General features: G+C 39.5%; 47 protein-coding genes (1 of these 47 running past the window's edge). 43 read left to right on the forward strand and 4 right to left on the reverse strand.

The window, feature by feature from the left end; translation table 11 throughout:
• The coding region (locus tag BM086_RS12925) for an IS3 family transposase (protein ID WP_141107751.1) at positions 1–247 on the forward strand (247 nt) is incomplete at its 5' end.
• 218 nt (positions 248–465) lie between these two features.
• Positions 466–681 (forward strand): hypothetical protein, encoded by a 216-nt coding sequence (locus tag BM086_RS12930; RefSeq protein ID WP_092327338.1) that lies wholly within the window; start codon positions 466–468, stop codon positions 679–681.
• A gap of 214 nt (positions 682–895) precedes the next feature.
• On the opposite strand, the gene BM086_RS12935 is transcribed toward BM086_RS12930, so the two are convergent.
• Entirely contained in the window at positions 896–2,134 is a 1,239-nt protein-coding gene (locus BM086_RS12935; RefSeq protein WP_092327341.1) for an IS110 family transposase, read from the reverse strand.
• Positions 2,135–2,639: 505 nt separating this feature from the next.
• Between BM086_RS12935 and BM086_RS12940 the strand changes: the two genes are divergently transcribed.
• The 22 genes from BM086_RS12940 (at position 2,640) to BM086_RS13045 (ending at position 32,058) form a co-directional block, all read left to right on the forward strand.
• Positions 2,640–3,587: a hypothetical protein gene (locus BM086_RS12940; RefSeq protein ID WP_092327344.1), complete on the forward strand. Its 948-nt coding sequence runs from the start codon at positions 2,640–2,642 to the stop codon at positions 3,585–3,587.
• A 141-nt stretch (positions 3,588–3,728) separates the two neighbouring features.
• The gene (locus tag BM086_RS12945; protein WP_092327347.1) at positions 3,729–5,042 is read left to right on the forward strand and encodes a glycosyltransferase; all 1,314 of its coding nucleotides are present in this window, start codon (positions 3,729–3,731) and stop codon (positions 5,040–5,042) included.
• Positions 5,043–5,157: 115 nt separating this feature from the next.
• Complete coding sequence (locus tag BM086_RS12950) at positions 5,158–6,168, forward strand: LicD family protein (RefSeq protein ID WP_175560264.1); 1,011 nt, start codon at positions 5,158–5,160, stop codon at positions 6,166–6,168.
• A 164-nt stretch (positions 6,169–6,332) separates the two neighbouring features.
• On the forward strand, positions 6,333–8,744 hold the full coding sequence (locus tag BM086_RS21430; protein ID WP_242952201.1) for an adenylyltransferase/cytidyltransferase family protein: 2,412 nt from the start codon (positions 6,333–6,335) through the stop codon (positions 8,742–8,744).
• Positions 8,741–10,009, forward strand: coding sequence for a sugar phosphate isomerase/epimerase family protein (locus BM086_RS12960; protein ID WP_092327352.1), 1,269 nt, complete (start codon positions 8,741–8,743; stop codon positions 10,007–10,009). Before BM086_RS21430 ends, BM086_RS12960 begins: the two co-directional genes overlap by 4 nt.
• A gap of 45 nt (positions 10,010–10,054) precedes the next feature.
• Positions 10,055–11,011 carry a sugar phosphate isomerase/epimerase family protein gene (locus BM086_RS12965; protein ID WP_092327355.1) on the forward strand — a complete coding sequence of 319 codons (957 nt, stop codon included), beginning with the start codon at positions 10,055–10,057 and terminating at the stop codon, positions 11,009–11,011.
• Between the two features lie 89 nt (positions 11,012–11,100).
• The gene (locus BM086_RS12970; protein ID WP_175560265.1) at positions 11,101–12,996 is read left to right on the forward strand and encodes a LicD family protein; all 1,896 of its coding nucleotides are present in this window, start codon (positions 11,101–11,103) and stop codon (positions 12,994–12,996) included.
• A 78-nt stretch (positions 12,997–13,074) separates the two neighbouring features.
• Entirely contained in the window at positions 13,075–14,427 is a 1,353-nt protein-coding gene (locus BM086_RS12975; protein ID WP_092327360.1) for a Gfo/Idh/MocA family oxidoreductase, read from the forward strand.
• A gap of 24 nt (positions 14,428–14,451) precedes the next feature.
• Positions 14,452–15,225: a glycerophosphodiester phosphodiesterase family protein gene (locus BM086_RS12980; RefSeq protein WP_092327363.1), complete on the forward strand. Its 774-nt coding sequence runs from the start codon at positions 14,452–14,454 to the stop codon at positions 15,223–15,225.
• A 103-nt stretch (positions 15,226–15,328) separates the two neighbouring features.
• Positions 15,329–16,300, forward strand: a complete 972-nt coding sequence (locus BM086_RS12985) for a Gfo/Idh/MocA family protein (protein ID WP_175560266.1) — start codon at positions 15,329–15,331, stop codon at positions 16,298–16,300.
• A gap of 119 nt (positions 16,301–16,419) precedes the next feature.
• On the forward strand, positions 16,420–16,824 hold the full coding sequence (locus BM086_RS12990) for an amino acid-binding protein (protein WP_092327368.1): 405 nt from the start codon (positions 16,420–16,422) through the stop codon (positions 16,822–16,824).
• A 358-nt stretch (positions 16,825–17,182) separates the two neighbouring features.
• Entirely contained in the window at positions 17,183–19,174 is a 1,992-nt protein-coding gene (locus tag BM086_RS12995) for a 2-isopropylmalate synthase (protein WP_092327371.1), read from the forward strand.
• 243 nt (positions 19,175–19,417) lie between these two features.
• A complete protein-coding gene (locus tag BM086_RS13000) occupies positions 19,418–20,821 on the forward strand; it encodes an NAD(P)/FAD-dependent oxidoreductase (protein WP_092327374.1) in 1,404 nt (467 codons plus the stop codon).
• Between the two features lies 1 nt (position 20,822).
• Positions 20,823–21,890, forward strand: coding sequence for a peptidylprolyl isomerase (locus BM086_RS13005; RefSeq protein WP_242952202.1), 1,068 nt, complete (start codon positions 20,823–20,825; stop codon positions 21,888–21,890).
• Positions 21,891–23,699, forward strand: coding sequence for a hypothetical protein (locus BM086_RS13010; protein WP_092327377.1), 1,809 nt, complete (start codon positions 21,891–21,893; stop codon positions 23,697–23,699).
• A gap of 728 nt (positions 23,700–24,427) precedes the next feature.
• Positions 24,428–24,970 carry a hypothetical protein gene (locus BM086_RS13015; protein WP_141107752.1) on the forward strand — a complete coding sequence of 181 codons (543 nt, stop codon included), beginning with the start codon at positions 24,428–24,430 and terminating at the stop codon, positions 24,968–24,970.
• Positions 24,971–25,025: 55 nt separating this feature from the next.
• On the forward strand, positions 25,026–26,363 hold the full coding sequence (locus tag BM086_RS13020; RefSeq protein WP_092327383.1) for an ABC transporter substrate-binding protein: 1,338 nt from the start codon (positions 25,026–25,028) through the stop codon (positions 26,361–26,363).
• 102 nt (positions 26,364–26,465) lie between these two features.
• Entirely contained in the window at positions 26,466–27,380 is a 915-nt protein-coding gene (locus BM086_RS13025; protein WP_092327386.1) for a carbohydrate ABC transporter permease, read from the forward strand.
• Positions 27,377–28,198 carry a carbohydrate ABC transporter permease gene (locus BM086_RS13030; RefSeq protein ID WP_092327388.1) on the forward strand — a complete coding sequence of 274 codons (822 nt, stop codon included), beginning with the start codon at positions 27,377–27,379 and terminating at the stop codon, positions 28,196–28,198. The genes BM086_RS13025 and BM086_RS13030 overlap by 4 nt, the downstream gene beginning before the upstream one ends.
• A gap of 557 nt (positions 28,199–28,755) precedes the next feature.
• Positions 28,756–30,534, forward strand: coding sequence for a sensor histidine kinase (locus BM086_RS13035; RefSeq protein ID WP_175560267.1), 1,779 nt, complete (start codon positions 28,756–28,758; stop codon positions 30,532–30,534).
• A gap of 106 nt (positions 30,535–30,640) precedes the next feature.
• Positions 30,641–31,402, forward strand: a complete 762-nt coding sequence (locus tag BM086_RS13040) for a response regulator transcription factor (RefSeq protein ID WP_092327393.1) — start codon at positions 30,641–30,643, stop codon at positions 31,400–31,402.
• Between the two features lie 122 nt (positions 31,403–31,524).
• Positions 31,525–32,058 (forward strand): hypothetical protein, encoded by a 534-nt coding sequence (locus BM086_RS13045; RefSeq protein ID WP_092327395.1) that lies wholly within the window; start codon positions 31,525–31,527, stop codon positions 32,056–32,058.
• Positions 32,059–32,244: 186 nt separating this feature from the next.
• Here BM086_RS13045 and BM086_RS13050 read toward each other — a convergent pair whose 3' ends face one another.
• The gene (locus BM086_RS13050; RefSeq protein WP_175560268.1) at positions 32,245–32,559 is read right to left on the reverse strand and encodes a helix-turn-helix domain-containing protein; all 315 of its coding nucleotides are present in this window, start codon (positions 32,557–32,559) and stop codon (positions 32,245–32,247) included.
• A 128-nt stretch (positions 32,560–32,687) separates the two neighbouring features.
• On the opposite strand from BM086_RS13050, the gene BM086_RS21655 reads away from it, so the two are divergent.
• The 3 genes from BM086_RS21655 to BM086_RS13060 are packed head-to-tail and all read left to right on the forward strand — an operon-like array spanning position 32,688 to position 33,515.
• Positions 32,688–32,819 (forward strand): hypothetical protein, encoded by a 132-nt coding sequence (locus BM086_RS21655; protein WP_255367822.1) that lies wholly within the window; start codon positions 32,688–32,690, stop codon positions 32,817–32,819.
• Positions 32,820–32,863: 44 nt separating this feature from the next.
• A complete protein-coding gene (locus BM086_RS13055) occupies positions 32,864–33,232 on the forward strand; it encodes a type II toxin-antitoxin system RelE/ParE family toxin (RefSeq protein WP_175560281.1) in 369 nt (122 codons plus the stop codon).
• A complete protein-coding gene (locus tag BM086_RS13060) occupies positions 33,225–33,515 on the forward strand; it encodes a helix-turn-helix domain-containing protein (protein WP_092327400.1) in 291 nt (96 codons plus the stop codon). The genes BM086_RS13055 and BM086_RS13060 overlap by 8 nt, the downstream gene beginning before the upstream one ends.
• A gap of 207 nt (positions 33,516–33,722) precedes the next feature.
• On the opposite strand, the gene BM086_RS13065 is transcribed toward BM086_RS13060, so the two are convergent.
• On the reverse strand, positions 33,723–35,303 hold the full coding sequence (locus tag BM086_RS13065; protein ID WP_141107753.1) for a DUF6056 family protein: 1,581 nt from the start codon (positions 35,301–35,303) through the stop codon (positions 33,723–33,725).
• Positions 35,304–35,598: 295 nt separating this feature from the next.
• Between BM086_RS13065 and htpG the strand changes: the two genes are divergently transcribed.
• A complete protein-coding gene (gene htpG / locus BM086_RS13070; RefSeq protein ID WP_092327406.1) occupies positions 35,599–37,749 on the forward strand; it encodes a molecular chaperone HtpG in 2,151 nt (716 codons plus the stop codon).
• Between the two features lie 172 nt (positions 37,750–37,921).
• Here htpG and BM086_RS13075 read toward each other — a convergent pair whose 3' ends face one another.
• The gene (locus BM086_RS13075; RefSeq protein ID WP_092327408.1) at positions 37,922–38,707 is read right to left on the reverse strand and encodes a formate/nitrite transporter family protein; all 786 of its coding nucleotides are present in this window, start codon (positions 38,705–38,707) and stop codon (positions 37,922–37,924) included.
• 188 nt (positions 38,708–38,895) lie between these two features.
• On the opposite strand from BM086_RS13075, the gene BM086_RS13080 reads away from it, so the two are divergent.
• The 15 genes from BM086_RS13080 to BM086_RS13150 form a co-directional block, all read left to right on the forward strand.
• The gene (locus BM086_RS13080; protein WP_092327629.1) at positions 38,896–39,591 is read left to right on the forward strand and encodes an ABC transporter ATP-binding protein; all 696 of its coding nucleotides are present in this window, start codon (positions 38,896–38,898) and stop codon (positions 39,589–39,591) included.
• Between the two features lie 143 nt (positions 39,592–39,734).
• Positions 39,735–41,351: an efflux RND transporter periplasmic adaptor subunit gene (locus BM086_RS13085; protein WP_175560269.1), complete on the forward strand. Its 1,617-nt coding sequence runs from the start codon at positions 39,735–39,737 to the stop codon at positions 41,349–41,351.
• A 16-nt stretch (positions 41,352–41,367) separates the two neighbouring features.
• A complete protein-coding gene (locus BM086_RS13090) occupies positions 41,368–42,576 on the forward strand; it encodes an ABC transporter permease (RefSeq protein WP_092327414.1) in 1,209 nt (402 codons plus the stop codon).
• Positions 42,577–42,592: 16 nt separating this feature from the next.
• The gene (locus BM086_RS13095; protein ID WP_092327417.1) at positions 42,593–43,801 is read left to right on the forward strand and encodes an ABC transporter permease; all 1,209 of its coding nucleotides are present in this window, start codon (positions 42,593–42,595) and stop codon (positions 43,799–43,801) included.
• Positions 43,802–43,921: 120 nt separating this feature from the next.
• The gene (locus BM086_RS13100) at positions 43,922–47,512 is read left to right on the forward strand and encodes a DUF5717 family protein (protein ID WP_092327420.1); all 3,591 of its coding nucleotides are present in this window, start codon (positions 43,922–43,924) and stop codon (positions 47,510–47,512) included.
• Between the two features lie 9 nt (positions 47,513–47,521).
• Entirely contained in the window at positions 47,522–48,823 is a 1,302-nt protein-coding gene (locus BM086_RS13105; protein WP_092327422.1) for a DUF5716 family protein, read from the forward strand.
• 19 nt (positions 48,824–48,842) lie between these two features.
• Positions 48,843–49,691, forward strand: coding sequence for a hypothetical protein (locus BM086_RS13110; protein ID WP_092327425.1), 849 nt, complete (start codon positions 48,843–48,845; stop codon positions 49,689–49,691).
• The gene (locus tag BM086_RS13115) at positions 49,691–50,884 is read left to right on the forward strand and encodes a hypothetical protein (protein ID WP_092327428.1); all 1,194 of its coding nucleotides are present in this window, start codon (positions 49,691–49,693) and stop codon (positions 50,882–50,884) included. The genes BM086_RS13110 and BM086_RS13115 overlap by 1 nt, the downstream gene beginning before the upstream one ends.
• Positions 50,885–50,989: 105 nt before the next feature.
• A complete protein-coding gene (gene purF / locus BM086_RS13120; protein WP_092327430.1) occupies positions 50,990–52,435 on the forward strand; it encodes an amidophosphoribosyltransferase in 1,446 nt (481 codons plus the stop codon).
• Between the two features lie 180 nt (positions 52,436–52,615).
• Positions 52,616–54,049 (forward strand): adenylosuccinate lyase, encoded by a 1,434-nt coding sequence (gene purB / locus BM086_RS13125; RefSeq protein ID WP_092327433.1) that lies wholly within the window; start codon positions 52,616–52,618, stop codon positions 54,047–54,049.
• A gap of 123 nt (positions 54,050–54,172) precedes the next feature.
• Entirely contained in the window at positions 54,173–55,036 is an 864-nt protein-coding gene (gene metF / locus BM086_RS13130; protein WP_092327436.1) for a methylenetetrahydrofolate reductase [NAD(P)H], read from the forward strand.
• Between the two features lie 19 nt (positions 55,037–55,055).
• Positions 55,056–56,072, forward strand: a complete 1,017-nt coding sequence (locus BM086_RS13135) for an AAA family ATPase (protein ID WP_242952203.1) — start codon at positions 55,056–55,058, stop codon at positions 56,070–56,072.
• A 12-nt stretch (positions 56,073–56,084) separates the two neighbouring features.
• Positions 56,085–56,984: a DUF58 domain-containing protein gene (locus tag BM086_RS13140; protein WP_092327439.1), complete on the forward strand. Its 900-nt coding sequence runs from the start codon at positions 56,085–56,087 to the stop codon at positions 56,982–56,984.
• On the forward strand, positions 56,950–57,441 hold the full coding sequence (locus BM086_RS13145; RefSeq protein ID WP_092327442.1) for a hypothetical protein: 492 nt from the start codon (positions 56,950–56,952) through the stop codon (positions 57,439–57,441). Before BM086_RS13140 ends, BM086_RS13145 begins: the two co-directional genes overlap by 35 nt.
• Positions 57,432–57,671: the start of a hypothetical protein gene (locus BM086_RS13150; RefSeq protein ID WP_092327445.1), read on the forward strand. It continues 870 nt past the right edge of the window; the window shows 240 of its 1,110 coding nt (coding positions 1–240); the start codon lies at positions 57,432–57,434; the stop codon falls past the right edge of the window. The genes BM086_RS13145 and BM086_RS13150 overlap by 10 nt, the downstream gene beginning before the upstream one ends.

Raw genomic sequence — 57,671 nt, forward strand, 5'->3', positions numbered from 1 at the left:
GCTTAGGCAATCAATGTCCAGAAAAGCCAATTGCTGGGATAACGCCCCTCAGGAAAGCTTCTTTGGTCATATGAAAGATGAGATAGATCTGTCAGAATGCAAAAAATATAGGGAAGTAAAAGCAATCATAGATGATTGGATGGACTACTATAACAATGAAAGATATCAGTGGCAGTTAGCAAAGCTATCTCCGAATGAATACTATAAGTACATCACCACAGGAATATATCCTCTTGGAGATGTTTGATATATAGATAAATAATGTGCTGTAATTAGATATGCCTATAGCTTAATTTGTACTTGACATGGGGTACACTTTAAAATATCTTTGAAAGACTGTCAAATGAACTTGATTTCGGAAACTTGTCCGCATTATCTTACGGTGCTATCATAAGATTAACCTATAGTGTTGCATATAAACTGACTATGAAGCATAAAAACGTTCAACAGAAGGTGGGTGAAATTATGGGCGGAAAAGTGTTGGATTTACCTGAAATCAGGATATATAAAGAGGGCAAAGCTGAAGGAAAAGAAGAAGGGAAAGAAGAAGGGATTAGGCTGTTTATAATAGATAAGTTAGAAGATGGCATTTCGGAAGAAGTGATTATAAAAAAGTTACAAAAAATTTATAGCATGGATGAAAAAGAAGCAGAAGATTATTATAAAAGATATTCGGAATAAATTTCTAATTTACGCTCGGTGCATTGATATGAACCTAGCTACGAAAATAAGCGACCTCGTAGCTAGCAAATTTGATCAGGAAATACTTAAACAGATTTCTTGAAATTATTATAAGCTATCAAGCGCAAAAAAGACGCATGATATACACGCCCCGTCAGAAAACGGGGTTCGCACATTGACAAATTATGATAATAGCTAACTGACGTTATAGATATCAAGCTGTGGCTTCTACATGATAGCCACGTTTTTCAAGCTCTTTGCGATAATGGTTTACGAGACGATTCTCTTGGGTGATTCGCCTTGAGGCAAAATTGCTTTCATCATACATTGTGCCTTTCTTTAACATTGTATAGATAATAACCAGCAGTTTTCTGGCTAAAGCAATAATCGCTTTCTTGGCACCTTTTTTCTGTTTAAGTCTCCAATACCAACCAGAAAGATAAGTATTGCGTTTGCCAGCAATTACCCAGGAGATTTCGCAAAGCATGGATTTGACATAAGGGTTGCCTTTTGTTGTGTGGGCATTCTTTCTCTTGCCGGCGCTTTCGTTGTTTCCAGGGCTCAATCCTGCCCATGAACAGATATGCTCTGCAGTTTTGAAGTGAGACATATCCGTTCCAATCTCTGCTATTATGGCACAAGCTGCAACAGTACTGACACCATAGATACTGCTCAATTGTTCTACATGGGATTTGAAAGGCTCCATGTCTTTCTGAAGAGCCGATTCTATTTCTGCAAGATGCTTGTTAAGCGTTTCATAGTGTTCCATAAGCGTCTTCAAGAAAGACCTCTGATGCTCGGACAAGGTACCGTTAACTGACATTAGGATTTCATCCAAACGGTGTCTCGTCTGGGTTTTAAGACATATATCCATCTCTTTGCGCGTAATACTACCATGTTCCATAAGATGATGGATTATGTTTCTTCCGGAGGCACCAAAGATGTTTGAAAGAAACGAGGATAGCCTGAAGCCAGATGCCTGAAGGAATTTCTCGATCCTATTCTTTTGGCGGGTGATGTCTTCAATGATGCTTTTTCTATAACGGTTTAGGTCACGAAATTCCCGGATTTCTTTGTCTGGAATAAAGCTGGCATTAAGAAGACCTGCTCTAAGGAGTGAAGATATCCATTCTGCATCACGGATATCAGTTTTCTTTCCAGGAACATTCTTCATATGGCGAGGATTCACAACTAACAGATGGATATTGCCATCAAATGCAGTTTCAAGAGTTTCATATACCGGAATCCAATATATTCCGGTGCATTCCATTGCGACATCGTGGCAATCACATGAAACAATCCATTCTCGCAAAGCTATAAGATCAGGAATCAGTGTGGAGAATTCTCTGGTTTCGGATAAAGGTGTCGTTCCAATTGGACCAGACAGTACGTTTGCAACAATTTTTTCTTTGTGGACATCAAGACCACAAGAACGTTCAAGAATATCATTCATAACGGCCTCCTTCCTACCAATAATAGTAAATGACAGGAGTCCTGCCCGAGATGATACGAACTTTGCTACGCGTGCTATCCGAAGATGCAACAATATGCTGTGCTCAAAGGCAGGGCACTCACGTTGAAAATCGGGGTATTAAAATCCACCAAGGTGCGACCAAGTTCTGTCCTGTCAAATTAATTATCGGCAGAAAGAAAGTAAGCTATTTTCATAATAGGCTGTGAGTGCGATGCAGCCATGGTACGTTGATAATTTCATACTTTACATCGGAAAAAGAAAATGTTATATTTAACAGGCATTATTCGTATGCATTTGAGGTATCTTGGGCAAATCGTCCGTGACTCCCATAATGATTTAGATGTTTAGAATATAACGATTTTCATTTTCGCTTTCTTATTAAGTCAAATGTTTATTCAATTCTTTCATGTTACATTATTACATTTACCTCAATCATATGAATGTTTGCAGATAATAGGCAAAATCAATATAATGGAGGTAGAAGTTGGAAGAAGAATTACAGAAATATGAACAAGAAAGAAAGGACTGGCATTCCGGATTTGCAGGTGGTTTGGAGCTTAGTTTCAGGCGATTTAAAAGAATGCTTAATTTCGAGAGGGAGCATTCATTATCCAAAGAACCACTTCGAATTGATTTTCTGATCATTAAAAAGATTGATGATTGTCCCATTAATAATGCTGTAGGAAGAATATTTCGAAAGTATAATATAGTTGAATACAAAAATCCCTATGATGAACTGGATATTGATGTAGTATGGAAAGCAATAGGGTATGCTGGGCTATATAAAAGCTTTGGGAAAAAAGTAGATGAGATTCCGATTTCGGAAATATCAATTTCAATCTTTAGAAGTAGTAAGCCAGTTAAATTGCTGCAGAAATTAAAATCAGAAGGAAATATTATTGAAGAATCATACTCAGGCGTATATTACGTCAGTGGATTGAGCATAATACCATTACAGATAATAGTGACTTCAGAATTAGATGAACAAGATTTTATTGCAATTAAGATACTGAGAGAAAATGCTGATTTCAAAGATGCAGAAAGATTTATAAAAGAGATTAAGTATTACGAGGATCAGGATGACAAAGAAAATGCGAATGCTGTGTTACATTTGTTTAGAATGGCGAATAAGACATTGATTGATGAAATGAGAGGTGAGAATGATATGGTATATGAAGCATTTAGAGATGTATATGAAGAGCTTATCACTGAGGCAAAGGCAGAAGGAGAAGCTAAAGGAGAGGCTAGTGGAGAAGCCAAGGGAGAAAAACGACAAAGAGAAACAGACCTCAAAATTTTCATAGAAGATAAAATCGAAGATGGCGTTCCAACTGAAAAAATCGCTGCAAAGCTCGTTAAGCTCTATGGATTTACGGAGACTGTTGCAAAGGAATATGTTGAGAAGTATACACCTGTTTCTGCTGAAAAGTAACGTATAAAGATTAAACAGAACAACATTATAATAATAAGATAATTAAATTCCCGATGTGAAGTATAGAACGTACTTTATGTCGGGATTTTTGTTTTCCACAGTGGTGACAGTCACCAATGTCTATAAAATGCAGGTGAGAAAATGATAAAAGTTTCTGTAATTATGCCATGTTATAATGTGGTTCTTTATTTTAAAGAATGCATAGAGAGTGTTTTGAACCAGAAGGACTTTGAAGAGTTGGAAGTGATCATCGTTGACGCAGGATCTTCCGATGGAACATATGAAATAGCATCATATTATGCGGATAAACATACGAATGTTAGGCTGATAAGTTCTGATAAGAAAAGTTATGGCTATCAGGTAAATCTTGGAATTAAAGAGGCCAAGGGAGAGTATGTTGCTGTTTTGGAAACTGATGATTACATAAAAGAAGATATGTACATCAGTTTATACAATTTGGCTAAAGAAAATGATGTTGAATATGTAAAAGCGGATTTTGATGTTTTTTACCAATGTAGAAATGGTAAAAGAATAATATGGAATAATACCTTGAATAAGCAGTATGAAAATATAAATGGTCATGTAATAGATCCTTCTAAGAATGCATTTTTATATAATACTGACACAACGATATGGAGAGGAATTTACTTACGTGAATTTCTTATTCAAAATGGCGTATTTTTAAATGAAACATCAGGAGCTGCATTTCAGGATATAGGTTTTGGATTATTATTACATGCTAAAGCAAGGCGCGCGCTTTATGTACAGGATTCTTTTTACAGGTATAGAATAGGAAGAGAAGGTTCTTCGATAAATTCCGGAAAAGGACTAATTTATGGGCAGCAGGAATTCGGCTGGATTTTGAGTCGCGAGGATTTGGATGAGTTTTATTTGCCGGGTGTTTATGAAGCGCTCTTTTTAACATTTGCATATGAGTTTTCTCGGATGGATAATAGAGAGTGTATGAATGATGACAAAACTCATGACTGTATAATGTGGTTTATTAAGCAGATAGAGTATGGCTTTGATAATAATCTTATAAGTGACGAATTCTTGGCAAATGATGGTTTACAAGATAAGATTAATCTATATGAAAGAATAAGGGAAAATCCAGAAAAAGAGCTGAAAAGACAGATTGATGCTAAAACCAAAAGAATGTCAAATTTGACTGAGATGAATAAGCATTTTGGGAATCATATTGTTTTTGGCGCAGGAATATATGGCAAGAATGCATTGATGGCGCTTGATTCTATTGGAATAAATGTTGATCTGTTTTTTGATAATAATGCCCATGAAGGAGAGAAAATAGCAGGCATTGATGTTGTGGTTCCGGATGTGGAGCATATTAATGAGGATGTAGCTATTTTAATAGCTTGCAAAAATTACAAGGAAGAAATGATGCAGCAGATGAAAGAAATGGGAGTGAGAGACAATAACATTTTTTCCTTCAACTGAGGAATCATACTTATGATATATGTGTAGTGGTCTGTGAATTGCGTATCTGATATATAGTTTTGTAATGGTTTCCTGATTCTGAAGAGTAGCGCATATAGCAATGGAGGATTTACCTATGCCAATACTGAACTTTCCAGAGGATTATTTTACAAACGAAATACGGTGTGATTTTTATATAACTGCGATGATGAAAAGGTTATGGGCATCGCAGATGGAAATTCTTGCGTGGATTGACGCAAAATGCAACGAGCATGACATCAGATATATTGTGTTTAATGGCTCGATGCTGGGGGCAATTAGGCATAAGGGTTTTATTCCATGGGATGATGATATAGATATAGCAATGCTTCGTGAAGATTATGTCAAGTTTACGAAGGTTTTAGAAAAAGAATTGCCCCCATATCTAAAAACTAAGTCGCTTATGCCGGGGGCTATTCAGCCAAAAGAAATGATCTTTAATATCGGAAATGGGGGTAAACTCGATACAAGCCCTGAATTCTTGGAAAGATTTCATGGATGTCCCTATGCAACAGGAATTGATATTTTTGTTCATGACAAGATGACTAAAGATCCACAGGAGTTTGCTTATCAGGACAGGCTTATCCGTATGCTGGACAGATTGCTTACACTTAGGTGGAAAGTGGATGATTCTACCATTATGGGGGATGAGCTTAATGAATATGGTAAATTGAAGAGGGTTATTGAGCAGGAGCTTGGCTATACATTCACGGATAATGAGGCAGTCTCACTTCAGATTTTACGACTTATTGATGCAGCGAGCAGCTTGTGTGATGATTGCGATTCTGACAGAGTTGCAGTTATGCAGGACATGCTCTATACAGGCGATAGGGGAATGTGCGAGAGGCATTTTACAGATCGTATTTATGTTCCGTTTGAAAATGTTATGAGTATTCCTGTGCCGAAGGATTATGACGAAGTCTTAAGAAACTTTTTTGGCGATTACAATGTGTTTGTCATGGGGGCTGCAGGGCACAATTATCCTATCTATCAGTTCCAGAGAATAGATCTTTATAAGGCATATAAACAGAGAGGGTGGAAGATCCCGGAAGAATTTCTGGAGTATGATGAAAATGGGCGTCTGGTGCTGGATCCGGCGACGGTTTAGTCATGAGTGGAAAATAAACGAAATATAGATTAAAATTAAAGCGTAGGACGTATAGTCTTACGCTTTTTTGCAGCACAAAACCGGAAAGAGAATGATTGCATACAAATTCATTTGCTGTTCATGTATGAAATCGAATATATGAGAATAGATAACAGGAGACTTGGATGTCTGAAACTATACTGCAGGATATAAGGACAGGAATATTAAGGTGGTACCCATTTAAGGAAAGTGCATCAGTGTTGATTGTACTAAATGATTGGAAAGATGGATTCGCTCAGGAAGTGCAGGATGCAATATCGGCATGGCTTTTGAGCGAAAGGGTAAAAGTAGATAAGTCAGTAGTATCAGATATTGTATGTGAAAAAGATAATGATAATAAGAATAGTAATAATCGCGAACATATAGTAACTTGCGATGGTTATGACTATATTCTTCTGATTGGGATTATAGAATACTGTGAAAATCCGGTAAGACTTCTTTCCATATGCAAAACAATGCTGAATAAGACAGGACGTCTGCTACTTGCGACTGATAACAGGCTTGGAACCAGATATTTTGCGGGGGATCATGATTTTTTTACTGATAGAAGCTTTGATGGAATAGATGGCTATGAGAAGATTTTTAGAAGAGATAAGGAAATGTTTGGCGGAAGGAGTTATGCCAGATTTGAAGTTGAGGAATTTTTAGATAAGGCAGGTTTTAAGAATAAAAGGTTCTTCTCAGTTTTTCCTGATATTAGGGCATCGCAGTTCATTTATGCAGAGGATTATGAGCCTAATGAAGATATGTCTGCCAGATATTTTCCATATTATAACAATCCGGAATCAGTTTTTTTGAATGAAGGGAAGCTTCTTAATACGCTCTCAAAAAATGGGATGCTTCATAAGATGGCTAACGGATATGTGATAGAGTGCGTGCCGGATTACGGTGAATGCTGTGATATTTGCCATGCGACCATGTCTCTTGACAGGGGCGAGAATGACATGATCACTATCATCAGAAAGCGTGGCTTTGAGCTGAGCGATGAAGATTCTGTAATGGCTGAGTATCTTGATCTGAACTATACGGTTGAAAAAAAGGGTGTAAATGATAGTGGACGAAAAAAAATTCAGGATCTTTTGACAAACAGTTCTAGATTAAGGGCTAGAGGAATAAAGGTAGTTCCTATGAAGAGCCGGGAGGGCTGTCTTCTTATGCCCTATGTAAACGCTATTGGTGGAATGGAGTACTTTAAGGAACAGGCTTATTTGGGGAAAGAAGCTTTTCTTTCCGCACTTGATAAGTTTTATGAGTTGATTCTTGATTCTTCTGAAGAAGCAGACGTACCGGCGGATTACATTTTTGACAGAGATCTGGTGACGCAAAAGCCTGTGAAGTGCAAAAATGCCGGAAAGGTTCTTAAACTTGGCTATCCTGATATGGTACCGCTTAATACATTTGTCATAAACGGAGAGTTTTATTTCTTTGATCAGGAATTTGTCGAAGAAACATATCCTGCAAAAGCAGTCATGTACAGAGTGATATGCTTATTGGATCCTTACGCTAAAATGGCTGCGGATGGTCTGACTAGAGACAAGCTGCTTGATATGTATGATATGTCTGAGGACGGTAATCAGTGGCGATTTTTTGAGAGAAAGTTTTGCGATGGACTTCTTAAACAGGAAATACTGTCTGATTATAGAAAGGGGCATACTCCTGAAAATGGCGTGATTGTCGAGAATCTTGAAAGAGTCAGCTTTGGAGCAGGCGGATATAAAAAAGTATTCGTTAATGTATTGGATGGTTGTAATGAGAGAAATGTCATTGTTTTTGGCTCAGGAGCATTTGCAAAGAGGTTTATATCTTTGTACAAAGACAGAATGAATATTTTGTTTATGGTGGACAATGATGTTTCAAGACAGGAAACAGAAATTGATGGAATAGAGATAAAAAAACCTGAATCACTTGCCGATATGCCTTCTGACAGTTATAAGCTGATTATCTGTATACGTCAGTATGTGGGAATACTTAAGCAGATAAAAAAATATGGCGTAGAGGAATATGGTATTTTCAATCCTGAAGCGGATTATAACATTCCGGATTATCTGACTAATAAGCGGAAAAACGAAAATATCATGATGCGTGAAAACAACGCGGAAAATGGACAATATAATCCAAAGCCATATCATACAGGTTACGTGGCAGGGGTTTTTGATCTTTTCCATGTGGGGCATTTAAATATCCTTAAAAGAGCTAAGGATAATTGTGATTATCTTATTGTGGGGCTTGTATCAGATGAGGGAGTAAAAAGAAATAAAGGCGCTTATCCTGTTATTTCTTTTGATGATAGGAAAGCAATCCTTGAGGGGTGTCGGTATGTAGATGAGGTTGTTGAAATTCCGCTTAATGCGGGAGATTCGCTAGATGCATGGCGACTTAATCACTTTGATGTACAGTTCTCTGGCAGCGATTATGAGCATGATGAATATTGGTTAAAAATGAAGTCGGAGCTTGAGAAACATGGAGCAACAATAGTTTTCTTTCCATATACTGAGTCGACGAGCAGTACTAAATTAAAGGAGAAACTAAAAAAATGAGAATGGTCTTTTCACCTAAAGGGCTTATAACAGATATTCGTTATCCGGGACAGGGACTGATCGATATTCAAAACGCAGGTTTTACTGAGGTGGTTTTGGATGGCAGATTGGCTATTGCTGAGGAAGAATTCCGATATGTAGACAGATACAGGAAATTTGCTAAGCAGGAAAATAGAGCTTTCTTATTTGATGAACCTTCCGGATATAAAGGTAGGTTAGAAGCATTTTTAAGTGAAGTCCGTAAAAGAAATCTTAAGACTAAAATTGCGTATGCACCGTGCATAAAAACTGAAGTAAGAAATCCTATTTGTAATGATCCTTACAGAAAGCTTGTGCAGGAAAGCGTGCGACTGGCTGTAGAGCAAGAATGTGAAAGCATAATAGTCAAGCCGGTTTTTATCGGAGTTTCTTTAGAAAAAGAATGGGAGGTAAATAAAGAGTTTTACTTATCGTTGCTTCCTATTGTTAAAGGAACAAACACGCGTATATTGCTTCAAAACCAGTATCAGAATCATGAAGGACATATGGTTCGGGGAATGATGTCGGATTCGCTTGAGGCGATAAAATGGGTTGATGAATTAAATCAAGCGGCAGGAGAGAATAGGTACGGATTTTGCCTTGATATAGGAGCTTGTAATCTTTGTGGCATAGATGTTTATGAGTTTATTACAAGCTTGGGAAAAAAGATAGATGCTGTTATTTTCAGCGATAATGACGGACATCAGGAAGAAGCGCTACTTCCATTCTCTTCAATCTCGGATGGATTATCGACCACAGACTGGCTGAGTGTTATCAGAGGGCTGCGTGAGATTTCATATGACGGTGTGGCAATAATTGATATAGGTACAACTATAAGAGCTGTTTCTGTCATGCTTCGCCCTGCATACATGGAACTTGCCAGGGAAACCATGAAGTTTTTGGAGTGGCAGATCACGATAGAGAAACAGCTGCAGAAGTATAAAAATATTGTTTTATTTGGCGCAGGTTATATGTGCATGAACTATATGGAAAGTTATGGAGATAAATATCATCCGCTTTTTACCTGCGACAATAATTCATCCAGATGGGGAGAAGAGTTTTGCGGGCTAACGATCCATTCGCCCAAGGATCTTCTTACAATTCCCGATAGTACCTGTATTATTATCTGCAATACTTTCTTCAGGGAAATAAAGGAGCAGATTAAGCAGATGGGAATCGAGGCGGATATAGTTTACTTTGATGGTGAGTATTCTCCTAAAATGCAGATGAAATACAGAAGGTTTTAAATCTGATTATTGTATGGTTGTAAATTATGAAAATGAGGTAATGACATGCTTGAAATAGGTGTGCAGACGCATAATGCGGTATCGGATGATAATCCAAATGCTGGTTTTAAGATGATTTCTGATGCGGGTTTTACATGTTGTGATTTTTCTTTAAACATGTATTTGAAAAATACGGATCTGTATGAGCAAAGGCTTAATGGCTTTTTTGATAAGTCGATAAACGAGTTAGAAAGCTTTTTTTCTCTGCATAAAAAGGCGGCAATTGATAATGGAATAAGGATTCATCAGATGCATATGCCATATCCAAATTTCGTTCCGGATGCTTCAGATGAGATCAATAATTACTTGCTAAATGAAATGGCGCCTAAAAGTATGCAGATTTCAGACTTTTTTGGCTGCAGATATATTGTTGTCCATGCTCCAAAGGTTAAACGGTTTTATGGTTCAGAAGAGGCAGAGTGGGAAAAGGCAGAAGAGTTTTTAAGCCATATTCTGCCAATGGCAAAAGAGATGGGAATCACGGTCTGCGTTGAGAATATCTATATTTCTGCCGGGGCGCATATTATTGAGGGACCATGTGGTAATCCTACCAAAATGGCAGAGAGAATAGATAGGATAAATGATGAGTATAAGGCAGAGGTGCTGGGCTATTGCTTTGATACGGGGCATGCGAATATTGTAGGACTGGATTTTGAGAAGTTTTTAAATATTCTTGGGAAGCGTGTAAAAGTACTGCACATTCATGATAATGATGGAATCTCAGATCTTCATCAGATGCCATTTACTTTTACCAAGACAAGGGAGAATAATCCTTCGACTGACTGGAACGGCTTTTTGAGAGGTTTAAGGGCAGCAGGCTTTGATAAGGTGTTAAGTTTTGAAACAGCGCCTGTATTAAAGTCTTTTCCTGAGGAGTTACGTCCTGTGGCGCTCAGGACGATTGCTGATATCGGAAAATACTTTGCGGCAAAGCTGGATGCAACTAGTGCGGAAGATACGTAATGGGAGAGAAAATCATAAAAAACTACATCAATAATGAGTGAATAAATGTGTGATATAATGATAATATATTAATTGCTTAGGGGCAAATGATGAGAACGTTTAATGATGATTTTTTTAAAGAGGAAGTGCGAGAAGGCTTTTTTGTCAGCGAGATCATGAAAAGATCCTGGGCGACACAGATGGCTATTCTTGATGCGCTGACTACTCTTTTTAAAAAGCATGGACTTGTATATTATGCCGAAGTTGGGACTTTATTGGGCGCTGTAAGACATAAGGGATATATTCCCTGGGATGATGACATTGATATTGCCATGCCAAGGCGTAATTACATGAGATTTCTTGAACTTGAATCAGAACTTCCTGAGGATTTATGTATCCGTAGTTTTTATAACATTGAATCGTTTAGTAGTTTTCATGCTGTTGTGGCCACTAAAGCGGATACACTTGAATGGAACGAAGAAAGGATGAAAAAAAACTATGGCTGTCCTTTCATATGTTTTGTTGATATATTTCCCCTGGATTTTATTCCTGCAGATAAAGGTAAATTCAGAATTCAGAAGGAATTATACTATTTTTCTTATAAAATGGCTTACGACTGTAAGACTATCGAGGAGACTATATTTAGGAACAGGCTTGTTACATTAGGGGAACTTCAGCGTTTGGTGGAAGATAAGAATACTGATTCTACTGAGACAATAAGTATTTTTCTTAAAGAGCTTAAGGATTTGGGCAAATATGTAAGGGGAATTCTTCATGAGGATTTCAAGCCGGATACGGATAAATCCTTAAGAAATCAATTGTATCTGATGGCGGATCATGTTGCACAGATGTGTGATGAAAAGGATGCAAATGCTGTTGATTACAGTCCGAATCTGGCACTTATTGCAAATCTGGAAGATTGCAGACCAAGGAAACTTTCCTGGTATGAGAAGGTTGTTGAATTACCCTTTGAAGATATTAAGATTGCAGCACCTGTGGGATTTCACGAAGAACTTGTCAATCAGTACAGTGAAGGATATCTGAAACCGATAAGATATGCATCAGCTCATGACTATCCTTTTTTTAGGAGTGAGATACAGGTTCTTATTGGAGGGGATACAGGTGACCGCTACGTTGATAGCCCGGGAGAATGGTATTTTGCTGAACTTCTTGATACGCTGGCGGAAGCAATTGAGACGGTTCGAGGATATACAGGGACAACAGACGCAGATATGTTGTCATATGAAACTCCAAATAATATAGAGGTTGAGAAAGGACTCTCGGAGCAGCCGGCTGAAATTGAACTTGCGCTAAATGTTATCGCGCAGATTCAGGAAAATGCTGTCGAGATTGGAAATGCTATAGAAAAGGCATTCAGAGAAAAAGCGCCTGCAGTGAGATGCGTTGAGAAATTCTGCGAAGATGTGTTTGGAATCTATAATTACCTAGAATCAAACGAAGAAAAAGAGAAAATTCATTGCAAAGAACTGGAATGCCTTGATGATCTGCAGTTTGTAAAACAAGAAGTTTTTAGAGAGATACATAGAGCATGTTTTCAAAATGATTCTGCAAAAGAAGATACAGTCGGACAGCAGCTCAAAGACTTGTATGAAAGAAAGTCTAATGGCGATAGCGATGAGAAGTATGTGGTTCTTTACGCTTTATCCGCCACAGACATAGTCAATTCGGGGAAACAGGGAATAGGACGTATCAGGGAATATCTTTCTTTTATCGAAAAAAATAGGATGGATACCACAGCTATAGTTCTTTTTCCAAGTGGAGTCGATGATTTTATCAGAAGATGCAAGCTGAATATATTGGAAGATTACATTGAATTTATAGATGATCTGAAGAAGATGGATAATATCATTTTGATAGAAAGTCCATCTAAATGCATGATTGAGCAGTCTGTAATTGTGTGTGATGAGTTTTATGGTCATCACTGTAAGGTGGCTGATGTGTGCCAAAAGGCAGGAAAGCCGGTGGTATTCCAGGACTTGGGATGATTTTTATGTTTTTTACAGGAATAATTAGTAGGTTCGAAGTTTGAGCGGTTCGTTGCATCAGGAGACAAGGAAATAGTCATGAAGAAAGTCATTACCTATGGTTCCTTCGATCTTTTCCATGAGGGACATTACAACATTTTAAAGAGAGCAAAAGCACTTGGAGATTACCTGATTGTAGGTGTCACAACAGAGCATTTTGACAGAATGCGTGGAAAGCTTAATCTTGTTGACCCGATAATGACAAGAATACAAAATGTCAAGGATACAGGGTTTGCGGATGAGATTATTGTTGAGGATCATGATGGCCAGAAGATAGAGGATATCCAGAAATATGGGATTGATACTTTTGTTTTGGGTTCAGACTGGTTTGGAAAATTTGATTATCTGAAACAGTATTGTAATGTGATTTATCTTGAGCGCACGCCTAATATTTCATCGACGGTAATACGCAATAATATTTTAAGGTTGATAAAACTTGGAATAGTTGGAACCGGCAGAATAGCAAGAAGATTTATCGCGGAAACTAAGTTTGTATCAGGTGTGGAGGCTGTTGCAGCTTATAATCCGGAAAAAGAAAGTCTTGATAAGTTTGTGCGCGAGTATGCCATTTACTCTTTTAGCTCAGGTTATGAAAGCTTTCTTAAGTGCGTAGATGCGGTTTATATTGCTTCTCCAAATGAGACGCACGCTGATTATGTGCGAAGGGCGCTTCAGGCAGGAAAACATGTATTGTGCGAAAAACCGATGACATTCACTTATCAGGAAGCGGTCGATCTGTATGCTCTTGCCAAGCAGAAGGGTGTTGTTTTGATGGAAGGAATAAGGGCTGCATATCTTCCGGGATTTCAACAGCTTTTAACAGTTGCCAGTAATGGAACTATCGGAAAAGTCTGTGATATTGAAGCTTGCTTTACAAGACTGGGTGAGCCAACATCAAGAGAAATGTCAGATGCCCGTTATGGTGGGGCTTTTATGGAGTATGGTAGTTATACTTTGCTTCCTATTTTTAAGATTTTAGGTCTGGATTATGAAGAATTACGAATAGACTCAATACTTGGTAATAATGGAATAGATGTTTTTACAAAGGTACAGTTTAAGTATCCAAATGCGCTTGCTACGTCCAAAACGGGCGCCGGTGTAAAATCTGAGGGGCAATTGGTTATTGCGGGGACAAAAGGGTATATTATAGCGCAGTCACCGTGGTGGCTTATACGTAGTTTTGATGTGAGATATGAGGATGCAAATGTTGTTGATCATCATGAGGTCAGCTTTGTTGGTAATGATGGCTTTAGATATGAGATAGCAGAATTTCTTGTGAAGATAAATGGTACCGGTGGTCATGATTATAAGCTGACTGCTGAAGAATCAATTGCTATGGCAAAAGTGGTTGAGGAATTCATGAATATCAGGCGAGAACAACAGGGTTTTTAAGCCTATGAGAAGGAGACTTGGCATATGAAGATATGGGCACACAGAGGCTGCAGTCAGATTTATCCGGAGAATACTCTTACTTCTTTTGAAAAGGCAATGAACATACCGGGGCTTGCAGGTATTGAACTGGATATTCAGCTTACAAAAGATGGTGAACTGGTTGTTATCCACGATGAAAGAGTAAACAGGACAACTGAAGGATATGGATTTGTAAAGGATTATTCATTAAACGAACTTCGAAAACTTCATATTTTTACAGGCATTGGGCAGGAAAGTGAGAAGATACCGACAATGCGGGAAGTTATGGATCTTCTTTTACCTAAATTGAAGAGTTATGATGGCGGTGAAGACAGCGAAGGTATCAGATTAAATATTGAGCTTAAGACCAGTTCTATAAGATATCCGGGAATTGAGGAAAAAATCTGTGAACTGGTTAAAGAGATGGGAGTAGAACATGCTATAGTCTACTCAAGTTTCCTGATTGAATCATTGGTTAAGATTCATGATATCTGTCCTACAGCTGAACTTGGCGTTCTTGATGATGCGTTGTCGAATTGTCTTTATAAGACAATACTTTTGGAACAGATGTGGAATATGCAGCCGGGAACAATAGCGTTACATCCAGGCGGGGGCAAGATTGATTTTCCAAAGGAGTTCTTTGCCGGAAGAACAGTCAGGGCATGGTTTGGTGGACATCTTTATCCGGAGGCTCCAACGAATGTGAAGATGGATCTGGAAAGGTTTGAACTTGCGGGGGTTACGGATGTCTTTTTAAATGAGCCTGAGAAATATTTATAATGTAAATATTTATTGAATACAATTACAGAAACACGCATGCATTCATTGATTGTATATCTATGAATGCATGAATTATAAAAAGGATTACGTATATTTTAGAAGAATGAAACTTGGAATAATTGGAACCGGAAGAATTGCAAAACGAGCAGTAAAGGAGCTGGGTGAAGTTGAAGGAATAAGATTGCACGCAGTTTATAATCCTAATCTTTCTCATGCAAAAGAGTTTGCGCGGCAGGCTGGGGGCAGGATATCAGCAACTGATGATCTTGATGGCTTTCTTGATGCGGTTGATGCCGTGTATATAGCATCTCCTCATGAAAGCCACTATTTTTATGCAAAAAAAGCGCTTGAAGGTGGGATTCATGTTATCTGTGAAAAGCCAATGGCCTTCGAAGAAAGCAGGGCACGAGAGCTGTATGCTATAGCACAGTCCAAGAACTGTGTTTTGATGGAGGCTGTTAAGACTGCATATTGTCCGGGATTTAAAGAAATTGAAAGAGTGATTGAAAGTGGAACTATTGGCGAAGTGGTAGATGTCGAGGCAGCATTTACGAGATTAACAAGCATTGGATTAAGAGAACTGGAAGATGTTAAATATGGTGGGGCATTTACTGAGTTCGGGACATATACTCTTTTACCGATATTTAGATTCTTGGGAACTGAATATAAAGAAGTTGTATTTAACAGTGTCAAGGCTGATACAGGGGTGGATGGATACACTAAAGTTTTTTTGAATTATGATGAATCAATGGTAAAAATGGCACAATCCAAAACCGGACTGACTGTTAAAAGTGAAGGTCAGCTGCTGATATCGGGAACGAAGGGCTATTTAATTGTTCCATCCCCTTGGTGGCTAACGCGATATTTTGAAGTAAGATATGAAGATCCTACAATAATAAAGAAATATTATTGTGAATTTGAAGGAGATGGCTTGAGGTATGAATTTGGTGAGTTTTTCAAAAGAGTACAAGAAAAGGGATTGATGGTCAGTAAGGATTATGAACTTGAGATGGAGGAAGCGATTGCAAGAGCAGGGGTTTTTGAGAGGTTTTTGAAAACTAGACAGATGCTATAAACCCAAGGACGAATGCAAATAATTCCTTTGCCTACTCTGCAAGATATGATATAGTTATCGGTGTTGGATGTATTATGGCAGTTCTTATAGAAGAACTATTGAAAATTTGGAGGAGTGGAATGCTTAAACAGGTATCAATTTACGCAGAGAACAAGAAGGGATGCTTACAGAATATTACAGGGATCCTTCGTGAAAATGATGTTAATATTCTTGGTTCAGTTACTAATGATTCAGCAGAGTATGGAATAATCAGAATGGTGGTTTCAGATCCTGAAAAGTGTATCGAGGTGTTAAAAAATGCCGGATATATCTGCAAGACCACATCTGTTCTTGCTGTTGAGTGTAGAGATGAAGTTGGTGCTTTGGATAAGATTCTTAAGACTCTTTATGAGAGCAATATAAATGTTAATTACACTTATCTTTCTTTTAACAGAGAGACAGGACTTCCAATCATGGTAATGCACACTGATGAAGTCAATGCAGTAGAGAATATCCTTATCAATAAGGGATACAAGTGCGATTAAATTGAATATTCTTATGTAATATAAGCCGTAGTAAATGGATTTTGCATTTGCTACGGCTTTTCTATATGTAGGAACTACCATACTCTTTATTGTATATTAATTATAATCAATAAAAGTGATTAAATTCGCCATGATGTAATTGCTCAAAAATGTGCTATCATAATTATTATCAACATTAAATGAACAAATTTATTATTTCTTAATCAAATTTTATCAAAATTTACGACTAAAATTAATATTTCATATTAAAAAAAATCAAGTTTATCCGAAATAGTAGATGAACATATAGCTTAGTAATGAGTAATTTTGAATAGTGACATAGCAGATCAAAAGCACATTTTAAAAGGGGAGCAATATTATGAAGAATGCAGAGAAGTATGAACGTCAGTATTTTATGCCACCAAAACCAACTTATGACTGGGTAAAAAAAGACTACATCGATCATCCGCCTATCTGGTGCAGCGTTGACCTTCGCGATGGAAACCAGGCACTCATTGAGCCTATGAGCCTTGATGAAAAGCTTGAGTTTTTTACCATGCTTGTTAAGCTCGGATTTAAAGAGATTGAAATAGGATTTCCTGCAGCTTCTGAGACAGAGTTTGAGTTTGCAAGAACCCTTATTGAGAAGAACATGATTCCTGACGATGTGACTGTACAGGTTCTTACCCAGGCCAGAGAACACATTATAAAAAGAACTTTTGAAGCTGTTAAAGGCGCTCCAAAGGCAATCATTCATCTTTATAATTCAACTTCAGTCGCTCAGCGCGAGCAGGTTTTCAAAAAGAGCAAAGAAGAAGTTATGAAGATAGCTGTTGATGGCGCAAAGCTTCTTGACAAGCTTGCAAAAGAGACAAATGGTAATTTCTCTTTTGAATATTCACCTGAAAGCTTCCCGGGAACAGAAGTTGACTATGCTGTTGACGTATGCAACGCAGTTCTTGATGTTTGGAAACCCACCAAGGATAACAAAGTGGTAATCAATATTCCGACAACTGTTGAAATAGCAATGCCACACGTATTTGCAACTCAGGTTGAGTATATCAGTAAGAACTTAAAATATCGTGAAGCGGTTACCCTTTCTCTTCATCCTCATAATGACAGAGGAAGCGGTGTCAGCGATGCTGAGCTTGGCTGTCTTGCAGGAGCTGACAGAATCGAGGGTACGCTTTTCGGAAACGGAGAAAGAACAGGAAATGTTGATATAGTAACTCTTGCTATCAACATGTATTCCCACGGAGTTGATCCGGGGCTTGATTTTAGTCACATAGCTGAGATCGGTGAGACCTATGAAAGACTTACAAGAATGCGCATTTACGAGAGACAGCCTTATGCCGGACAGCTTGTTTTCACTGCTTTTTCAGGCTCTCATCAGGATGCTATATCCAAGGGCTTTGCATGGCATGAGCAAAAGAAAGACAAGGGTATCTGGTCAGTTCCTTATCTTCCAATTGACCCTAAGGATCTTGGAAGAGAGTATGACGGCGATGTCATCAGAATCAACAGCCAGTCAGGAAAGGGCGGCGTAAGCTACATCTTAAAGACCAACTATGGAATGATGGTTCCAAAGGAGATGCAGGCAGACATCAGTTATACTATAAAAGATATTTCAGACAGAGAGCATGCTGAGCTTTCACCTGCAAGAATTTATCAGATATTTGAAGATAAGTATATTCATAATGATAACATCTTTAAGATAACTGACTGTCATTTCAAACAGGTAGATGGAATTTTTGCGGAAGTTACTGTTTTACATGCGGAAAAAGAGCATGTTGTTGAGGCAAACGGTAATGGTCGTCTCGATGCGGTAAGCAATGCGATAAAACAGTATTTCAACGTAAGCTACGAGCTTTCAACCTATGAAGAGCATGCTCTTTCAAGAGGATCATCTTCCAAGGCCTGCACCTATGTGGGAATCACATGTAACGGCAAGAAGTTCTGGGGTGTTGGAATCGACGAAGATATTATCAAATCTTCTATAAATGCTCTGGTTATAGCTGTAAATCAGATAGATGCGGTAAAAGAGACAAAGAACAGCAAGGATGAGCGTATAAACTCTATCATTAACTACATTCAGGAAAATTACCTGACAGTAACGCTTGATGACCTTTCACAGCAGTTTTATCTTTCTAAGCCATATCTTTCCAAGTACATCAAGGAAAAATCAGGTATGACCTTTGGAGAGAACGTTAAGCGCATCCGCCTCAATAAAGCAAGCACGCTTCTTCGCAACGGAAATATGAAAGTTGAGAAGGTTGCTGAGGCAGCAGGCTATCAGAACGTTGAGCACTTTAACCGCCTATTTAAAAAGAAATATGGAATGACTCCGGTGCAATACCGCTGCAGTCGTTGAGATTAAAAAACTGAATCATTTTCTCGCGAAATGCGCAGCGTGGTGCGCATTTTTTGTCTGAACAGTAACGAAAAGCTGCCTTTAACAAAAGGTGGCTTTTTTCCATGATAGCAATCTATGGGTTGTATATGATATAATAGAGTGCTTATGAGTTGATTTGCTGTTTTGTAAGAACAGAAATGCGCAAATTTTTACTGGAGCGAGCTGATAGCGAGTGAACAGTAGAGCATATGGAGGTTTTATATGGCTAATAATTTAGATGTTATCATTATTGGAGCAGGTCCGGGCGGTATTTTTTGCGCCTATGAGTTAATGGAAAAGAGACCTGATCTCAAGGTACTTATAATAGAAAAAGGACGTTCAATTGAAAAGAGAAACTGTCCTAAGCGTGTTACCAAGACCTGCGCAGGTTGCAAGCCTTGTTCAATAACTACAGGTTTTGCTGGCGCCGGCGCGTTTTCCGATGGTAAGCTTTCTCTTTCTCCTGATGTAGGTGGAACACTTCCTGAGATATTGGGATATGACGAGGCAACAAAGCTTATTCATGAATCTGATGAAATTTATCTTAAGTTTGGCGCAGACAAGAACGTTTATGGTGTGGATAAAGAGGCTGAGATACGCGAAATCCGCAGAAAAGCAATCAATGCAAATCTTAAGCTGGTTGAGTGCCCGATAAGGCACCTTGGCACTGAGGAAGGTTATAAGATTTATTCCAAGCTTCAGCAGCACATTTTAGATAAAGGTGTAGAGATTCAGTTTAACACAATGGTAACAGAGATCATTGTTGAAGATGGCGTTGCCAAGGGAGTTACAACTGATAAGGGCGAGAGCTTTTTTGCCAAGGAGATAGTAAGCGCAGTAGGAAGAGAAGGCGCTGACTGGTTCAAGGACAAGTGCGAGGAAATCGGAATAGAGACAAAGCCCGGAACTGTAGATGTGGGAGTTCGTGTGGAAGTCCGTGATGAAGTAATGCAGTTTCTTAATGAGAACCTCTATGAAGCCAAGCTCATATATCACACACCTACTTTTGATGATAAGGTGCGTACATTCTGTACCAATCCATCAGGAGAAGTTGCAACCGAATACTATGAGAACGGTCTTGCAGTTGTAAATGGCCATGCCTATAAGGGAAAAGAATTTAAGACTAACAATACCAACTTTGCTCTTTTGGTGTCAAAGAACTTCACAAAGCCTTTCAAGACACCTATCGAGTATGGTAAGAAGATTGCAGAGCTTTCAAACATGCTCTGTGGCGGAAAAATCCTGGTTCAGACCTATGGCGATTTCAGACGAGGCAGAAGAACTACTGAAGAGCGTCTTTGCAGAAATAACCTTATTCCTACACTTAAGGATGCTGTGCCCGGAGATCTTTCACTGGTATTTCCACATAGAATAATGGTGGATCTTGACGAGATGATTCAGGCCCTTGACAAGGTTACACCAGGTATTGCATCAGATGAGACACTTTTGTACGGTGTTGAGGTAAAATTCTATTCCAATAAAGTTATCGTAAATAAGGACTTTGAGACCAGCATAAAGGGGCTCAGAGCAATTGGTGACGGAGCAGGAGTAACAAGGGGACTTCAGCAGGCAAGCGCAAACGGAATCAGCGTTGCCCGCAGCATAATTAAGAAATTTGAGGAATAATGTGAAAAGATATAGAAAGATTGCGGCATGGCTGATGATATGCGCCATGCTCGCAGCAAATATTTCAGGATGTGGTTTTTCTGAGGATGAATACAAGATTGTTTTTACCACAGGATTCAAGCATGATGAAGTATTTAGGATAGAGACTTCAGTATGTACAATACAGGAGCTTATGACATATCTTGTAAACACTCAGAATGGCTATGAGAGCACTTTTGGCGCGGGAATATGGGATGTTCAGACAGAGGATTCCACTGTGGGGGCAAGACTTAAGGAATCTGTTCTTGCCAAAGTTGCGCAGGTCAAGGCGATGAATCTTTTGGCGGCTCAGATGGAGATATCCTTAACTGATGAGGAAATCCAGAAGGCAGACAGCGCAGCGGCTGAGTATTATGCAACTTTATCACCGCAGGATATAGACGCGATGCATGGAGCTACGCAGGATACAATTGCCCAGATTTATTCGGAATATGCCCTGGCTGAAAAGCTTTACGACTATATAATTCGTGACATCAATCCGGAGATAAGCGATGATGAGGCGAGGACCATAACGGTTGAGCAGATAATGCTAAAGACTTATTCCCTCGATGCTTCCGGTGAGAAAGTTCCATATAAAGAAGCAGCCAAGGGTACAGTCCTTGCAAAGATGAGAAGCATAAAGAATCAGCTGATTGATGGCGCAAGCTTTGAAGAGCTGATGGATACTTATAATGAAGCGGATGAGAGAACTCTTTCTTTTGGTAAAGGAATCATGCCTGAAAACTATGAGAAGGCTGCCTTCAATCTGGGGAATGGCGAGGTCAGCAGTATTGTAGAGATTCCGGATGGATATTGCATCATTAAGTGCATCAGCACATTTAACAGGGATGAGACAGAGTACAACAAAGTTAAGATCGTCGCTCAAAGAAAGAGGGAAGTTTTTGGGCAGCAGTATGACGACTTTGTTGCGACTTTGACAAAAGAGCTTAATCAGGAGCTTTGGGATTCCATAGAAGTTACTTCGTATGAAGGAGAGAAAACTTCTTCGCTTTGGGAGGTCTTTAATAAAAGTTTTGGGGAGAAAAGATAAATGGTAGACGTGGCAGTCATTGTTTTATCAGCTGCGGTTTTTATTGCAGTCATTTTGGGAGTTGCAGTAAATCAGGACAACCGTGAAAAGTGGGTTGGTGTTACTTTTCTTGCGGCTGCGATTGGAGGAATATGCCTCTATGGCGCAGCATATTCTGAGGATACAAGCTTTGCAGTTGCGATCTTAAAGACAGTTATCGATGTTGGTAAGATGTTTGGTGGCGCTAATAACGCTGCGGTTTTCCAAAAGATTGTAGGCGAGAATTCACCATGGATGACAGCCTTTTGGATAATTCATTTTCTTGCGTATTATTCAATGGCAAGCGCAATAATAATGGCTGTTGCCAAGACAACCCTCAAGAAGATAAGGGGATGGTTCCTTAGAATAAATGATATCGACCTTGTCTTTGGAATAAATGATAATTCGATTGCTTATGGTCGAAACCTCTCAGGGAAAAAGAAAACTTCCATTGTTTATGTGGGAAAAGAAGCATCAAGTCATGAGGCTGAGATAAGACAGATGGGCGGCCTTTTGTATACAGACAGCGATGCGGTTCATCCAAGTGGTAAGTTTTTGAAAAGACTCTCGATAAAGAGAGGCAAGGGAAAATTCAGGGTAAGCGCACTTTCCAAGAATATTGATGCAAATATCGAATATGCCATGAACATGCTTGGGACACTTGAAAAGGCTAAGATTAAACCTTCTCAGACAGAACTTATTCTTTTGGGAAAAGAAGAACAGAACGGTTCGAAACTTCAGGCTCTTGGTGACTATTATGGTTATGGTTCTGTAAGGGTTTTTGATAAACCGGAACTTATCGCGAGACTTCTGATGCAGGAATATCCTATCTGTGATGCAATTTCTTTTGATGATAATGCAAGGGCATTAGAAGATACTGATATCTTGCTTGTTGGATTTGGAAGAAAAGGTCAGGAAGTTCTGAAAAAACTTGTTGCAAATGGTCAGTTTGAAGGCAGCAGCTTTAAGGTAACTATATTTGATGCAAATTGCAAAAATACTGATGGCTTTTTTGCTGCTAAGTATGAGACACTTCTTGAAAACTACAATATAGACTTCCAGGCTTATGATGGAAGAAGCAGGGCGTTTACTCAGTTCCTCACAGAAAATATCAGTAAGCTTAAATATATCGTAATTGCGGTTGGCGATGAAAAAGTTGGACGTGAGATTGCCCTTGGCATAATTGATTACATGGTGGAATGCGATATTCATTTGCCTGTATATCAGTGCTGCACAGACAGTGTTGTCAAATATAGTGGTGATAACATCCCTGAGAAACACGATATTTACGAGACGGATATTCTTTACGACGGAAAAATGGATGATCTTGCAAAGAAGCTTAATCATTATTATTGCAGATCTGATGAGACACAGGAAGAATCCTGGGCACAGTGTAACTACTTTAACCGTATGAGTTCAAGAGCGAGTGCGGACTTTTTGTCATCATACCTTAGAAGAGTCGGACTATCAGGGAAAAGCGAGATCTCAGACGCTATGATGGAGAACCTTGCAAAGACAGAGCATCTAAGGTGGTGCGCATTTCATTATTCTTTTGGTTATAGATGTATGGAGAAAAAGATAATTGATGAGCGTGCTGAAATGTACAAAAAAGATCCATCTGTCAGAATAACGAAGGATACGAGAAACAGGCTTCATGCATGTCTGATTCCGTGGGATGATCTGGACTGGCTCTCGGAGTTTGAGAGTGGTATCAGGGGGAAGGACATCGATTATAAGCAGATGGATAGGGATAACGTAAATGTCATCTTCAACCTTATGAAGAAAGGGTGATGGGGTAGGTGCATTGGAGGATATAAGCGCATGGATTCAGGAATGCTTGTGGTCGTCTGCGCGGTGATTTACTAAAACTCTAAATCTAAGGAAGGTCTCCTCTCAGCGCTGTTCGAAACAGTCGACCTTCCTTAGATTTCTCGTTTTGTAAATCATCCTGCTCGTCCGAGAACTGCGCATTTCTGAATTCATGCGCTTATATTGTTCCACACAACTGCATAGGGTGATGGTTGAGTTGGCTCCGGAGTAAATGAATTTACTCGGGGGCTTTTTTGGTGCGTGGAGGGAGAACAAGTGCTAAAGGTTTTGCTAGCGGTATGGGTTAAATTTTACATTGACAGTTACAATAACTAAGGTTTCAGATTTACATTTGGTTGTCGATGGTTATAGGAAATAGAATCAGAAAAATATCCGCAAAGAAAACTGAATGTGCAGTATGAACATAATATTAGATATGAAATGCTATTTATATGGTAATATTACCCTAAATATTATCATCAAATCAAAATAATAAATAAAACAATACGTAAATATTAAAAAAATATGTACAAAAAGTAAAAAAAGTGCTTAATGATGTCAAAGATTTACATTAATATTTTTGAGGGAATTGTATATAGTATAAGCAGATAAGGAAAGCACATAGTGGTGTGCGAATTGGTGTGGTGAAGTGGCAATAATTGGGGAATTGCTGAAGGTTCAGCACACTGATGAAGTGGATGGAAAAAGGTATGAAAATTAGAAATATATTAGCATCAGCAGTTCTGATCGTATCTATCTTTTCTCTTACAGGATGTGGCAAGAAAACGGAGAGCTGGGCATATGCTCATGAGCCGGGCGAAGAGGTGCTCTCTCTTTATGATAATGGTAAAGCTTTTTACAAAGGCAATGAATATAAATATACCAAAGATGACACATATATAACTCTTAAAGATTCCAATGAAACACAAAGTCTTAGATATGTCATGCAGGATGACAAAATGCTTCTATATGAAAAATCCATATATCATCTTGAGAGTGGGGACTTGGATGATGGGATTTTTGGTGTATGGACGCAGGAAAATGGGTGGTCGTATCAGTTTTCTGAAGAGGGAAGATTTAGCGAGGATAATATCTTTTTCGGAAAATACACTGTTGATGAAAAAGAGCATTCCATAAGGCTTATGTATGATGACCCGATAGAGGATGCATATCTTTATTACGCGATAGATGGGGATTCCATGACAATCGAGTATCCGTGGCCTATGGTGGCATACGTGGAAGGAGAAAAGTAAAGAACTGGCAGTTTAACTGCCGAAACAATTTTTTATAAAAAAGGAGAGGTGTGTTATGAAAATGAAACGTGTTGTTTCAACTGTATTGACGGGTGTAATGGCTCTTTCCATGATCGGTTGTGGAAGTAGTGAAACGACTTCACAGACCGCATCTACGACTACAGAGACCAAGACAGAGACCACAGCGAAGGTAGAAAGCACAGATGCAGGCCAAGGAGAGCAGATTGACCTTACGATGTGGTGCATAGCTACAGAGAGCGATTCAAACCGTCATTCCTATGAAGCTGCTATTGCAGATATGAAGGAGAAATATCCTAACATCAACTTCACATGGGAAGCATTTGAGAATCAGTCTTACAAGACAAAGATTAAAGCAGCTGTATCTGCTAACGAAATGCCTGATATCTTCTTTACATGGTCATGCGCATTCCTTGGCGATTTCGTAGAGGCTGGAAAGGTTTACTGTCTTGACGATGCTTACCAGAACTATAAATCAGAGCTTCCGGAAGTTATGCTTGGAAACTCAACCTATGATGGCAAGCACTATGGTGTGCCGCTTACAATGAATATCGTAGGTCTTTTTGCAAATATGGATCTTCTTAAAGAAGTAGGATACGAGGATATCCCAGGCACATATGATGAGTTCATAGCATGCTGCGATGCTCTTAAGGCTAAGGGAATCATCCCATTTGGATGCGCAGGAAAAGAGACATGGTGTGTAACAGAGTATCTTGAGTCAGTTATCGAAAAGAGTGCCGGCGCAGCAACACTTAATGATATTTTCCTTGGAAAGTCAACATGGAACAACAAGGACGTAACAGATGCTGTTAACACATTCCAGACACTTGTAAAGAACGGATATTTTGATCCTTCAGGAATCGGACTTACAAATGACGAAGTAAAGAATAACTTTATCGCAGGCAAATATGCATTCTATATGAATGGTACATGGAATTGCGCAGACTTTGCATCAAACGAAGAGTTCTTCCCTAAGGTAAAAGTTGGTGAGTTCCCTGTTATCAATGCTGACAAGGCTAAGCTTGGACAGCTTATCGGCGGACCTTCAGATACACTTGCAGTTGCAGCTTCTTCTCCAAATGCAGAGAAGGCAGCAGAGTACGCTTTTGAACTTGGAAAACTTATCTGCCATTATGGATACCTTGATGGATGCGGACTTCCAGCTTGGACACCTTATGGCGACACAAGCACAGTTAACGCACTTACACAGAAAGTAGCTGAGATCGTTGCACAGGCTGACTCAATGGTTCTTTTTGGAGATACAGCTATGACAGCAGATTCTGCAAACACATATCTTTCATATGTTGATCAGGTTTATGGCTGCCTTCTTGATGGCCAGCAGTTTACAGATGGTCTGGCAAAAGATATTCAGTAATCAGTTGTTGTTTTTAGTCCCCCTTAATTAATGTTTAATAAATCAATGGCAGGCGACAAAAGAAATAATTCTTTTGTCGTTTGCTGTATAAAAGGAAAAACTATGTCTGCTAATGGTATGGATAAAGAAAAAAGAAAAAGAAGAGTGCATGATGGAATAGCAATATTCGTTTTTTTGCTTCCTGCGCTGCTTCTTTTCATAAGCATCCTGATCGCTCCTATTGCGGTGTCTGTCTATAGGAGTATGTATGATTGGAATGGATTTTCAGAAGGAACTTTTATTGGTCTTGATAATTATAAAGAGCTTTTTACCAATGGTTCTATTAAATTCATGGTATCCCTGAAGAATTCCATGATACTGGCATTTTTCTCAGTATTTGTGCAGCTTCCGTTTGCACTGCTTCTGGCACTTTTGCTTGGAAGAGCGCCAAAGGGTGAAAGGTTCTTTTTATCAGTATTTTTCATGCCGGTTCTTATCTCAACTGTAGTAATCGGTCAGCTATGGCTTAAGATTTACAATCCTGATTATGGTCTTTTGAACAGATTCCTGGATTTTGTTCATCTTGAAAACCTTAAACATGTATGGGTAGGTGAGGTAAAGACAGCGCTTGGAAGTATCATAGTGCCTACCATATGGCAATATGTTGGCTATCACATGCTTCTTATGTATGCCGGAGTTAAGGGCGTTTCAACTGAGCTAAGAGAAGCAGCGATGCTTGATGGCGCAACTTTCTGGCAGGTCGACAGATATGTGGTAATTCCAATAATCAAGCCCATCATTCGTGTAAGCGTAATATTTGCGGTGACAGGTTCGCTAAAGACCTATGATCTTGTAAGGATTCTTACAGAAGGTGGTCCATTCCAGTCTACAGAAGTGCCCAGTACTTTGCTGGAAAATATGCTGTTCCTAAGAAACAGATATGGAATGGGAAGCACAATTTCAGTTATGCTCATAGCTTTATGTTTTGCTTTTGCACTTCTGATAACTGCAGCATTCAGGGAGAAGGATAACTCATGAAAATAAGAAAAACACTCACATATATACTTCTGGGATTTTGGGTGGCAGTGAATATTTTTCCAATTTATTTTATGTTCACCTTTTCCCTTAAATCAAATGAAGAAATCTTTGGTCAGAATGTAATAGGACTACCTAAGCAGTGGCTGTGGTCTAACTTTACAACAGCTCTGAACACAGGAAATATGGCGCTTTACTTCCTGAACAGCATACTAGTTACAGTGGCATCAATCGTAATATCCATTTTTGCAGCGATGATGGCAACCTACGCTATTACTCGTATAAGATGGAAATTCAGTAAACTTACCAACGCATTCTTTATGCTTGGTCTTACAATTCCGATTCAGGCATCAATCGTTCCTGTTTACGTTGTGCTTTCAAAACTGCACTGGCTTAACAAATATACTACTCTGATAATTCCATATTCGGCTTTTGCACTTTCCATGGCAATTTTGATATGCACAGGTTTTATGGTTGAAATACCCACAGCCCTTGATGAAGCGGCAAGAATCGACGGCTGCGGCATCTATGGAACATTTTTTAAGATAATTCTTCCACTTATGAAACCAGCCTATTCAACAGTTGGAGTGTATTCGTTCCTCCAGTGCTGGAATGAGTTTATGTTTGCAAATGTGTTTATCTCAGATTCAAAGCACAGAACATTGCCTGTTGGTATAAAAGCACTTTCAGGTCAGCACACCACTGACTGGGGCCCAATCGGCGCAGCCCTTGTCATTGCAACATTTCCAACCCTTATCACATATATCTTCCTAAGCAGAAAGATTCAGGCCAGCTTCATCGCCGGCGCAGTGAAGGGGTGAGGGTTTAATATAGGATTTATTACGGTAAACGCTTTAGTAAATATTTCATAAAACAGCTTCAGATTAGCACTCCAATAAGTGGTTAATCTGGAGCTGTTTTATGTAAGGCGTCGAATATCGAAGGGGTACATTAGGCAGAAACATAATGAATATAAAAAAAGAAACGAGCAACCTTTTCCAGTCCGAAGACCTTACTCAGTAAAAAACCCATTTCTTGGTTATTATCTTAAAGAGATTTACTTTGGTTGCCAACAATAATTATGAAAATATTTTTGCTAAACCTTAGCGAAAATGATAACCTATAGGTATAAATGAGTTATGCTGTCGTTGGTAACTGACAGCTTATGTATGAATTCAGAAATGGGCAGTTCTCGGACGAGCGGGATGATTTACAAAGCAAGAAATCGAAGGAAGGTCGACTGTTTCGAACAGCGCTGAGAGGAGACCTTCCTTCGATTTAGAGCTTTAGTAAATCACCGCACAGACGAAAACAATCATTTCTGAATCCATACATGTGCGTCCTACGTCAATGGCACATAACAAGCTTGGGGAAGCTTATGGAGAAGGGTAAATTTATAAGGTATTTGAGAGGGGATTCAGTGGGGGATTCGCTTTCTTTTGGACTAAAGAAAGTCATTTTGGGGATAGTTCTTGTTGTAATTCTTTCCTTTACACTTTCCACCTTTATAATTGCAGAAAAAGAAAAAATTGAGTATTCAAAGCGTGAATCAGAAAACGTACTTCGAACCCTGTCAAGCAATATTGCCACTGATATGGAAAGATATGCAGAACTTTCAAGACTTATCATGACGGAAGACAGGCTGGTCAATTTCCTTAGGGCTGATGCCAGGTCAGTTGATATCAGCATGATAAATGACGCCAGATACGGAGTTATGGATATCCTTAATGTTACAGAGGGCGTGGATACTGTCATGGTTTTCAGGGAAGATATGATAATGCTGATAACCAACAGGTTTACGTATAGATTTGATTATGACCTGATGCAGGCCGATGACTGGCGAACTGATATTTACGCCGGAAAGGGAAAAGCAGTTATTTCCTTAAATTCCAACAATATTGCCTTCAAAGCTGATAATAGACCGATGGTGACAATTGGAAGGGCAATCTATGACATCGATACCCAGAAAAGAACAGGTCTTATGCTTATGAATGTATCTGCAGGCATTTTTGATAAGATGCTGGGGCAGCTTCGATATAACGATATTTGTATCCTTGGTGAAGATGGGACATTTCTTGCCGGAAACAGAGACTATGCGGAGTATTTCAGTGCTTTTTCTGATAAAAAAGAAGTTTTTCACAAAAAAGTGTTTGTAAATAAAAGAAGAGCTCTTTTATCAGGGTGCAGTGTTGGGAATCTTCCAATTATGATAGTGCGAGTATCGCCAATGGGAGTAAAGGGAATTCCCTTCAGGGTTATGTGCGTCCTTTTATTCCTCCTTATCGTGTCAGTTGGACTTGCTGTTTTCACAGGTTCTTTTATCAGAAAAAACATAACAGATCCGGTGTTCAAATTATCTGAGCTTATGGAAAAAAACAGGCAGTCAGGGCAACTTTTAAAGATAGATGCCAAGATGCCTAACAGCGAGTTTATGATGCTTGAGGGCGATTACAACAATATGATCGACCACGTAAACGAGCTTATTGACAGGCTTATGGAAAAAGAAAAAATCCTACAGAAGGCGGAAATGCGAGTATTGCAGGAACAGATAAAACCGCACTTTTTGTATAATTCGCTTGAGACTATCGGGTTTATGGCACTTGAGGCAGGGGCTGACAACGTGCATGATGCGGTGGAAACTTTGGGGAGTTTTTATCGCAATTTCTTAAGTAAAGGCGGAAGGGAAATCCCGCTTTCTACAGAGGTAAGGATTGTTAAAGATTATCTGTCTCTTCAGAAACTTCGCTATGGTGAGATATTAGAGGATGAGTACGATATCGAAGAGGGCACAGAAAAGCTTATAGTACCAAAACTTATTTTGCAGCCACTCGTTGAGAACAGTATTTATCACGGAATCAGGCTTAAAGGGGAAAAGGGAATTATCAAGATAAAGTCTTTTCTCGAGGAAAAGAATCTTCATATCATCGTGCGTGACACCGGCGTTGGAATGAGTCAGGAGGATATAAAGAGAATTCTTTCAACTGACAGTGAGCATAGAAAATCAGATGATTCTGAGAGTTTTGGATTGTGGGGAACAATCGAGAGAATCAGGTTTTATTGCGGAAGAGATGATGTGGTTCAGATACGAAGTGAAATTGGGGAATATACGGAAATCGAAATACTGATACCAGCTGAGATATCCGGAAGTAAAGTGTGAGTGAGTAGAAATCATTGAAGGTGCTAATATGGGTGGCTGACGTCGTTTACCACGTGGAATATTCCATGTGAAATAGTGAATGAATAAGGAAATATGGGGGCAAAAAATGGGAAGAGTATACAGGGTTATGATTATTGATGACGAGGAATCTGCAAGAAAGCTGATGCGAGCAGCTTTTAAGTGGGATGAGCTTGGAATGGAAGTTGTAGGCGAGGCGGCAAGTGGAATAGAGGCAATAAATGTAATAGATGATATCAGGCCGGATATAGCATTTGTTGATATCTCAATGCCTTTCATGGATGGAATTGAATTTACAGAGACAGCCACAGAGCGATATCCCAATCTTATTATTATCATCATGACAGCAATTGATAAGTTCGAATATGCAAGAAAATGCGTAAGTCTTCCTGTCTTTGACTATATGCTTAAGCCTATGGTCAGGGATGAAGTCATAAAGGTATTGCAGAGGGCAAAGAACAAGCTTGATAGCAGAAAAGATATTGTGGAAAATACAGTGTTGGATAAGGAAAGTGAGGTTTTATCCGAAACTGCATCAACCGAATTGATAAAAAAATACGTCAAAGAAAACTTTATGGATTCAAAGCTCAATCTTGCATTCATTGCACAGAATTTTGGCTTTAGTCCAAGCTATCTTTCCCGGAAATTCAAGCAGGATACCGGAAAGAACTTTGTGGAATACTTAACTGACCTACGAATGAAAAAAGCGTTAAAGTACGCAGAGACAGGCTACAAAATGTACCAGACGGCAGGAGAGGTCGGAATACCGGATCCCAATTATTTCAGCCGCTGCTTTAAAAAGTACACAGGCATGAGCTATTCTGATTATGTTACTGAAAAAGGGATGTGACGGTGCATTAGTAAAAACAGTTTCTTATGAGTAAGTAGTGTCTATAAAGTTTGCGTTAAATCGACTCTTGGATAATTGTAAGGCTTGTGGTAGAGTGTTAATATTATCTTGAAAGAGTAGGTATGAGAAAAGACGAAATAATTAAGGAAGATAATAGCCGGATCGAACAGCAGAACGAAGAAAAAGTAAATCAGATTGTCGATGACCTTACACTTTTTGATGATGACCTAATGTCATTAGTGTTTGATAAGAATATTCCTGCAACACAGCTTGTACTCAGAATCATTTTCAATCGTGATATTGAAGTTATCAGTGTTGAGGGACAGGAGGAACTTAAGAATCCGCTGGTGGGTGGAAGAGATATTACCCTGGATATTCATGCGAAGTCATCAAAGAATATGCATTACAAAGAATTGGCTGAAGGAGTTCATCATTTCAAGGAGACAGAGGAAGGACGTGATATTGTGTGTGAATCAGTAAAGAGATATGCAGAGCAGTATGCAGAAGCAGAGGCTGAGACAAGCAGAATCAATACCTTGGTACAGAGTGTAAAGATGCTGATGAAAAACACATCAGTTACGTTAGACCAGGCTTTTAGTAATCTGGGCATCTCTGACAATGATAGGAAAATCATTTCCAAACAGCTTAAGAAGTAACAGGTTAATATCGCAATATCGATGAAACTACGCTATCGGGTAAACGGTGGCGTAGTTTTTTGCTATAATTTAGAAGACTGATAATGACAGGAATTATACAAATTCATTTGCCGGTCGTAAGGACATGGAGCACGAAGTGCGGAATGTTCGTGTGCGAAATCGAGTAGGAGTCAGCCTACTCGATTGTTAGGAATTCCATATCTTAATAGTCTTTAAAAGCTTTTCTTTTGATGCTTCATCAAGCTTAGATATTTCACGTAAAAGAGCGTTGTCCAAAGCAGAACTCTTGTATTCGGGTTCGAGCTGGCCTACTAGAGCATCTAATGTAATCCCCATCAACTTGGCATAATAAATAAGCATTCTAAGTGACATGGCGGTTCTGCCATTTTCTACATTGCTGATATATCCCGGAGTTACATTCATTTCAGTGGCAACCTGGTTTTGAGTAAGACCAAGGCTGATTCTGTATTCTTTTATCTGATTTCCATAATTTTCATTCATGATTTTTTTCCTTTATTCAATATAGTATTTGTATTATAAGTATATCATAAGTATTGACATAAATGTCAATACAGTATATAAAATATACAATAAGTATATAAAAGCGGAAAGATGGAGGAATTTATCGAATGAGAGAGAATATCCGAGTGAATGATAATCTATGTATTACTGATCAATATGATAATAACATTGATTTTAGTACTGCTGAGAAGCTATACGACTATCTTGCCAGTTGCATGGTGGAAGTAGAGAATGATTGACGAAAAACAGTTATTATGTTATATATAACATAAAGAAAGGAATAATGGTGTCTAATTTTACAGTTGATTTTTACAGAGAGATAGATGGTAAAAAGCCTGTTGGAGTTTTTATTAGAAGCCTAGATATTAAGATGAAAGCAAAGGTGGTTGCTAATCTGCATCTGCTTGAAGAATATGGAAACTTGGCAAGAGAACCTATTTCTAAAGAACTTGAGGATGGTATTTTTGAACTTAGGACAATAGAGGGAAATGATTTGGTTAGAATACTATATTTCTTCGATAAGGATAAGATTATTATAGCGACAAATGGTTTCATTAAAAAGCAACAGAAAACTCCCAAAAATGAGATAGCTTTAGCTAAAAAGAGAAGGACTGATTACCATAGAAGGAAGGAGGCTGGCGTATATGAGTGATTTACAAGAACTTACTGATGAATTGATGCAAGATCCAGAGTTTAAAAAAGAATATGAAGCTTTGCAGCCTGAAATGGATATAACAAGGGCTATATTAGATGCAAGAATAAGAGCTGGAATGACGCAGATAGAACTTGCTGAGAAGAGCGGAATTAGTCAGGCTGATATTTCTCGCCTTGAGAAAGGAACAAGAAATCCTAGTATAGCGCTGCTTAAACGTCTTGCTGAGGCAATGGACAGCACATTAAAGATAGAGTTCATCCCCAAAGGTTTACAGAGATAAAAAGTTCTTTTGTTGTTATAGGAGATATTGCAATTGTGCATCAAGGTGATGCGTAATTATAAAGAGGTTTTCTCATATTCGAGAAAGCCTCTTTTTGCGCGCATACAGTTTTCGTCACGGGAATTGCAAAGCACGACAAAAACGAAAAATACATTTTACCGGTGCTAAGATGTGTACATTGAAATTCTATGACCACCATTTTTTTTATCACTTTGCCTGCAACCGTATGCTTTCTTTTTTATAATATTGTGCGAGTGCTGTGTTTATCCATTCATCTTCACTTGGGTAGACATCTTCGTGGAATAGAAGCTCGGGCTTGTTTGAGTATTCTTTTAGCGCTACATCAGTTTGTGTTTCATCGTTTAAAATCTCTAAGCGTTCTAAATTCTCTGCTTTAAAGGACTTTGCACTTCCGGTTGCCAAATCATATATGGCAGAAGATGCAGAGTAGTAATGAGGTGTGGCAATAATAAAGAAGGTTGCGCCTGCAATAAGTAAAATAAGAAGAACTATAACGGAACAAGAGGAAACGCCTGATAAAGCATCATGTATATCATCTTTTTTGCCTGAACGCTCTGAAATGAACTGCCTGAGCCAGATGGTGAGGTACAAAATGGTCAAAACGCTGAAAACAACAAACTGTGCCCAAATTATGCTGTAAAGTCTTTCTGCATCAAAATTTCCTGTGGCATAGAGAGGCGGTGTCATGTTGGCTGATATGATTCCGTAAGCAAATACAGTAAAAAGAATCGGATGTTTGAAACGAAGCTTGATGGAAGGCGCCATTTGCCAGAATACTATCATAAGAAGCAAAAACAGCAATATCACATCCCATCTGAGTAAATCTGCAATGCATACTGTAAGTGTGCTCTTCAAAGAAAGAAAAATCGCGGTGACAGCGCCAATACCATTACTTTGCGAGCCTCTAATTTTATTTCCCGGAGCGATAGCTGAAAGGATAAAGCCGATTATGTTAAGAACTGAGGGAAGGATAACCCATTTTATATGAGATAGGGCATTGGGGGCGTCTGTTTCTTTTTTTACCTTGTAATATGATTGATCTGAAATACTGATAAAACCAAATCTTTCTAAAACTGCGATTCCGATAAAAACAAAGGACATTATGGCAAGTGTAAGAGCTGTCATGTAGTTGCAGCCGCCAAGGAGAAAACCGAGTATGCAGGCGGAAATGAATCTTCTTTTTCTTTTATCATCACAGAATATGAGGTTTATCAGGATTCCTGTGTAAAGGAGCCCCAGTCCAAACATAAACATGTAGTTTATAGCTCCGCTGTACCAGTAAAATGCCTCAACTCTTGCGGTTCTTCGCATGCACTGAACAATAGCAATAAGTGTGACTGATGATGCAACGCGTGAATATTTTTTGTTGAGCTTTAGCATCAATACAAACACTGCCTTATAAAAATAGAATGCTCCAATAGTCAGCATGGCAAGAATTATAAAAGGTGTAAAAGCGCTAAAACTTTCCTTATATATACTTGGGCTTATAACCGTCATGAATGAAGAAAAAAAGTATCCAATCCAGTTAAAATACAGATATATCGTCTTTTCAAAAGCAGAAACCAAAGTGGAAATAAGGTTTCCAGTTTCAACGAAAGTTTCATGTGGCTGCAGCGCCATGGAAAAGTCATCTGCAGAAGGCCAGTTATATATCCCGATTATCAGCATCGGAACAAGTGACAGCGCATATATTATTATCAGAAATCTTGTAATATGACTGATCTTTATATGAAAGTTTGAAATGTGTTTATTTAGTGCTTCTATCATAAAAAAATTCCTTTCGTTACTGCCCATATGCTTGTAGCTCACTCAGGTAATAAAATAGCGCATGTCTATCTTAATAGTAATTCCCATTCGAATATGTTAATGACGAGCTTTTGCAGCAACAATGACATTTTATTATTAATATTGTAATGGTGCAATCTATCACGATTGTTAGCACTCAAACTAAATGAGTGCTAATTTTTTATTGACTTTTGGTCATAGTGGTCTTAAACTTATTTTTGTACGGTAGAAGACATATCTTTTTATCTATATTATCAATTACAAAGGAGTGAGAATTATGGCTTCAAAGAAGGGTAATCTTTCAATTAACAGCGAGAACATGTTCCCTATAATCAAGAAATGGTTATATTCGGATCATGATATTTTTTACAGAGAAGTAATTTCTAATGCTTGCGATGCTATCACCAAGATCCGCAAGATGGATATGATGGGTGAGTACACACTTCCGGAAGGCTTCAAGCCTCGTGTTGATGTTGTCCTCAACGATAAAGAGAAGACTATCAAGATAACAGATAATGGTATAGGAATGACAGCCGAAGAGGTTGAGGAATATATCAACCAGGTAGCTTTTTCAGGCGCTACAGACTTCCTTAACAAGTATAAAGATAAAGCTAACGCAGACCAGATCATCGGCCATTTCGGACTTGGTTTTTATTCAACATTCATGGTATCTGACTATGTAGATATCGATACACTTTCATATAAATCAGATGTTCCTTCTGTTCACTGGACATGCGACGGCGGTTCAGACTTTGAGATGGAAGATGGCAACAAGAAAGAAGTTGGTACAACAATCACACTTCATCTTTCAGAAGACTGCCTTGAGTTCTGCAACGAGTACAAGGCAAGAGAAGTAATCGAGAAGTACTGCTCATTCATGCCTTATGAAATCTATCTTTCAAGAGAGAACGAGGATGGCACTGAGACCATTAAGGAATCTGAGAAGCGCGATGATGATATCGTTCTTGAGGTAATAGAGCCTGAGAAGAAAGAAGAGAAGAAGGCTGAAGGCGAAGCTGAAGATACAGAGGAGAAGAAGGAAGAGGAAAAGAAGCTTAAGATCAAGAGACGTCCTCAGCTTCTCAATGATACACATCCTCTTTGGGCTAAGACACCTAAGGATTGCACAGATGAGGAGTATAAGGAATTCTATAGAAAAGTATTCCGTGATTACAAGGAACCTCTTTTCTGGATTCACCTTAACATGGACTATCCTTTCAACTTAAAGGGTATCCTTTACTTCCCTAAGATCAATATGGAATTTGAATCAATCGAGGGAACAATCAAACTTTACAACAACCAGGTATTCATTGCTGATAATATCAAGGAAGTTATTCCTGAATACTTGATGCTTCTTAAGGGCGTAATTGACTGTCCTGACCTTCCTTTGAACGTATCAAGAAGCGCTCTTCAGAATGATGGATTTGTTAAGAAGATTTCTGAGTACATTTCCAAGAAGGTTGCTGAGAAGCTTGCAGGTCTTTGCAAGACTGATAAAGAGAACTATGACAAGTACTGGGATGACATCAGCCCATTTATTAAATATGGTTGCCTTCGCGATGACAAGTTCTGCGAGAAGATGACAGACTATATTCTTTTCAAGAACCTTGATGGCAAGTATCTCACAACACCTGAAGCACTTCAGATCAATAAAGAGGCTGAAGAGGCAGCAGCTAGTGCAGAAGCTACAGATGAGAACGGAAATAAGGTTGAGGCAGATATTGTTGATGAAAACGGCAATCCTGTTAAATCTGATGCTGAGAATAAAGAAGCAGATAAGGATGATAAGAAGAAGGACGAGGAGAAGGAAAAAGAGCCTCGCACTATCTACTATGTAACAGATGAGCAGCAGCAGAGCCAGTACATCAAGATGTTCAAGGATCAGAAGATGGATGCGTTTATCATGAACCATAACATTGATGTTCCTTTCATGCAGCAGCTTGAATCCAAGAATGAGGGAATCCGCTTCCAGAGAATTGATGCTGACCTTACAGACACATTTAAGGCTAAGACTTCCAAGAAGGACGCTAAGGAACTTGAGAAGAAGGAAAAAGAACTCTCAGAGAGAATCAAGAAGGCTTTGAACAACGACAAGCTTACTGTTAAGCTTGAAAAGCTTAAAGATAAGAACATGTCTTCAATGCTTACTGTTTCAGAAGAATCAAGACGTATGGCTGAAATGATGAAGATGTATGCAATGAGCGGAATGGGCATGGGTGACTTTGGTAACGAAGGTCAGACACTTATCCTCAATGCAAATCATCCTCTTGTAGAGTATGTCATGGAACATGAAGACGATGATAACACCAAGATGATCTGCGAACAGCTTTATGACCTTGCACGTATCCAGAACGCACCACTTGAAGGTGAGGCAATGTCCAAGTTTGTTGCTAGAAGTAACGAGATTATGATGATTCTTACAAAGTAATTTTTTAAGAGAATGATAAGTGCTTATCTATAATTAGCCACACATGATATAAAAAAGAATCTTTTCTATGGTTAAAATGATCATAGGAAAGATTCTTTTTATTTCATTTATGAATATGTACTCGACGCAAGATTGTCAAAAGCGACATTCTTAATTGCAGGTAGTGTATTCCTTAGTTTTTTTTCAAATAAATTGCATAGTACATTGCTCCGACGCAAATTCCGCCGCCGATTATGTTTCCGATTGTTACAGGAATCAGGTTTGTAACAAAGAATCCAAATAAAGATAAGCCATCGGCAGGAATTCCGTACAATGCGCTTGCGAGCATACCGGCAGGAATGAAGTACATGTTTGCTACGCAGTGCTCAAATCCGCAGATGATGAAGAGCATTACAGGAAGCCAAAGGGCAAATACTTTTCCGGCGAGCTCGTCAGCTGCAAAAGAGCACCATACAGCCATGCAGACAAGTACGTTGCAAAGGATTCCGCGAAGGAGTCCGTCGCTGAAAGAAATATTGGCTTTAGTAACGGCTGTTGATACCACTGACTGAGCAAGCTCATTGTTTGAAAATGAATAGATGTGGCTGTAGCTTGCAAGAAGGGCGATGAGAAATCCGCCAATCATATTTCCGAAATAAACGATAACCCAGTTCCTTAACATTCCGGATATTTTGGCCTTTCCGGATAAAACAGGAATGGTAATAAGGCAGTTTCCTGTAAATAGTTCAGCGCCGCCTACAAGTACCATAAATAATCCGATAGGAAAAACAACACTGCTTATCATTCTGGCTGAGGAAGGATCTGCTGCGCAGCAGCTTGCGATCTGACTTCCAAGACCTCCAAGGGCTATGAAGGCTCCGGCAAGAATGCCAAGAAGTAATGTTTTGCCAAAAGGCATTTCAGTTTTTGATGTTCCGACAGTTTCATATTTTGCAGCAATTTCTGCAGGTGATTTCATAAAAAATTCTCCTTGTTGAATAATTATTACGTTTCGAAAAATGCAACTAATAAATTTTATAAAAAATTTATTATATTATCAAGTTTATACTATTATATTTTATAAGAATAGCGTAATATATAGGAAGTTATGCAAAAACATGGTTCTTGTTGTTCTTTGATTATTTATTCATTTTTATTGGTGACGGTATGAAAAAACTAGTTGAGATCAAGGATGTATCTAAGATATACAATCCGGGAGAAAATGAAGTAAGGGCTCTGAATCACGTGAGCCTGATCATCGGAGAGGGAGAGTTCGTTGCAATCATTGGTCAGTCAGGCTCGGGAAAGTCGACACTGATGAATATGCTTGGGTGTCTTGATACGCCCACAAGTGGAAAGTATTATCTCCATGGACAGGATGTGTCGCATATGACAGATGATGAGCAATCAGATGTCCGTAATAGAGAAATCGGATTTATCTTTCAGGGATTTAATCTTATCCCATCACTCACAGCTCTTGAAAATGTAGAATTACCTCTTATATATAGAGGCGTTGGAAAAAAGGAAAGAGAGAAACTTGCAAAGGCTGCTCTTGATAACGTGGGACTTAAGAACAGAATGACCCACAGGCCAAATGAAATGTCAGGCGGTCAGCAGCAGAGGGTTGCCATAGCAAGAGCTATTGCGCAGGCGCCTCCGATTCTTTTGGCGGATGAGCCTACAGGTAACCTGGATTCCGGTTCAAGTAAGGAAATAATAAATATTATTAAGAGGCTTTATCAGGAAGGAAGAACGGTCATTATCATTACGCATGACCCCGGAATAGCTAAGCAGGCGAAGAGGATAATAACAATTTCTGACGGAAAGATTGTCAGCGATGAAATAAATCCGGATTATGAGTGACAAATGCATATGTTCTTGAAAGAAATTACAGAAACACGCATTTACTGAGGGGTTCGTGCAACAGTGAATGAACAAGCAAATAGGGCATCGTCGTAGTCGACTTCAAATTGTCTATTTGCATGCATTACAGGATGGAGGAGTATATGGCACAGGATAATGAAAAGAAGATAATTGCAGATGAGTCTAAGACCGAAGTTGCAGTAAAAGAAACTGAGAAAAACACTGCTGTCGATACAGTGAATAATTTGGGCAGTCAGCAGGTGTATGAAGACTATGAAGAAAATGAGATAGCTGCAAAGCCCAAGAAGAGATTTAAGAAGAGATATCTTTTAATCGCAGCAGCGCTACTTGGTGTAGGAGTCTTTGGTGTGACTAGAATGAATGCATCAAAGAATACAGCTGTTTATGTGAGCACACAGCCTGCAACTCTTGGAAGTATTGAAAACATCTTATCTGTTTCAGGTACAGTTCAGAGCGCAGAGACAAAATCGTATTTCGCAGACGTTACAGCGCCTATAAAGGAAGTCAACGTCAAGGTAGGAGATAAAGTTTCTGCGGGAGACATTCTTTGCACATATGATAATGATGTACTTGAGCTGAACAAACAGACTGCGGAGCTTGCAATTACGCAGGCAAAGGGTTCTTACAGCAGTATGTATTCACCAACCGCTGCTGCAGACAGAAAGTATGCGGAAGGAATGAATGCCCAGCAGATAAATGACAGGCTGGATGCTATAACAACTCAGATTGATACTATCAATAATCAGATCACAGAAAAGACAGGCAGAATCAACCAGACACTTACTGATCTTCAGAAAACTCAGGCAGACATAAATCAGAATGGTATTTCTGACAATTATGAAGCTTATTTTGATAATGGAAGTAACAGCTATATATATAGAAATGAGAATGGGGAAAAGAAAGATGGTGATTATTCAGAACCATCAGAGTCTAACAGACAGATGTCTCTTGCGCTGCAGCAGTCGATAATGGATGTTCAGTACGCACTTCAGTATGATCAGGAGATTCTTGCATGGAAGAATCAGATAACTGCGCTTCAGGAGGAACAGCAGCATTTACAGTCAGCAAAGGCATCGCTAATTAACCCTGGACAGGCAACTCAGGCCAAGGCACAGCTTGAATCCACAACTCTTACTCAGGAAGATACAATTTCCAAGCTGGAGGCTGCAAAAGAGGGAATTAAGGCAGATTTCAACGGAGTAGTTACAGCAGTTCAGGTGGTTGAGGGCGCAACAGCTCAGATGGGAACACAGCTTGTGACCATAGCAAATATCGACGACGTAGAAGTTACTGTTCAGATCTCAAAAAGTGATCTTTCCAAGATCTCTTTGGGACAGAAGGTAGACATTACCATAAATAATAAGCCTTATGTCGGAGAAATTTCCAAGATTTCAGGTACAGCAACCAAGAATAATAATGGTGTTGCAGTAGTGGAAACTACTATCAAGGTTACTAACCCTGATTCTGAAATTATTCTCGGCGTTGAAGCAAATAATAAGATACATGCCCAGAAGGCTGACAATACATTGGTTCTTCCATATGAATATGTTCAGACAGATTCTGCAGGAGACTATGTATATGTTGTGGAAAACGGTCTTGTTGCCCGCAAAAATGTTAGCATTGGAATTGCATCAAGTACTGATGCGCAGATAGTTGATGGTCTTTCAGAAGGTGAACAGATAATAACTTCCGGGTATGACACTCTTTTTGAGGGAATGCCTGTGTTGGTAACAGAGTGATTGATAAATTGACGATATGGGACAATTAAACGAATACTTAAAAAGCGCAATTAAACAGATTATTCACAACGGTTACAGAACAGCAATGACCATGCTTGGAATTGTTATAGGAATCGCAGCGGTTATCGCAGTTGTTGCCCTTGGAAACGGGATGACTTATTTTGTTAAGGATCAGCTAAATGGAATTGCGGGTAATTACGGCACTATCAGCATTGATTCTACTAAGACGTCAGAAACGCTTACCCGTGATGACATGGAACTTTTGGAAAGTTCCATGCCGGACCTTAAAGGTATTTCTCCAAATATCAGTGCTTACGGCAAAGTTACAGGAAGAAAAGGAACTTTTGAAGCGAGCATAACAGGAGGAACACAGGCTCTTTTACATGCTATGAGTAACGGAATCTGTAAGGGGCAGTATTTTACCAGGCAACAGGTCGATAGCGGGCAGAGAGTGTGCGTCATGCTCGTTGATGATGCAAAGAAGATATTTGGTACTGAGGATGCCATAGGCCTTGAATTAGAAATGACAGTATGGGGAAAGTCTGCAACTTACAAGGTAGTTGGACTTCGAGAGAGCATGAACAGAATGTATTCCTTTTTGATGGAAGGACAGGATTATTACGCACAGATTGAGATTCCCTACACTGCCCTTGGCGCTGATTTTGACTATTACATAGAGGATTTTTATTCACTGATACTATTTGCTGATCAGGATGTTCTTACCAAGAGACTGGATCAGGCAGAAGAGATGCTTACAAATATTCATGGACTTAGAGGAACAAAGGCCATCAGCGCATACAGCATGGCTGATATCTCGGAGCAGCTTGACACAGTGCTTGGCTATGCTACAAAATTTCTTTTGCTTGTTTCTGTAATCTCCCTGGTTGTAGGCGGAATAGGCGTTATGAATATCATGCTTGTTTCTGTTACAGAAAGAACCAGAGAGATAGGAATAAGAAAGTCAATCGGTGCCAAGACAGGCGCTATTATGACGCAGTTTTTGGCAGAGGCGGCCATTTTGACACTTCTTGGCGGAATTTTTGGCATAATACTTGGAATTATAATGGCGTATATTATCTGCACGGCGATTGGGTTTGAAGTAATTGTTACGCCCATATCCATAATCGGCGCAGCAATGTTCTCTATACTTATCGGACTGTTTTTTGGAATATATCCTGCAAGGAAAGCAGCCAGGATGAAACCTATTGATGCACTGAGACTGTGACTTAAGGAGACTATAAATGTATCTTGAATATATAAAAAGTGCATTATCAAGCATTCGAAATAATAAAGGAAGATCATTTCTTACTATGCTTGGAATTATTATCGGTATTTCTTCTGTTCTTACTGTTCTTATAATCGGCGATGGAATGAAAGAAACGGTAAATGGGGAAATGGATTCAATCGGTGCGACAACAGTGTCGGTCTCACTTGATGCAACCAAGACAGAAAAAACTTTTTCGAAGCAGCAGTTTGATGAGATAGAAGCAGGAATAAGCGGAATATATGGCATTTCTCCAGGAATACAGTATTGGGGATATTTTATTACTCCAAGAAAAACCTTTGATGCGATGATATCAGGTGAATCTCAGGTTCAGGAACTTGCCGGTACTGTAACCATGGTTCATGGCAGATATATTACAAAGACAGACGTGGATGATTCCAAGAAGGTTATTGTAGTAAGTCAGGCCGCGGCAAAAGCTATGTTTGGCTATGAGGAAGTTGTTGGCAGAACTATAGAAATCGATTCCTATAATGGAACAAATGAGCTTCTTATAATTGGTGTCAGAAAAGATAATGCTATGGATACTGCATATGCAAGTTATCTGGATGAGCCAACGCTTATGGGCACGATTCCTTATACTACGTTGTGCGATGTATATCAGATAGATCCGAATTCCGTTTCGTCATCATTTTCCATATACCTTGATAGCGAGAATAAAGATCAGGTTCTTGCCAAAACACGTTCTGTTGTTGAGAATGTTATGGGGCTTAGGGGAGAAAATGCAGTGAAAGTATCCTCCGGATATGGCTTTGATGCAACGACAGATTCAATCATGACTATCATTACTTCGGTAATAGCTATAATTGCAGCAATTTCTCTTTTGGTAGGCGGAATCGGGGTTATGAATATCATGACCGTTTCTGTGACTGAGAGAACCCGTGAGATAGGTATCAGGAAATCTCTCGGAGCAAGGACTAATTCTATTCTTACACAGTTTCTTGCGGAAGCTGCGATACTGACATTTTTAGGTGGCGTTATAGGTATTCTTTTCGGAGTGTCAATTTCATATCTTATCTGCAAGGTTGTGGGTTTTTCATTCATAGTAAATCCTATGCTTGTCCTTGCGGTAGTTATGGTCTCAACTGCAATCGGTCTGTTCTTTGGAATCTATCCTGCAAAAAGAGCTGCCCGTCTCGATCCTATCGAAGCCTTAAGGACGGAATAATCTGGGGCAATGTTAATGCTCAGACAAGAAATGATTCAGCAACGGGCAATTCTTAATAATTCTATGACGACTGTTTTTTATTATGATATACTTAAATATATATGTTTTTTGGGGTGAGTCGTGAAAGAAATAGTTGATCAGCTGATTAATGGACAATACTATTATGCGGAGAGAAAGCTTGATTTTTCTACTCCTCGTGTGGAGATTTCTTTATGTGCCGGAGAAGTGGTAGAGGGTTCATTTACCATTTTCGGCCCTGAGGGAAGTCTTGTCGTCGGTAAAGCTATGTCTACCGATATGAGAATGCAGGTGATCACTAAGGATTTTTCCGGAACACCTTATGAAGTGTCTTACAGGTTTAATTCGAGCGGATTGTCCAAAGGAGATGTTCTTTTGGGCGATTTTCGTATTATTTCCAATCAGGGTGAATATTTTCTCCCATTCGTTGTGAATGTAAAGCTTGATCATATTGCATCAAGCCTTGGAGATATCAGAAATCTATTCCATTTTGCAAACTTGGCTAAAACAGACTGGAAAGAGGCGGTTGACCTCTTTTATTCCCGTGAGTTCATTTCTGCTTTTTCAGGAAAAGAGGATAGCTTTGAGAGTCTGTACAGAGGCTTGAGCGAAGTTCCCGGAAATGAACAGAATGTTGAGGAATTTCTGATTTCCATTAACAAGAAGCAGCCCATGGGCTACATCATTGATCAAAAAGAGATCAATATGGAGTGTGGCACAAACCCAAGGGATGTAACACTTACGATAACAAGAAACGGATGGGGATACACATATCTTTCAGTTAAGACTGACAATAATTTTATCGCAGTTCAAAAATCAGAGATTACAGAGGATGATTTTTCCGGCAGTGTTTGCCGTTTTAAGATTCGCATAAGACCTGACAGACTTCATGATGGTAACAACTATTCGGTTATAAAATTTGAAAATGCTTTTACCAGGATCGAGATACCTGTAACCGTTGCAGTGATAAATACTGATAATCACCCGGCAGTTGATTATCAGGCGCGTAAAAAGCTTATCGTAGACATTGTGAAACTCTACGAGGATTTCAGCTGCAAAAAGATAACATCAAGAGCATGGCTTTCTGAAACCGGCAAACTCATTACCAAGATGAATGCTTTGGATGAGAATGATATAGAATTCAGACTCTACACCGCTCATTACTATATAACTTCGGGGCGAGTGAACGAAGGAAAGTGGATTCTTGATCAGGCAGAAAAAGAAGTTGAGAATACACCGGGAGATACTCTTTACAGCTATTTCCTGTATTTATCAACGTTATGCAGCAGGGAAGAAGGCTACATAAACGATGTTTATGAAAGGCTTGAGGGGATATTCAGGAGAAATACCGATAACTGGCGCATTGCATGGCTTATCTTTTATATGTCCGAGGAATATAATTCCAGCAGCCCGCGCAAATGGATGATGCTTGAAGAGCAGTTTTCCTATGGCTGCAGGAGTCCGTTTTTGTATATCGAGGCGCTCAGTCTTTTAAATGAGACACCTTCAATTCTCACAAGGCTTGAAGATTTTGAATTGTATGTTCTTGAATATGGCGCCAAAAAAGGAGTCATTACACTTAATCTGATTGACCAGATAGTATATCAGGCTGTGAGAGTCAGAGACTATAACGCCAGACTGTTCAGAGTTCTTAGGGGCTGCTATGAGATAAAAGAAAGTGATGAAATCCTTGAGGCTATCATTACTCTTTTGATAAAAGGTACAAGAGTTGATGATGCATCCTTTGAATGGTACGAAAAGGGCGTTGAGCGTGAGCTTCGCATAACAAGGCTTTATGAGTATTACATGATGGCAATCCATAACAACGAGGACGGAACTTTGCCATGTGAAATTAATAAGATGGTGCTCATGTATTTTTCTTATCACAGTGATCTTGAATATGATAAGAATGCCATTCTTTACAGATATGTTCATGAGCACAGTGAGGAGTATCCGGATCTTTTTGAGTCGTACAAACCTCAGATTGAGAAATATCTGATGGCGCAGCTTGACAAGGGCAGGATCAGCAGAGATTTGGGATATCTTTACAAGAACCTTCTCACAAGGCAGATGGTGGATGCGTCTAACGCTTCCAAGGTTCTTAATGTTCTTTATACATCGGAAATCACAACTGCGGATAAGAGGATCAACAGCGTTATCGTCGTCTATGATAAGTGCGAGAGAGAAATGCGCTATCCTATGACTGACGGCTGTGCTTTTGTGCCGCTTTACGGAAGTGATTACTGTGTGCTTTTGGCTGACCATGATGATAACAGGTATTCAGGCAGCATTGCCTACAACAACGTCAAGATGATGATTCCGGGCAAGCTTGCCGGATATGCTATTCCTTATATTCAGAAGGGAAAAGAAAATCTTGACCTGTTTTTGGCTGACCTTGGCAAAAATGCCTATTCCATCACCATGGATAATGTGGGAAGATACAGGGATCTTGCGGCATCTGAACTTGTCAGGGAAAAGTGCAGAAAAGAAATTCGAAATAACCTTATAAGATTTTATTATGATAATGACTTTACCAGACTTTTAACAGAGTATCTTATGGACGTTAATCCGTCAGAACTTAGCGGTAAAGAGAGAAATGAGATATTAGAGCTCATCGTTATGGCAGGGCTTTATGACAAGGCTCTTGACTGGGTAAAGACCTATGGCACCTACGGAATAGATCCAAAGACTATACTTCGTCTTTGCAGCCGAATGATAGACAGAAAGCAGTATCCTACTTCTGATGATGAGATTGAGATAGCGTTCTATGCTTTTTCTAATGGCAAGTACGATGAGCAGCTTTTGTCCTATCTTGTCTGGAATTTTAATGGCACGTTAAAAGAGATGCGCAACGTCTGGAAGGCAGCAGAGGGCTTTGGACTTGATACCTATGCTCTCTGCGAGCGAATGCTTATACAGATGCTCTACACAGGTTCTTTTGTCGGAGAAAAGATAGATATCTTTAAGCAATATGTCCACAGCGGCGGCGGAACTGATGTGGAGAGGGCTTTCCTTACACAGAGTTCCTATGACAGCTTTGTTCTTGGGAAAATAACAGACAGATTCATTTTTGAGAGAATAGAGAAACTTACTATTGAGGGAATATCTCTTCAGGAAGTATGTAAGCTTGCATACCTTAGATACTATGCAACAGAAAAGAGTACAGACGAAGAGATAAATGAGGATGTGGCGGTATATTTCCTTAAGGGTCTTATGTCCAGGGATATTCATTTTCCGTTCTACAAGGAATATGAGGAACTTATGCCCGACATGGTTCAGTTTGCTGATAAGACAATGCTTGAGTACAGGACTACTCCCGGTTCTCATCCTGTGATTCATTTCAGAATCCTGGGCAGCGCTGACAGTGAGTACAAGAGCAGGGAAATGAGAGAAATGTACGATGGAATTTATGTTACCAGCTTTGTACTGTTTTTTGGAGAACAGCTTCAGTATTACATTACTGAGGAAAGGGGCAAGGATTCCGAAGTTGCCACAGAAAGCGGCACAATCTCCAAGAGCGATATCGTAAAAAATATCGCAGGAGGAAGATACAGCATCATAAACGATATAATGATAGGAGAAACTCTGCAGGATTACGAGACTGTGGATAAGCTTCTTTCTGAATATTACACTAAGAAAAATATATGCTACAAAATTTTTACTCCATGTAGTGACTTTAATGATAAAGGATAAGAAATAATAATGCTTTTGGGAAAAACTGATGATAAGCGGTTTGTACTGGGGTATGACCTCGGGGAAAAGGTATCGCAGATAAGCTACCTTGGCTCTGATGCGGATATGCCTGAGACACTCTCAGTACTTGCCGGCGCAGAACTTTATAATATACCCACTGTCCTTTGCAAGAGGAAAGACGTAAATCAATGGTATTTCGGAAAAGAGGCTGTTCGTCATATAGACGATGGCGATGCGGTACCTGTTTACGGACTCGTCTCCGCAGCAAGGGATGGAAAGCCTGTTGCTGTCGGTGATGCCGAGTATGATCCAATAGCTCTTCTTACTCTTTTTATAAAAAGAAGTTTGTCACTTCTTACCATGGAATTTAAGCTTGATAAAGTGGAAGCAATCATGTTTACCACTAAGTCACTTGACCACAGAATGGTGCAGGTGCTAAATGCAGTAACCGCAGCTCTTGAACTTAAAACAGATAAAGTTTTTTATCAAAGTCATGAGGAAAGTCTTTTTAATTATATGCTCTATCAGCCACAGGACCTTATGCAGCATGTGATAATAGCCTGTGACTATGACCATGAAGATCTGACACTTTATGAAATGACTCTTAACCACAACACTACACCAATTGTGGCAACCATAAATGTTGAGTCTGATGACGGACTTAAACTTGGACCGGATGGTTTCCCTAAAGATGCGGTGATGTACCATAAGACCTGTGAGAGACTGGATGATGCGTTCCTTAATATAATGCAGAAGATGTGTAATGGGAAGATGGTTTCTACTATATTTCTTTTGGGCGACGGATTTAAGGAAAAATGGACGAACAGGTCACTGGAATTTTTGTGCAGAACAAGGCGAGTATTTCAGGGGAATAATTTATTTAGTAAGGGCGCTACAATTGCAGCAAGAGAGCGCATAAGACCGAGTGAATGTTCCGAAAAGTATGTTTATCTTGGTGAGGATAAGCTTAAGGCCAATATCGGAATGAATCTATTAAAGTGCGGAAATGAGGCCTATCAGGCAATTCTTGATGCAGGAGTGAACTGGTACGAAGCAAAAGCACAGCTTGATGTCTACGCGGATCCTTCCGGTATCATCGAATTGCAGATAACACCGCTTACAGGAAAGAGTCCTGCAAATGTGCAATTTGCCCTTGAAGGTCTTGAGAATAGACCAAAGGGAACATCAAGGCTTCATATGATCTTTACCATGAATTCTGTGAACGAAGTAAATATAAGGGTACAGGATATGGGCTTTGGAGAGCTTTTCCCCGGAACTAATAAGATCTGGGAAGAGACTATAGAGTTATAAAAATTTTAGGGGAGAATGTATGGGTAAACCGATTTTATGTATTGGTACCTACGGGAAAAATCCATATCATATAGATAAGATTGGCAAGAACGTGTACTGCATAGAGGAATTGTGCTACTGCATTGTGCATAACGCTTTTTTGCTGGATGAGGAAACTTTTGGCAAGGAACTGTTCGAATGGATAGCAACGGAATGTTCTCTTGATAAACTGGCCGATGAGTTAAAGACTATGACAGCCAAGAAATGCTCTGTTGCAGCTCTTGCAGGAACAATACTTGATTATGTTGGCTACAATACGAAAAAAGAAGTTGATAAGACCGAGGAAATATTAAGAGAAAATGCCGGAATGAATGTCTATAGAAAGCGTCTTTCGAGGGCGGAATTTCTTATGGACAATGAGCGTTACAGCATGGCTTTTAAGGAATTTGAATTTCTTTTAAGCAATACGCCGGATATTGATAATGAATTCAAGGCACTTATCGAGCATAACGAGGGTGTCATGTATGCAAGGCTCTTTTTATTTGAAAGAGCAGAGAAGATGTTTCTTTTAGCATATGAGCATGGGAAGAGTAAAGAGTCTTACATCCAGTATCTTGCAGCGCTTCGCATGCGACTTACGGATAAAGAATATATATCTTTTATCGCGGACAATGAAGAGGCATATGAGGCTTCGTTGGAACTTGAGAAAAGAATGGACGAGGCGAGGGAATTATATGGCTCAAGTGATGATAAGCATGTACTTGGGACTATTTCTGTTTATAAGGCAGAAGGCAAGATGCATGAGTATTATCAGCAGATAGGAAATATTACGGAGAACCTGAAAGAGGAGTATAGAAGTATTGTAAGAGATAAGATTGGGAGCAGATAATGGGGTTACTTGATATTATTTTCGGCAGGAAAAGAGACGAAGAGTGGGTTAAACAGGCTGAGCTTGAGAACTGGAATGATATAGTCTATACCAGAAAAGATATTGATATTAACGACCCGGTTCAGCGAAGAGAGTATATTGGCAGCTGCCTTCAGCAGATGGAAGAGGCTGCCAGGGAGCTTGATGCTCTTGAAGATGAATATAATGATGTAACAAGCCATTTAAGGGACATGGAGGAGATTGACGCTCTTCCTGAAGAACATAGGACTGAGATCAATGAGTGCGCCCAGAAAATCCTGGATTCTCAGCAGCAACAGGAGAAATTCGCAAGACGTAAGAGCAAGATGAATGACGAGGACTTCGAGCGGATGGAAAGGCTGAAGTCTCAGGCCAGGGATGGTATCCAAAAGCTTGAAGAAGCTGAGGGCTATCAGAAGAAAATAAAGAATGACTTAAAGCGCCTTGACAGTGAGCATGAGGCGTACATGTTCAGAGAGGATGAGCTTGTAAATGCCCTTGAAAACAGCAAGAAGCTTATCATAGTAGTAGCTGTGACGCTCGGCGTTATAGTGCTGCTTCTTCTTATATTGCAGTTTGGCCTTGAGCTGAATGTTACCTACGGGTACATGATCTCGGTTCTGCTTGCAGCTTTATCGGTTACTCTTTTGTATGTTCATGCTCTAAATTCCGATTCAGAACTTAAAATTGTAAGGAAATCAATTTCAAGGCTTATCATGCTTCAGAATCAGGTAAAGATAAGATATGTCAACAACACAAACCTGATAGATTATCTGTGTCTTAAATATAGCGTGACCAATGCCAAGGAACTGAGAAATCTTTATAACAAATACATCCAGGAAGCTAAAGAGAGAGAAGAATACGAGGATGCGCAGAGAATCCTTGATAATAATCAGAAAGATCTTATCTTTATGTTGAGACATTTCAGGGTAAAAGATCCTGAAATCTGGATTCACCAGCCTGAGGCTCTTGTCAATCACAATGAAGAGGTTGAGATCCGTCACAACCTCAATGTTCAGAGACAGTCACTTAGAAAGCGCATGGAATACAACCGCGATGTGGTTGCAGGAAATGCGAAGAATGAGATTGAGGATATGGCAAAACAGTATCCCGAATACACGCAGGAAATTCTTGATATGGTCTCCCGGTATGAGGAAAAATATCCGGGAATGTGATAGTGGATGTTCATTAATTTTTTACATTGCCAGATTGAGATGTTGATGTTATTATTCTAATGTTTGTGGCATTAATTATTTGATTTTACTCGGTGAGGAGAATAAATGCAGGACAATATTAGAACAGAGAATTACAAGCATCTCGGGGAAGAGTGCGGAGTCTTTGGCATGTATGACTTCGACGGCGGTGATGTGGCAGAGTCTATTTACTATGGACTTGTTTCACTTCAGCACAGGGGGCAGGAGAGCTGCGGCATTGCGGTGAGTGAGACTGACGGCCCCAAAGGAAAGGTGTCAAGCTACAAAGAAATGGGGCTTGTCAATGAGGCGTTCACGCCGGAAATCCTTGATACATTAAAGGGTGATATTGGTGTTGGACATGTGCGCTATTCAACGGCTGGTAGCAGCACAAGAGAAAATGCTCAGCCGCTAGTTCTTAATTATGTAAAGGGAACCCTGGCACTTGCCCACAACGGTAACCTTGTCAATGCGCCAGAGCTGCGTCATGAGCTCGCTTATACCGGTGCGATTTTTCAAACTACGATCGATTCAGAAGTAATTGCATATCATATAGCAAGAGAGAGACTTGTTACTAATTCAGTTGAAGAAGCTGTCGGACGTGCCATGATGAAGATTAAAGGCGCCTACAGTCTTGTGATAATGTCTCCAAGAAAGCTCATCGGAGCAAGAGATCCATACGGATTTAAGCCGCTTGTTATAGGCAGAAGAGAAAACTGCTATATATTGGCTTCTGAGACGTGTGCTCTTGATACTATCGGTGCAACTTTTATCAGAAATGTTGAGCCGGGTGAGATAGTAACCATTTCTCCGGAGTATGGAATTCAGTCTGACAAGTCAATGTGCATTGAAAAAGAAAAACATGCGCGTTGTATATTCGAATATATTTATTTTTCCAGACCTGATAGCAGTATAGATGGAGTAAGTGTCTATGATGCCAGAATTGCTGCAGGACGATTCCTTGCAAAGGATTCACCTGTTGATGCAGATATGGTTGTAGGTGTTCCGGAGTCAGGTAATGTGGCTGCTCTTGGTTATGCGCTTGAGTCGGGAATTCCTTACGGACAGGCATTTGTCAAGAATTCATATATTGGAAGAACTTTCATTAAGCCCAAGCAAAAGAACAGAGAATCAAGTGTTCAGGTTAAGCTTAATGCATTAAAGAGCGCAGTGCAGGGTAAAAGAATCATTATGATAGATGATTCTATCGTAAGAGGAACAACTTCAGACAGAATCGTCAGAATGCTTCGTGATGCCGGCGCTAAAGAAGTTCACATGAGAGTAAGTTCTCCGCCATTTTTATGGCCATGTTATTTCGGAACAGATGTACCTGCAAGAGATCAGCTTATTGCATATAACAGAAATGTCGATGACATATGTAAGATAATAGGGGCCGATTCACTTGCTTACCTTAATATAAGCCGCCTTGAAGAAATGGTCGGCGGAAACCTCGGAATCTGCAAAGGGTGCTTCACGGGTAACTACCCAGTCGAACCACCGAGGGGAGACATACGCGGGGAATATGAGCGATAGATGGATGAGAGTTCATATCAAAAACTTGCTTGCAAGGTTTTTGATGTGAATTCGAAGACATAACGGACATGAGGAAGAAGCGCGAATAGCGCGGATTCCGAATGGACGCCTCAGAGCGAGAATGAAATGAAGCTCTGAGGTATCGAGGATTAACACATAAACAATAGGAAGGAGCACATTATGACCACAGATAGATATACAAGTCCTTTATCTGAGCGCTATGCCAGTAAGGAAATGCAATACATTTTTTCACAGGATATGAAATTCAGAACCTGGAGGAGACTTTGGATCGCTCTTGCTGAGATCGAGCATGAGCTAGGCCTTAACATCACTCAGGAACAGATAGATGAGCTCAAAGAGCACAAGGATGATATCAATTACGAAGTGGCTATCGCCAGAGAAAAAGAAGTTCGCCATGACGTAATGAGCCATGTATATGCATACGGCCAGCAGTGCCCTAAGGCAAAAGGAATCATTCACCTTGGAGCAACAAGCTGCTACGTTGGAGACAATACAGATATTATTGTCATGACTGAGGCCCTAAAGCTCGTAAGAAAAAAACTTGTAAATGTAATTTCAGAACTTGCTCAGTTTGCTGACAAGTACAAGGATCAGCCTACTCTTGGATTTACTCATTTCCAGCCTGCTCAGCCAACTACAGTTGGAAAAAGAGCTACTTTGTGGCTTCAGGATTTCACAATAGATTTAGAAGACCTTGACTATGTGCTTGATAATATGAAACTTCTTGGATCTAAGGGTACAACAGGAACTCAGGCTTCTTTCCTTGAGCTCTTTGATGGAGACCTTTCCAAGGTTGACAAGCTTGATCCAATGCTTGCAGAAAAGATGGGCTTTAAGGGATGCATGGCAGTTTCAGGTCAGACTTACAGCCGTAAGATTGATATGAAGGTTGTCAATGTTCTTGCAGGAATCTGTTCATCTGCAACAAAGATGGCGCAGGACATCAGACTTCTTCAGCATCTTAAAGAGGTTGAAGAGCCTTTTGAAAAGAGCCAGATTGGTTCTTCCGCCATGGCATACAAGAGAAATCCTATGAGAAGCGAGCGTATCTGCTCACTTTCAAGATATGTAATTGTGGACACACTTAATCCTGCTATAACAGAGGTTTCACAGTGGTTTGAGAGAACCCTTGATGATTCAGCAAATAAGAGACTTTCAATCCCTGAAGGTTTCCTTGCAACAGACGGCGTTCTTGATCTTTGCCTCAATGTTGTTGACGGACTTGTTGTTTATCCTAAGGTTATTGAGAAGCACATGATGGCAGAACTTCCATTTATGGCTACAGAGAATATCATGATGGATGCGGTAAAAGCAGGTGGCGACAGACAGGAACTTCACGAGAAGATAAGAGAACTCTCAATGGAAGCAGGAAAGACAGTAAAGGTTGAGGGTAAAGATAATAACCTTCTTGAACTTATCGCGGCAGATCCTGCATTCCATATGTCACTTGATGAACTCAAGGCATCAATGGATCCTAAGAAGTATGTTGGATGCAGCGCTCATCAGGTAGAAAAGTTCCTTTCAGAGGTAGTTAATCCAATTTTAGAGGCTAATAAAGATGATCTTGGTGTAAAAGCTGAGATTAATGTCTGATTTTTTGCTACAATATAGTAAGTTGTAAAAAGAGATTACTGTGACCGGTTAGGGTAAATGGCAATGTGATTTGTTATTTATTATGGTTGCAGTAATCTTGATGCTATATAAAGGAGCAAATGAATGAAAATTAGAGATATCTTAAATGAAAAAGAAGTGACACTTTCTTTTGAAGTATTCCCACCTAAAACAGATGATGGATATAGCGCAGTTGAGAAGGCATCTGCTGAGATTGCGGCATTGAAGCCTGATTTTATGAGTGTTACCTATGGTGCAGGCGGCGGAACAAGCAAGAATACTGCTAATATTGCTGCGGATCTTCAGGATAAATACGGTACACCTGTACTTGCCCATCTTACCTGCGTTTCTTCAACAAAAGAAGATGTTAAGAACATGATCTCTATCTATAAGGATAAGGGAATCGAGAACATCATGGCTCTTAGAGGAGATATTCCAAAGGGAGGCCGTGTATGCTTTGATTACGATCATGCTACTCAGCTTATTTACGATATTAAATCACAGGATGATAGCATCTGCATCGGTGGAGCCTGCTATCCTGAGGGACATATTGAATGTGCAAGACAGTCTGAGGATATTGAGCATTTAAAAGAAAAAGTGGAAGCAGGATGTGATTTCCTCACAACCCAGATGTTTTTTGACAATTCCACATTATATCAGTTCCTTTACAGAATAAGGGAAAAGGGAATCAACGTGCCTGTGCTTCCCGGCATCATGCCGATAACAAATGCCAAGCAGGTTGCAAGAAGTGTTGCCCTTTCCGGTTCCACGATTCCGCAGAAGATGAAGATAATGGTTGACAGATTTGCAGATGACCCACAGAAGATGAAGGAAGCAGGCATTATCTATGCATGTGATCAGATTATAGACCTGATTTCCAATGGAGTCAGCCATATCCATGTTTATTCTATGAATAAGCCTGATATTGCAGCAGGAATCATGAGAAATCTTGCTACAATAATCAAGTGATGATACAGAGGTAGTTTTCATGAGCGAAGAGAATATTACTAATCAGGCAGATATCAAGATTTCTGAAAGTGAGTACAATTATTCACAGGAAGTTATCAAAAAGTTATCTGATTATTTTGATGCAAAGGTTGTAGGTCAGCAGCAACTTAAATTTTCCCTTATAGGAGCAATAATTGCTGACGGACATATTCTTATCGAGTCTGTTCCCGGACTTGCCAAGACAACAGCTGCAAAGGCTATTTCTGATGCAGTGGATGGCAAGTTTGCACGAATCCAGTGTACACCGGATCTTTTGCCGGGAGATATCATCGGTACGCAGATATATAATCAGGCTAACGGTAAGTTTGAAACTATCTTAGGCCCTGTATTTGCCAACTTTGTTCTTCTTGATGAAGTAAACCGTTCAAGCGCCAAGACTCAGTCAGCGATGCTTGAGGCCATGCAGGAAAAGCAGGTTACAATTGGCGGAAAGACCTACAGAATGCCTGAAGATATCTTCATTGTTATCGCAACCCAGAACCCGATTGAGCAGGAGGGAACCTATCCATTATCAGAGGCGCAGACAGATAGATTTTTGATAAAAGAAGTTATCACTTACCCGCTTGCTTCTGAGGAAGTGGAGATTCTTAACAGAATGGAAAGCGGAGCAATATCAAGAGTTGAGCCACCGGTTCTTTCTATTAAGGATGTGGACAAAGTCCAGGATATCTGCGAGAAGGTATACGTGGATGAAGCAATAAAGTGGTATATCTCAAGCATAGTTGTTGCCAGCAGAAGAGCAGGACAGATACAGAATCTTGAGGTTGGAAGATACGTAAGGATCGGCGCAAGCCCACGTGCTTCAATTGCATTCCTTAAGATGGCTAAGGCAGCAGCTTTGATGCAGGGAAGGACCTATGTTACTCCCGACGATGTAAAAGCGATAAGCCATCAGGTTCTTCGCCACAGGATAGGACTTAATTATTCAGCAGTTGCCGACAATGTATCTATTGAGCAGGTTATTGATGGAATCGTTAATTCTGTTAAGGCTCCGTGATGAGGCAATAATATGCAGCTGGACTACGAATATTTATCAAGAATACGAAGGGCAGTAGCTCTTTATACAAATAGAAAAACTTCAAATATTCTTGATGGTGATTTCCATTCCATTCATCGTGGACGCAGTATGGAATTTGATGATCTTAAGGAATATACTTTTGGTGACGATGTTCACGATATCGATTGGAAATCCTCATCCAGAATGGGTGATATCCTTGTGAGACGGTACATGACTGACAGAAGGCACAACGTGATGTTTGTCTGTGACTGCGGACATAAGATGCTAGGTGATACCCCCGAGGGCGAAGCCAAGAAGGAACTGGCGCTTATGACTTTTGGCACTATCGCTTATATCACCGGCAGAAACGGCGCTGATTACGCTCTTGCCTATCCATCAGAAAATAAGGCGATGGTGAGTCTTTTCAGGTCAGGGCCCGAGCACATGGAAAAGCTTATCTATGAGCTTGAAAAGAATATAGATAAGGACCATGAGACATCAGTTTCTGCCATACTTGAGGAAGTGATGAGCACCGTTCATAAGAGGATGATCATTTTTTTGATAACGGATATGGACGGACTTAGGCGCCTTGACGGGAATCTCCTTAGAGGAATCACGACCAAACATGATATGCTTGTCATAAACATTGAAGATGCATATCTTACGGGAAATCTTGTTTATGATAATGACCGCAGTTTATACGAGAAGCTTTTTTATTCACATAATAAGAAGCTTCACGAGGAGGAAGTGAATATCCATAGGCAGATATTTGCAAATGCTTCCTTTTTGTGTAAACAAAATAAGGTGGGGCTTACCCGCATATCCAGGCAGAGTCAGATCATAGACGCAACAATAGATTTACTTGAAAGGTACAGACATGGTTACTACGGTTACATTACAGCAGCCATTTGAATACTACTGGTGGGTAATATTAATAGCTGTGATGTTTTTTATTTTGGCTACAGTGCTTTTGATATTGGCGCTCAATAAGGTCTTTCATTTTTTATCACACAATAAAAAGAAAAAGCCTGTTATTACCAGACCGCCGAGAAGGGCATTGTATGCGATAAAGGCAGATTACTCAGCGCAGCTTCAGGATCTGGCAGAGGCCTATACTAACAAGAAACTGGATAAAAGAATCGGATATCAGAGGCTTAGTCTTTTGATAAGAGGATTTGTTCAGGAGGTAACTGGGCTAAATGTCGAGAATTTTACGAAGGCTGAGATTAAAGCTTTTGGGATAAAAAAACTCGATAAACTTATGGATGAGTATTATGTCCCTGAATTTGCTGAGACGGTAAGGTCAATAAATAAGGACTTTATCGGCTCCTGCAATAATGCTTTAGGAGTGATACAATCATGGAACTAATGAATAAATGGGCTATTCTGGTGGGCATATGTGTATTTGCAATCTGCCTTGGAATAGCTTTGTTTTTTAGGAAAAAGACAAAAGATAAATTTGTCAGTGGACTAAAGGCTTCAAACACTTCGCTTATCAAATCTTCTCCGATTTATAAAGCGCTAAACAGAAGGTATCGCGTGCTGATGGGTGTGCTTATCTGTGCTTTTATCGGAAGTGTTGTTTCCGCACTTGTTCTT

Source organism: Butyrivibrio sp. YAB3001, assembly GCF_900112195.1.
GTDB lineage: Bacteria > Bacillota > Clostridia > Lachnospirales > Lachnospiraceae > Butyrivibrio.

Excerpts from the sequence above, each read along its gene's own strand:
- BM086_RS12930 (WP_092327338.1), top strand. The coding sequence starts at position 466 with ATGGGCGGAAAAGTGTTGGATTTACCTGAAATCAGGATATATAAAGAG.
- BM086_RS12935 (WP_092327341.1), bottom strand. The coding sequence starts at position 2,134 with ATGAATGATATTCTTGAACGTTCTTGTGGTCTTGATGTCCACAAAGAA.
- BM086_RS12945 (WP_092327347.1), top strand. The coding sequence starts at position 3,729 with ATGATAAAAGTTTCTGTAATTATGCCATGTTATAATGTGGTTCTTTAT.
- BM086_RS12950 (WP_175560264.1), top strand. The coding sequence starts at position 5,158 with ATGCCAATACTGAACTTTCCAGAGGATTATTTTACAAACGAAATACGG.
- BM086_RS21430 (WP_242952201.1), top strand. The coding sequence starts at position 6,333 with ATGTCTGAAACTATACTGCAGGATATAAGGACAGGAATATTAAGGTGG.
- BM086_RS12960 (WP_092327352.1), top strand. The coding sequence starts at position 8,741 with ATGAGAATGGTCTTTTCACCTAAAGGGCTTATAACAGATATTCGTTAT.
- BM086_RS12965 (WP_092327355.1), top strand. The coding sequence starts at position 10,055 with ATGCTTGAAATAGGTGTGCAGACGCATAATGCGGTATCGGATGATAAT.
- BM086_RS12970 (WP_175560265.1), top strand. The coding sequence starts at position 11,101 with ATGAGAACGTTTAATGATGATTTTTTTAAAGAGGAAGTGCGAGAAGGC.
- BM086_RS12975 (WP_092327360.1), top strand. The coding sequence starts at position 13,075 with ATGAAGAAAGTCATTACCTATGGTTCCTTCGATCTTTTCCATGAGGGA.
- BM086_RS12980 (WP_092327363.1), top strand. The coding sequence starts at position 14,452 with ATGAAGATATGGGCACACAGAGGCTGCAGTCAGATTTATCCGGAGAAT.
- BM086_RS12985 (WP_175560266.1), top strand. The coding sequence starts at position 15,329 with ATGAAACTTGGAATAATTGGAACCGGAAGAATTGCAAAACGAGCAGTA.
- BM086_RS12990 (WP_092327368.1), top strand. The coding sequence starts at position 16,420 with ATGCTTAAACAGGTATCAATTTACGCAGAGAACAAGAAGGGATGCTTA.
- BM086_RS12995 (WP_092327371.1), top strand. The coding sequence starts at position 17,183 with ATGAAGAATGCAGAGAAGTATGAACGTCAGTATTTTATGCCACCAAAA.
- BM086_RS13000 (WP_092327374.1), top strand. The coding sequence starts at position 19,418 with ATGGCTAATAATTTAGATGTTATCATTATTGGAGCAGGTCCGGGCGGT.
- BM086_RS13010 (WP_092327377.1), top strand. The coding sequence starts at position 21,891 with ATGGTAGACGTGGCAGTCATTGTTTTATCAGCTGCGGTTTTTATTGCA.
- BM086_RS13015 (WP_141107752.1), top strand. The coding sequence starts at position 24,428 with ATGAAAATTAGAAATATATTAGCATCAGCAGTTCTGATCGTATCTATC.
- BM086_RS13020 (WP_092327383.1), top strand. The coding sequence starts at position 25,026 with ATGAAAATGAAACGTGTTGTTTCAACTGTATTGACGGGTGTAATGGCT.
- BM086_RS13025 (WP_092327386.1), top strand. The coding sequence starts at position 26,466 with ATGTCTGCTAATGGTATGGATAAAGAAAAAAGAAAAAGAAGAGTGCAT.
- BM086_RS13030 (WP_092327388.1), top strand. The coding sequence starts at position 27,377 with ATGAAAATAAGAAAAACACTCACATATATACTTCTGGGATTTTGGGTG.
- BM086_RS13035 (WP_175560267.1), top strand. The coding sequence starts at position 28,756 with ATGGAGAAGGGTAAATTTATAAGGTATTTGAGAGGGGATTCAGTGGGG.
- BM086_RS13040 (WP_092327393.1), top strand. The coding sequence starts at position 30,641 with ATGGGAAGAGTATACAGGGTTATGATTATTGATGACGAGGAATCTGCA.
- BM086_RS13045 (WP_092327395.1), top strand. The coding sequence starts at position 31,525 with ATGAGAAAAGACGAAATAATTAAGGAAGATAATAGCCGGATCGAACAG.
- BM086_RS13050 (WP_175560268.1), bottom strand. The coding sequence starts at position 32,559 with ATGAATGAAAATTATGGAAATCAGATAAAAGAATACAGAATCAGCCTT.
- BM086_RS21655 (WP_255367822.1), top strand. The coding sequence starts at position 32,688 with ATGAGAGAGAATATCCGAGTGAATGATAATCTATGTATTACTGATCAA.
- BM086_RS13055 (WP_175560281.1), top strand. The coding sequence starts at position 32,864 with ATGGTGTCTAATTTTACAGTTGATTTTTACAGAGAGATAGATGGTAAA.
- BM086_RS13060 (WP_092327400.1), top strand. The coding sequence starts at position 33,225 with ATGAGTGATTTACAAGAACTTACTGATGAATTGATGCAAGATCCAGAG.
- BM086_RS13065 (WP_141107753.1), bottom strand. The coding sequence starts at position 35,303 with ATGATAGAAGCACTAAATAAACACATTTCAAACTTTCATATAAAGATC.
- htpG (WP_092327406.1), top strand. The coding sequence starts at position 35,599 with ATGGCTTCAAAGAAGGGTAATCTTTCAATTAACAGCGAGAACATGTTC.
- BM086_RS13075 (WP_092327408.1), bottom strand. The coding sequence starts at position 38,707 with ATGAAATCACCTGCAGAAATTGCTGCAAAATATGAAACTGTCGGAACA.
- BM086_RS13080 (WP_092327629.1), top strand. The coding sequence starts at position 38,896 with ATGAAAAAACTAGTTGAGATCAAGGATGTATCTAAGATATACAATCCG.
- BM086_RS13085 (WP_175560269.1), top strand. The coding sequence starts at position 39,735 with ATGGCACAGGATAATGAAAAGAAGATAATTGCAGATGAGTCTAAGACC.
- BM086_RS13090 (WP_092327414.1), top strand. The coding sequence starts at position 41,368 with ATGGGACAATTAAACGAATACTTAAAAAGCGCAATTAAACAGATTATT.
- BM086_RS13095 (WP_092327417.1), top strand. The coding sequence starts at position 42,593 with ATGTATCTTGAATATATAAAAAGTGCATTATCAAGCATTCGAAATAAT.
- BM086_RS13105 (WP_092327422.1), top strand. The coding sequence starts at position 47,522 with ATGCTTTTGGGAAAAACTGATGATAAGCGGTTTGTACTGGGGTATGAC.
- BM086_RS13110 (WP_092327425.1), top strand. The coding sequence starts at position 48,843 with ATGGGTAAACCGATTTTATGTATTGGTACCTACGGGAAAAATCCATAT.
- BM086_RS13115 (WP_092327428.1), top strand. The coding sequence starts at position 49,691 with ATGGGGTTACTTGATATTATTTTCGGCAGGAAAAGAGACGAAGAGTGG.
- purF (WP_092327430.1), top strand. The coding sequence starts at position 50,990 with ATGCAGGACAATATTAGAACAGAGAATTACAAGCATCTCGGGGAAGAG.
- purB (WP_092327433.1), top strand. The coding sequence starts at position 52,616 with ATGACCACAGATAGATATACAAGTCCTTTATCTGAGCGCTATGCCAGT.
- metF (WP_092327436.1), top strand. The coding sequence starts at position 54,173 with ATGAAAATTAGAGATATCTTAAATGAAAAAGAAGTGACACTTTCTTTT.
- BM086_RS13135 (WP_242952203.1), top strand. The coding sequence starts at position 55,056 with ATGAGCGAAGAGAATATTACTAATCAGGCAGATATCAAGATTTCTGAA.
- BM086_RS13140 (WP_092327439.1), top strand. The coding sequence starts at position 56,085 with ATGCAGCTGGACTACGAATATTTATCAAGAATACGAAGGGCAGTAGCT.
- BM086_RS13145 (WP_092327442.1), top strand. The coding sequence starts at position 56,950 with ATGGTTACTACGGTTACATTACAGCAGCCATTTGAATACTACTGGTGG.